The sequence below is a fragment of the Cytobacillus sp. IB215316 genome, from assembly GCF_033963865.1.
Taxonomy (GTDB): domain Bacteria; phylum Bacillota; class Bacilli; order Bacillales; family SM2101; genus Nanhaiella; species Nanhaiella sioensis.
The window spans coordinates 288,356-343,342 of the sequence record NZ_JAXBMC010000004.1 but is presented as its reverse complement, the minus strand read 5'-3'; the positions used below and the strand labels follow the sequence as shown (position 1 = coordinate 343,342).

At 36.5% G+C, this 54,987-nt stretch carries 39 protein-coding genes (1 of these 39 running past the window's edge); 9 read left to right on the top strand and 30 right to left on the bottom strand.

What is annotated here, in order from left to right; genetic code table 11:
- The 15 genes from SLH48_RS10310 to SLH48_RS10240 all read right to left on the bottom strand — a co-directional run.
- Nucleotides 1-2,103: Ig-like domain-containing protein (locus SLH48_RS10310; RefSeq protein ID WP_320258078.1), on the bottom strand; the 2,103-nt coding region annotated here is incomplete at its 3' end.
- 281 nt (nucleotides 2,104-2,384) lie between these two features.
- On the bottom strand, nucleotides 2,385-3,563 hold the full coding sequence (locus SLH48_RS10305; protein ID WP_320258077.1) for a flagellin: 1,179 nt from the start codon (nucleotides 3,561-3,563) through the stop codon (nucleotides 2,385-2,387).
- 216 nt (nucleotides 3,564-3,779) lie between these two features.
- Complete coding sequence (gene csrA, locus SLH48_RS10300) at nucleotides 3,780-4,025, bottom strand: carbon storage regulator CsrA (RefSeq protein WP_320258076.1); 246 nt, start codon at nucleotides 4,023-4,025, stop codon at nucleotides 3,780-3,782.
- 13 nt (nucleotides 4,026-4,038) lie between these two features.
- The gene (fliW, locus tag SLH48_RS10295; protein ID WP_320258075.1) at nucleotides 4,039-4,482 is read right to left on the bottom strand and encodes a flagellar assembly protein FliW; all 444 of its coding nucleotides are present in this window, start codon (nucleotides 4,480-4,482) and stop codon (nucleotides 4,039-4,041) included.
- Nucleotides 4,483-4,499: 17 nt separating this feature from the next.
- Nucleotides 4,500-5,090, bottom strand: coding sequence for a DUF6470 family protein (locus SLH48_RS10290; RefSeq protein WP_214480744.1), 591 nt, complete (start codon nucleotides 5,088-5,090; stop codon nucleotides 4,500-4,502).
- 69 nt (nucleotides 5,091-5,159) lie between these two features.
- Entirely contained in the window at nucleotides 5,160-6,041 is an 882-nt protein-coding gene (gene flgL, locus SLH48_RS10285) for a flagellar hook-associated protein FlgL (RefSeq protein WP_320258074.1), read from the bottom strand.
- A gap of 12 nt (nucleotides 6,042-6,053) precedes the next feature.
- Nucleotides 6,054-7,574, bottom strand: coding sequence for a flagellar hook-associated protein FlgK (flgK, locus tag SLH48_RS10280; RefSeq protein WP_320258073.1), 1,521 nt, complete (start codon nucleotides 7,572-7,574; stop codon nucleotides 6,054-6,056).
- Nucleotides 7,575-7,594: 20 nt separating this feature from the next.
- Nucleotides 7,595-8,092: a flagellar protein FlgN gene (locus tag SLH48_RS10275; protein WP_320258072.1), complete on the bottom strand. Its 498-nt coding sequence runs from the start codon at nucleotides 8,090-8,092 to the stop codon at nucleotides 7,595-7,597.
- A 38-nt stretch (nucleotides 8,093-8,130) separates the two neighbouring features.
- Nucleotides 8,131-8,394, bottom strand: coding sequence for a flagellar biosynthesis anti-sigma factor FlgM (gene flgM, locus SLH48_RS10270; RefSeq protein ID WP_320258071.1), 264 nt, complete (start codon nucleotides 8,392-8,394; stop codon nucleotides 8,131-8,133).
- An 88-nt stretch (nucleotides 8,395-8,482) separates the two neighbouring features.
- Nucleotides 8,483-8,905, bottom strand: coding sequence for a TIGR03826 family flagellar region protein (locus SLH48_RS10265; RefSeq protein WP_320258070.1), 423 nt, complete (start codon nucleotides 8,903-8,905; stop codon nucleotides 8,483-8,485).
- 255 nt (nucleotides 8,906-9,160) lie between these two features.
- Nucleotides 9,161-9,865: a ComF family protein gene (locus SLH48_RS10260; RefSeq protein ID WP_320258069.1), complete on the bottom strand. Its 705-nt coding sequence runs from the start codon at nucleotides 9,863-9,865 to the stop codon at nucleotides 9,161-9,163.
- 28 nt (nucleotides 9,866-9,893) lie between these two features.
- A complete protein-coding gene (locus SLH48_RS10255; protein ID WP_320258068.1) occupies nucleotides 9,894-11,411 on the bottom strand; it encodes a DEAD/DEAH box helicase in 1,518 nt (505 codons plus the stop codon).
- A 309-nt stretch (nucleotides 11,412-11,720) separates the two neighbouring features.
- Complete coding sequence (locus SLH48_RS10250) at nucleotides 11,721-12,563, bottom strand: DegV family protein (protein WP_320258067.1); 843 nt, start codon at nucleotides 12,561-12,563, stop codon at nucleotides 11,721-11,723.
- Nucleotides 12,564-12,750: 187 nt separating this feature from the next.
- Entirely contained in the window at nucleotides 12,751-13,452 is a 702-nt protein-coding gene (locus SLH48_RS10245; RefSeq protein WP_214480753.1) for a response regulator, read from the bottom strand.
- A gap of 180 nt (nucleotides 13,453-13,632) precedes the next feature.
- The gene (locus SLH48_RS10240) at nucleotides 13,633-14,769 is read right to left on the bottom strand and encodes a sensor histidine kinase (protein ID WP_320258066.1); all 1,137 of its coding nucleotides are present in this window, start codon (nucleotides 14,767-14,769) and stop codon (nucleotides 13,633-13,635) included.
- Between the two features lie 471 nt (nucleotides 14,770-15,240).
- Between SLH48_RS10240 and SLH48_RS10235 the strand changes: the two genes are divergently transcribed.
- The 3 genes from SLH48_RS10235 to SLH48_RS10225 all read left to right on the top strand — a co-directional run bounded on the left by SLH48_RS10235 (nucleotide 15,241) and on the right by SLH48_RS10225 (nucleotide 18,299).
- Nucleotides 15,241-15,879 carry a YigZ family protein gene (locus tag SLH48_RS10235; RefSeq protein ID WP_320258065.1) on the top strand — a complete coding sequence of 213 codons (639 nt, stop codon included), beginning with the start codon at nucleotides 15,241-15,243 and terminating at the stop codon, nucleotides 15,877-15,879.
- Between the two features lie 31 nt (nucleotides 15,880-15,910).
- A complete protein-coding gene (locus tag SLH48_RS10230) occupies nucleotides 15,911-16,918 on the top strand; it encodes an LCP family protein (RefSeq protein ID WP_320258064.1) in 1,008 nt (335 codons plus the stop codon).
- Nucleotides 16,919-17,264: 346 nt separating this feature from the next.
- Entirely contained in the window at nucleotides 17,265-18,299 is a 1,035-nt protein-coding gene (locus SLH48_RS10225; RefSeq protein ID WP_320258063.1) for an LCP family protein, read from the top strand.
- A 383-nt stretch (nucleotides 18,300-18,682) separates the two neighbouring features.
- Here the strand turns inward: SLH48_RS10225 and SLH48_RS10220 are convergent, their stop codons facing one another.
- A complete protein-coding gene (locus tag SLH48_RS10220; protein WP_214480758.1) occupies nucleotides 18,683-19,741 on the bottom strand; it encodes a glycosyltransferase family 4 protein in 1,059 nt (352 codons plus the stop codon).
- A 308-nt stretch (nucleotides 19,742-20,049) separates the two neighbouring features.
- Here SLH48_RS10220 and SLH48_RS10215 point away from each other — a divergent pair, with 308 nt between their 5' ends.
- Entirely contained in the window at nucleotides 20,050-20,280 is a 231-nt protein-coding gene (locus tag SLH48_RS10215) for a hypothetical protein (RefSeq protein ID WP_320258062.1), read from the top strand.
- A gap of 21 nt (nucleotides 20,281-20,301) precedes the next feature.
- Nucleotides 20,302-21,669, top strand: a complete 1,368-nt coding sequence (locus SLH48_RS10210; RefSeq protein ID WP_320258061.1) for a SpoIID/LytB domain-containing protein — start codon at nucleotides 20,302-20,304, stop codon at nucleotides 21,667-21,669.
- A 101-nt stretch (nucleotides 21,670-21,770) separates the two neighbouring features.
- Here the strand turns inward: SLH48_RS10210 and SLH48_RS10205 are convergent, their stop codons facing one another.
- From SLH48_RS10205 to SLH48_RS10165, 9 genes are all read right to left on the bottom strand, one after another.
- Complete coding sequence (locus SLH48_RS10205; RefSeq protein WP_320258060.1) at nucleotides 21,771-22,544, bottom strand: S-layer homology domain-containing protein; 774 nt, start codon at nucleotides 22,542-22,544, stop codon at nucleotides 21,771-21,773.
- Between the two features lie 23 nt (nucleotides 22,545-22,567).
- Complete coding sequence (murJ, locus tag SLH48_RS10200; protein ID WP_320258059.1) at nucleotides 22,568-24,100, bottom strand: murein biosynthesis integral membrane protein MurJ; 1,533 nt, start codon at nucleotides 24,098-24,100, stop codon at nucleotides 22,568-22,570.
- Between the two features lie 5 nt (nucleotides 24,101-24,105).
- Nucleotides 24,106-25,197 (bottom strand): glycosyltransferase, encoded by a 1,092-nt coding sequence (locus SLH48_RS10195; protein ID WP_320258058.1) that lies wholly within the window; start codon nucleotides 25,195-25,197, stop codon nucleotides 24,106-24,108.
- 1 nt (nucleotide 25,198) lies between these two features.
- The gene (locus tag SLH48_RS10190; protein ID WP_320258057.1) at nucleotides 25,199-26,353 is read right to left on the bottom strand and encodes a polysaccharide pyruvyl transferase family protein; all 1,155 of its coding nucleotides are present in this window, start codon (nucleotides 26,351-26,353) and stop codon (nucleotides 25,199-25,201) included.
- Nucleotides 26,354-26,795: 442 nt separating this feature from the next.
- On the bottom strand, nucleotides 26,796-28,643 hold the full coding sequence (locus SLH48_RS10185; RefSeq protein ID WP_320258056.1) for an N-acetylmuramoyl-L-alanine amidase: 1,848 nt from the start codon (nucleotides 28,641-28,643) through the stop codon (nucleotides 26,796-26,798).
- 258 nt (nucleotides 28,644-28,901) lie between these two features.
- Nucleotides 28,902-31,670, bottom strand: coding sequence for an S-layer homology domain-containing protein (locus SLH48_RS10180; RefSeq protein ID WP_320258055.1), 2,769 nt, complete (start codon nucleotides 31,668-31,670; stop codon nucleotides 28,902-28,904).
- A gap of 706 nt (nucleotides 31,671-32,376) precedes the next feature.
- Nucleotides 32,377-33,825 (bottom strand): O-antigen ligase family protein, encoded by a 1,449-nt coding sequence (locus tag SLH48_RS10175; protein ID WP_320258054.1) that lies wholly within the window; start codon nucleotides 33,823-33,825, stop codon nucleotides 32,377-32,379.
- A gap of 247 nt (nucleotides 33,826-34,072) precedes the next feature.
- Entirely contained in the window at nucleotides 34,073-36,367 is a 2,295-nt protein-coding gene (locus tag SLH48_RS10170) for a S8 family peptidase (RefSeq protein ID WP_320258053.1), read from the bottom strand.
- A 254-nt stretch (nucleotides 36,368-36,621) separates the two neighbouring features.
- Complete coding sequence (locus tag SLH48_RS10165) at nucleotides 36,622-38,697, bottom strand: 5'-nucleotidase C-terminal domain-containing protein (RefSeq protein WP_320258052.1); 2,076 nt, start codon at nucleotides 38,695-38,697, stop codon at nucleotides 36,622-36,624.
- Between the two features lie 254 nt (nucleotides 38,698-38,951).
- Here SLH48_RS10165 and SLH48_RS10160 point away from each other — a divergent pair, with 254 nt between their 5' ends.
- Nucleotides 38,952-40,832 carry a bifunctional metallophosphatase/5'-nucleotidase gene (locus SLH48_RS10160; RefSeq protein ID WP_320258051.1) on the top strand — a complete coding sequence of 627 codons (1,881 nt, stop codon included), beginning with the start codon at nucleotides 38,952-38,954 and terminating at the stop codon, nucleotides 40,830-40,832.
- A gap of 86 nt (nucleotides 40,833-40,918) precedes the next feature.
- On the opposite strand, the gene SLH48_RS10155 is transcribed toward SLH48_RS10160, so the two are convergent.
- Nucleotides 40,919-45,223 (bottom strand): S8 family serine peptidase, encoded by a 4,305-nt coding sequence (locus SLH48_RS10155; RefSeq protein ID WP_320258050.1) that lies wholly within the window; start codon nucleotides 45,221-45,223, stop codon nucleotides 40,919-40,921.
- A 516-nt stretch (nucleotides 45,224-45,739) separates the two neighbouring features.
- The gene (locus tag SLH48_RS10150) at nucleotides 45,740-46,744 is read right to left on the bottom strand and encodes a GGDEF domain-containing protein (protein WP_320258049.1); all 1,005 of its coding nucleotides are present in this window, start codon (nucleotides 46,742-46,744) and stop codon (nucleotides 45,740-45,742) included.
- An 838-nt stretch (nucleotides 46,745-47,582) separates the two neighbouring features.
- Here SLH48_RS10150 and SLH48_RS10145 point away from each other — a divergent pair.
- Entirely contained in the window at nucleotides 47,583-48,173 is a 591-nt protein-coding gene (locus SLH48_RS10145; RefSeq protein WP_320258048.1) for a hypothetical protein, read from the top strand.
- 186 nt (nucleotides 48,174-48,359) lie between these two features.
- Here the strand turns inward: SLH48_RS10145 and SLH48_RS10140 are convergent, their stop codons facing one another.
- Nucleotides 48,360-50,096: an ABC transporter ATP-binding protein gene (locus tag SLH48_RS10140; protein WP_214480775.1), complete on the bottom strand. Its 1,737-nt coding sequence runs from the start codon at nucleotides 50,094-50,096 to the stop codon at nucleotides 48,360-48,362.
- 648 nt (nucleotides 50,097-50,744) lie between these two features.
- Here SLH48_RS10140 and SLH48_RS10135 point away from each other — a divergent pair.
- Nucleotides 50,745-52,019 carry a glycosyl hydrolase family 18 protein gene (locus tag SLH48_RS10135; RefSeq protein ID WP_214480776.1) on the top strand — a complete coding sequence of 425 codons (1,275 nt, stop codon included), beginning with the start codon at nucleotides 50,745-50,747 and terminating at the stop codon, nucleotides 52,017-52,019.
- 312 nt (nucleotides 52,020-52,331) lie between these two features.
- Here the strand turns inward: SLH48_RS10135 and ssb are convergent, their stop codons facing one another.
- Both ssb and SLH48_RS10125 read right to left on the bottom strand, forming a co-directional pair.
- Nucleotides 52,332-52,673 (bottom strand): single-stranded DNA-binding protein, encoded by a 342-nt coding sequence (gene ssb, locus SLH48_RS10130; protein WP_320258047.1) that lies wholly within the window; start codon nucleotides 52,671-52,673, stop codon nucleotides 52,332-52,334.
- Between the two features lie 487 nt (nucleotides 52,674-53,160).
- Nucleotides 53,161-54,579: a LysM peptidoglycan-binding domain-containing protein gene (locus SLH48_RS10125; protein WP_320258046.1), complete on the bottom strand. Its 1,419-nt coding sequence runs from the start codon at nucleotides 54,577-54,579 to the stop codon at nucleotides 53,161-53,163.
- A gap of 304 nt (nucleotides 54,580-54,883) precedes the next feature.
- Between SLH48_RS10125 and SLH48_RS10120 the strand changes: the two genes are divergently transcribed.
- Nucleotides 54,884-54,987, top strand: the 5' portion of a protein-coding gene (locus tag SLH48_RS10120; RefSeq protein ID WP_320258045.1) for a hypothetical protein. The gene runs 40 nt beyond the window's last position; only the first 104 of its 144 coding nucleotides appear in the window; its start codon is at nucleotides 54,884-54,886; its stop codon lies beyond the right edge, outside the window.

Below are 54,987 nucleotides of genomic sequence, written 5' to 3'. Positions count from 1 at the left end.
ATTGGCTAAGACTGTGATTTGTTGTGTTTCTCCTTGTGCCAACGTCACTGTCGATGGATCTAACGTGATGCCTTGCACTGTTGCTGGGACAGTTACTGTTGTTGTACTTGTATGACCTTCATAGCTTCCTGTAATGACTACTGTTCCACCTGTAGCGTCTGCTGGAATTGTGATTAATCCAGTCACATCTACTGCTGCTTGGCTTGCGTCATCACTGCTATATGCTACTTCGCTTGTTACATCTTTTGTTGTTCCATCTGACATATTGGCTACGACTGAGATTTGTTGGGTTTCTCCTTGTGCCAACGTCACTGTCGATGGATCTAATGTAATTCCTTGGACAGCTGCTGGGACGGTCACTGTTACAGTCCCACTAATTCCTTCATAGCTTCCTGTAATGACCACCGTGCCACCTGGTGCATCTTGAGGAATGGTAATCAATCCACTCGTATCTATTGTTACTAGACTTTCATCAGCACTGCTATATGTTGTGCTACCCGTTACATCAATTTGCGTATTGTCAGACAAATTTGCTAATATTTGTAGCTGACTTGTCTCTCCTTGCGCAAGCGTTAATTCATCTGGCGTAAAGATTAAACTCTCTGCAGTAACATCGAGTACTTCGATTGTCGCTACTGCTGTTTTTCCGTTATGATATGCTCTAATATATGCGATCCCGCTTTGAGCGTTATCCGGGATTGTTACTAGTCCATTTTCATCGACCATTGCTATACTTGTATCATCGCTACTATATGTTGTACCTGTCTCTCCTAATGTCACATCTACAACGGAATCATCATCTTTTGTAGCTGTTACAGTTAACTGGTGTGTCGTTCCTCTTAATAAAGTGATGTTTTCAGGTTCAATTTGTACATTTTTAATCACTTCATAAGGCGGTATCGTAATCGTTCTCGCTACAAACTTCTCATCATTATCTGACAATAAATTGACTACATACTCAAGTTCTCTTATGTCAGCACTTGGTTCAATTTCTACATCCCAGGAAACCTGTGTTTCCTCACCAGGATTTAAAGAACCTATACTTACTTCTTGTTGTTGATTTTCAGCAAGCTTTAAACCTGCTGGTAAAGCAATGTTTAATCTAGCATTTGTCTCTGTGAAATCTTCAATGTTAGTAATATAAGCAGTAACTGTAAACGGATTTGGGCTGTAGCCATTCTCGGTTGCCTCTACAATACTCGCACCAGTTACACTTAATGCTAAAGGTGGTGTTAAATCTTGTGAAAGTTCACTTAAACCATAAAAGGTCTTAAATTCCTTCACTTCGCCAGGAGCTAATGTTGTTGGATTCCAGTACATCGCAACTGCACTATCCCCGTTACTAGAGTTCTTTATAGTATAATTCCATAATACGTCGTTAATATTTTCCCAACCGACAAATTGAACTTTATCTGGTTTTGTCATGGTACCGTTAAAGAAGGTACCATGGGATACAACTGATGGATCCTCTACCTTATCAAATGCCTGCCAATATTCTGGGATACCATCCCCAGTGTATTCAGTTTCCCTGGTAACAATACCACTTCCTGGTATTCTAAAAGGAGCATCATCGTTTTCTCCGAGCATCGTGTCCAACATAATACGCAACCCAACATCATGACTTTGATTGCCATTGTTAGTAACTAGATACTTTATTTCAACAGTATCATCATTATTTGTGTTTTGATTTTTCACAATAGATAATACTTGTTGGATAGAAATATCGCCTCTCGTTTGTACTGTCGAATGAGATAAATTTGCGTAATCATACGTACCTGGGCTATTAGCTTCAAACCAGAAAGGTACGCCATCTATATTTAACGATGTCTTAGAAGACCACGGACCTTGATCTTCATGACCATATAGCATTTTTTTATTATTATCTCTATCATTTGCTGGGTTACCCCCAGTTGTACCAATTGTAAATCTCCCTGCTTTAACCCTATCTCCATGAGTATTAGGTGCTACATCAAATTCAATGAAATCATTGCCAATTTCACTTTCTGCAATAGCATTAGAATGATTCACAAAAAACGCAAAGAAAAATACTAAAAATAATGCAAAATACTTTATGTTTATCCATTTCTTTGAAAACACTTTCATAATAAACTCCTCTCTGTTACAAGATAAAAAAGCTTTTCATATAATGAAGAAAAGCTGTAAGCGCCTTAGCCTTAATAAGCACTAAGTAGCTTTAATTCAACAATAATTAAAGATTTAGAACTTATATATCATAAAACTAAGCACTTGAATGTTGATTAACAATCTAAATTTTACTATGACGTATAGTTATAAAAGAACAAAATGCAATTACCTATTTGTTTCTAAAAAAAGAGACCTTAGATGATCTAAGATCTCTCCTTCTTGTATGTTAGCTTCAGTTATTAACGTAATAATTGAAGTACACCTTGTGGTTGTTGGTTAGCTTGAGCCAACATTGATTGAGCTGCTTGAGAAAGAATGTTATTCTTCGTGAATTCCATCATTTCTTTCGCCATGTCAACGTCACGGATACGAGACTCGGCAGCTGTTAAGTTTTCTGCAGATGTTCCTAAGTTATTAATTGTATGCTCTAAACGATTTTGGAATGCACCAAGCTGTGAGCGTTGAGAAGATACATCTTCAATTGCATGATTAATCGCTGAAATAGCTGCTTCTGCACCACCAGCGGATGTTACATCAACATTTTCAATATTTAATGCACTTGAGCTCATATCACCCACACCGACACTCATAGTTTGTGATGAATTTGCTCCAATATGGAAACTTAATCTAGAATCTACTGTTTGAGTAACAGCTGCACGTCCAGTTATGGTAAACTCTTTACCTAGATCGTCATCTGTTAGTGTAGAGATAGTTACATCGTAACTACCATCGATATCAAATGTTTCACCGGCAGCATTAGACAAAGTGCTATCTATAGTTAATGTACCACCATTGGCATAACTAAAATCCGTCAGTTTATTTCCGTTTGAATCTGAAAGTTCAAGCACAATACCGTTTGCTGCACTATTTTCAACCACTTTCACATGAATGGTTTCATTAGCAGCATCTCCAGTATTTGTAGCTGTTACTGCTGTAAACACCGACGTATCACTATTTCCATCGAAAACAACAGATTCATCACTCTTCACAATGCCTTGTTTACTTCCATCTAATAAAGTCATCGTATTGAATTCTGTAGTAGTAGAAATACGATCGATTTCCCCAACTAATTGGTTCATTTCCTCTTGTAACTCGTTACGATCTGCATCAGTATTTGAATCACTTGCTGCTTGAACTGCTAGCTCACGCATACGTTGAAGGATTGAATGTGTTTCGTTTAGGGCACCTTCAGCTGTTTGGATTAAAGAAATACCATCTTGAGCGTTTTTTGAAGCCATATCTAAGCCGCGGATTTGCCCACGCATTTTTTCAGAGATTGCTAAGCCTGCTGCGTCATCTCCAGCACGGTTAATACGAAGACCTGAAGATAATTTCTCCATTGATTTTGATGCTGCGTTGTTACCTGCTGTTAATTGACGGTAAGTGTTAAGAGCTGCGATATTATGATTAATTCTCATTGTTAAATTCCTCCTTGAATTTTGTATTCCACATCCATATGGAATAGGTATAAAGTATGGTAATTACATACAATAGTCGGCCGCCTATGCATCTAATCTACCAGTTATACTATATATATCGACACGCTTGTTAATTGTTTAATAGATTTTTTAATATTTTCTTGTAAAATTTTCAGGATATATGTAATGAGCATGAAAAATAAAAAGCCCTAACCATCATGATAGTTGGTTAGAACTATTTTTTAATGTTTTATTTAGTTGCTGTAGGATATCTTTCGAGTTGAGGGCAGACTCAATATTTTCTTGTTGAATAGACAAGTAAATTTCTTTACGATGTATTTCTGTTTTTTTCGGTGCTTTAATACCTAGCTTAATTTGCTCACGATCAATGGCTAATACTGTCACTTCGATGTCTTCACCAATTTGAATGGCCTCATCTACTTTTCTCGTTAACACTAGCACATCTGCTCCCCCCTTACTTCATTAATTTTTGCTTCTTCGTAAATAAATAATGCTTTGTATGATAGGACGTATTTGCTAAAATGACTTGTTTTCCTACCCTTTTTTCTGCATTTATAACAATTGGCGCTTGAAGATTAACAGTCGTGTTTGTAAACGGCTCATGAACTGTAATGATATTGTAAATTGCGACATTTTCCTCTGATATAATATTTAATTGATCGAGCGTACGGCTATCTAGCTCGAAAGCATAATCTTGAAAATAGGAGAATGGTTCTATGAGCGTAAATGCGACATCTTTACTACATACAGACTGCAAAATTTGAAATGGTGTCCCTTGTGAAAACGGGATAACGACAAATTCCTTTTCATCTAAGAAGCCTGGAATACCACTCGCAAAAGTAATCATATCGTCATTATTTATATTGACCGTACCATGATATTTCGTATTAATTTCCATAGTTCACAACCCCGTAACTAAATTTCAATCTCAAAATTATTACCGACAAATTTCAAGTTTTCAAAATCAATTTCTAATGAGTTAGAGCGCATTACAGCAGTATAAACATCACCAGGCTGATAACGGATAATCGGTCTATGTACTTCCACTTCAATTATTGGTCTATGAACTTGCACGTCGATATGAACCTGTGCAGGCTCATAATCGGTTTTCACACTAAAATGTGAAGGAATAAAACCGATGTTCTTCTCATATATCGGTCGTTCACTATTTTCCTTCGCTTGCTTGGCGATTGGATTTCCTCTGTTTTCAATGCGCATCAGCTCATCACCTTGTTGTGATCGACGCTCTAGTCCGTCAAGCCAATCCTTATAGCCAAGTTCAGCTGCTTCTTCAATTCTTCGGAAAATATGTTTTAAATCCATATCCTCCCAAGCCTGTGTCTGATCTATCGTTAGCTTTCCTGGCGTAGTTTCTATTGATACATCCGGTTTAGGCTGTTCAATCGAAACTTCGGCTGGTGGTTGTTCAATTTCTACAGTTGCGGGTGTCGTCAGCATTTCCATTTGGATAAGGCTTGATTGTTGACGAATTTGTGGTAATTGCATAGCGCTTTCACCCCTTATTTCATGAAAAAGCTATCTCCAATAGAAGATAGCTATATTTTTTATCACTGATTATCGTAAAAAGTCCATTAACGTCGGCTGCATAATACTTGCGCCAACACTTAAAGCAGCACGATGAACACTTTCCTGTACAGTTAAATCAATAATGACCCGCTCTAAATCTACATCTTCATTGTCAGATAAAATTTTAGTAGCGATGAGCTCCTGTTGGGCTAGGCGATCCTCTACTAGCTCAACGCGATTATAGCGCGCACCTAGCTCAGATCGCTCGGCAGAAAGGCTAGATAAATGCCCATCCACCTCGTCTAATAGTGTATCAAAATCGCCTGACCCTGATGCCAGCCCGTTAAGACTGTCTTCAATATCCTGAATAGTATCAAAAAGCGCTTGACTAAACACGTTGTCTGCATTTATATTCGCCTTCATTTCAACTCCGTTGGAAACTGAAATATTAAATTCATCCGTATTAATATTTGCAACTATAGGAGGTCCTGCATTGACAGGAGCTTCATCTATCGCTGTCCCATTATAAATGTATTTCCCAGCTACCTTCGTATTTGCTACAGATATTAAATCTTCCTTAATTTGAGACAACTCATCCGCTATTGCCTGTTGATCCTCAGGCGAAAGCGAGCCGTTTTTTCCTCTTAATACTAGATCACGAACTTGGGCAAGTGCTGAGTTTGCATGGTCTAGCCCATCCTCAGAGTTTTCAATCCATGAGTATAATTCTGAAAGGTTTCGTTGATATTGCTCTACCTCTGTCAAGTTCGTTCGATAAGCTATGCCCTTCATCGCTACTACTGGATCGTCTGAAGGTCTAGTAATTTTCTTCCCTGTAGATAACTGGTCTTGTAATTCGCCGAGTCGAGAGTAGCCTTGACTAATATTACGAAGTGAGCGATCAGCAATCATCGTTTGAGTAACTCGCATATTTTATTCCTCCTATCTACCTACTATTCCCATTCCATTAATTACTCTATCTAACATTTCATCAATCGTTGTAATATTTCTTGCCGATGCGTTGTATGCATGCTGGAATTTAATCATATTCGTAAACTCTTCATCTAAAGATACACTGCTCACGGATAAACGATTTTCTTCTGCTGTACTAAGTAATAAACCGACATTATTTGTGAAAACAATCGATTCTTTGGAAATAACAGCCATTTCACCAATAACACCTTCATAATAATCTTGTAAATTTGTCGTTTTCCCATCAATTGTTAATGCGTTATTTTTCACTTCTGCTAATGCGACAGCGTTACCACCATCCCCAAGCTGACCGGTTGCAGACGCCGCAATATTATCCGTTGATGCTTCAATTTCAGCTGATAGCTGAAGAAGAGCTGCAGCCCCTTCAGGATTCGTCAGTGCTTCAAAGAAGTTAACTGGGGTTTGCGTACCTGCATCAATATCATTTATATTCCAACCTGATTGATGCACATTGTTAAATTCCGTTGCAAAGGCATATGCCATTTCATCGATCTTTTTGATCATGCCAGGATAAACGCCTTCTTTTGATGTCCCATCGGTATAGCCGTATGAATCTATTAAACTTCTAATGCTACCTGTTGAAGCAAAGCCACCATCAACACCAATCGTATTACCGTCAAAATCAATCGATTCAGCCAAACCATTTGTTGCATTGTAATTAATCGTTAATGCGTTCACATTACCGGATGTATCTACGAGTGTGCCAAGTGAGTTCCCAGAATCATCAACGAGAGTGACAGTTGCAATCCCGTCTGCTGTTGGAGGGGCATGTCCCCCACTTGAAGTGTACGATACTTCAATGTTAGCAAGATTAGATATTTGGTCTAAAAGTCGGTCACGCTCATCATACAAATCATTTGGTATTAAGCCGTGTGGTTCTACTTCAGCAATTTGCTGATTAACATTATTCAACAATGTCGCTAGTGTATTAATTTCATCAATGCTATGATCTAGCTTGTCTTTAAAATCCTGTTGTGTAGCTTGTAATGAGCTCGCTATGTAATTAAATGCTTGTGCAACTGAACGACCGTTTTCTCGAACAACTGAACGTGCTCCTGAGTTTGATGGATCAACAGCTAAATCCTCTAAAGATTTCCAAAAAGCATCGATTGTACTTGATAAGCCTGAATCAGAAGGCTCATTCATGATGTCCTCCATTCGAGAAAGTGCTTCTGCACGAGATTCCCAATAACCGAGCTTACTGTTTTCACTTCTATATTGAATGTCTAGAAAACGATCCCTTATACGTTGTATTTCTCCCGCTTCAACACCTGTACCCATTTGCCCAGGGATTTCTGGTCTATTTATTGACGCAGGTGGGTAAGGTTCTGTTTGTACGAAATCCACCCGTTGTCTTGTGTAACCAGGTGTGTTTGCATTTGCGATATTATGCCCTAGGACGTTTAGCGCAGTTTGCTGTGTCGTCATGCCTCGACGGGCTGTTTCTAATCCGTGAAATGTAGAGCGCATGTATACTTTCCTCCGTTTCTTTACGCTTTTGAGTCAAACATGCTGCGATTAACTATTTGTTCATGTGATGTAGTTGACGTTGGTTTTTCATAATTGAATGAAGTAGGCTGTGGGATGAGTAAATCTAGAGACAAGTTAACATATTGGAGTGATTGATATATAAGCGCTTGATTAAGTTCATTTTGTTGTTTTAGCTTGTCTATCACTTTAATTAACTCGTTTTGTATGTCAGTTAATTGTTGTTTTGTCTGACCAGAAACGATGTTGATACAATCTGTCATCGTTGGCTCATTCCCTGAAATCGGATGACCACTAACTAGCTCGTAAACCATTGCTTTTCGTTCTTCATCCAGCTTATTAATGATGGCAATATGCTTTTGTTCCTCTATGAGAATCTTGTCCAAAGACTCAATATTACTACTTTTTATGACATCTACCTTTTTTATACTTAGATCATACAGGCTTTCGTGTTGTTTAAATAAGCTTTCTAAAGTTTGTAATAATTTTTGAGAAGACAATCGTACTCCCCCTATTTATCTGTCATATCTATGTTGTATTATTGTTTAGTGTAAAAATGATACAATCCTTTAGCAACCTGTTCGCGATTAATTGTATAAGTACCATTTTGAACTTGCTGCTTTAGCGATTCGACCTTTTGCTGACGATCACTTTCAACTTGTGAGGTCTCCTGTAATTCCTTTGCAGCTGAAGAAATTTCTATTCGATCAGATTTCGTATGCTTATCTATGTTATTTTTATATTGGTTCGTTTGCTGCTTATAGGCATATAAGCCATTTGGTTTAAACTGATTAATTTTCATGTGTATCCCTCACCTTCATTAATGAGTGAACTCCCCTCTTGTTACTATTATCGGTTGTTAACAATAAATTTTAATAAACAATAGTAAATTATTCATCTTTGTAAAGAGAATAATAAGTAATAGACTTGCGTTCACGCTTCCTCATATGTTCCTGTCTATTTTCTTCCCTTTCAAATGTAGCTAATTCATTTTTTAATTGAGCCACACATTTTTTGCATAGTTCACCCTCTTGAATCATATCGTTACACCGTTTACACGGATATCCTATGTTCGGAAATTGCTTAAGGCTTAACCGCCCTTTTTTAATAAATTTGATAATATATTCTTCAGCTACCTCTGTATCCTCAACAATTTGTGCAATTGTAGCACTGCGGTTTTTTTTGATTCGTAGGTACGTATAAATCTTGTTAAACGCTTCTTCCTCTTCTTTATAGCATTGATCACAAACTTCTCTCATATTATGCTTTACAAATAATCTCTCACACCGTGGGCAATTCATTAATTCATTCATCATAATCCTCCCGTACTATGTGTATTCATATTTTTAGTCTACTATAGCATTCTATGTTCTAATTGATAATGGCTCTTTTCGTAAACATTGTTGCTTTTGTTAACAAATTGGTACTACAAAAAGTGATTTTATATGTTAGTCATTTTCGTACAGAAGAAAAGATGCCACGATCGATAGTTGACTACGTGTTTATTTCTTAATACGAAAAATAACAATCAATGCGAAAACAGCATTGATAATAAAGAAATTACATATTTATCCTCGCACTAAAGTGAGCGAAGAAGCTGATTTTGCCCCAGCTTGTAATAGGGCTTTCGCAGCATGACGGACGGTTGTTCCAGTCGTATATACATCATCAATAAGTAAGATTTGTTGGTGTTTCACAAGAACAGTTTCATTAAATATAAACATATTGTCCGAATGGATACGTGCATATCTTGATTTTTTTGATTGTTTTTTTACATGTTTACGTGATAGAGGATGAGACAATGATAAATCTAGCAAATGAGCTATTGCATCTGCTTGATTAAAGCCTCTTTCATATAAACGTTGCTTACTTAAAGGAATGGGAACTATCATATAGTTATCTTGAAAATGTTCTTTAAAGCATTGTTGAAATAATGACTTAAAGGTATGCACAACTGCATAATCACCACGGAATTTAAAAAGATTAAGTGTTTCTTTCATATAGTCATTATACATATAAACAGATCGGTTACGCTGAAGTACATCTCGCCACTCTCGTTGATTTTCCCACCTAACACAGTCGTAACATAATGTTGTTGTTGACGATACACCCTGTAAAGGACGACCACATATACTACATAGCTTTCCTTCAATTATTGTAAGCCTTCTATGACATTCGTGGCAAATCTTTTGTTGTTCAGGCGACAAAGTCAATATAGCACGCCAGCTTACTTCCATTTGATATGGTTTGTGACATAGAAGACATGTCTTCATAGTAATCACTCCCTTATAAAACATCAAACTATTTATTATTAATGTAGCCCTGCCTTTGTCCTTTTTTATTCATGTATTGAATATGTCTTTTGGCTCTGACCATCGCTTTTGTTTTTCCGAAATGAAAGAAAATGATTTCTCCAGTTGGATATGCAGCATGCCTTCCTACTCTCCCTGAAATTTGAACGAGTGCACTTTCAGTAAAAATACGATCCTCAGCACCTAGTACTGCCACATCAATGTTTGGTATCGTCACACCTCTTTCAAGTACCGTTGTCGTCACAAGAATTTGAATGTCACCTTTACGGAAAGCCGCAACTTTTTCTTTACGCTTTGGATCTTTGGATGAAACACTGTCAATTCGTTGATCAAATTTCTTTATAATCATTGTGATTGTGTGCAAAACATCAATTGAAGGAACAAAAAGCAAAGCTTGCTTTTTGCATTGGAGATGCATAGATAGCCATGAGGTGACGATTGTAGGAAGATGATGCTTCAACAGGCACTTCTGCCAATTTCCACACCAGCGAAACGAGGGCAAAGGCAGTGGATAACCGTGATATCTAGCGGGAATGACAATCGCATTCCTTTGTTGTCTTTTTACTTCCCTCTGCCATTGACTATGAGGGGTAGCTGTCAAATAAATTGTTGATGCCGTTAGTTTTTTAGCGTTATTAACAGCATATCGTAGCATAGGTTCTACAGTATATGGAAATGCATCAACCTCATCAATGATCACAACGTCAAAAGCACGATAATAACGTAAAAGTTGATGTGTAGTCGAAAGCGTCAATGGTTCAAGTTTATTTTTCAAGTCAGCGCTCCCGCCGTACAATGCATTAATATTAATAGAAGGAAAAACTTCTCGTAAGCGCGGTGCAAGCTCTAACACAACATCTGTTCTTGGCGTTGCAATGCATATATATTTATTCGTTTGCAATGCTCTTTCTATTCCACTGAATAACACCTCTGTTTTCCCAGATCCACACACAGCCCACACGAGAAGGGTACTATGTTGATCTATTGTTTCTTTAATTGTTGTCGATGCTAGCTTTTGACTTTTTGACAATGTACCATCCCATTGTAATGAACCATCATTCCTCGGAGAATCTGGGCTTGGACCAATCCAATGTATGACAGGTGTGCATTCACTTATTCTCCCTAGCATAATACATTTTCTACAATAGGTACATTTTTCATGACATCGAGCACATAAGAAGCTGGAAAAGAGCCGCTTGTTTCGATTACCACACCGTTCACAATAATAATTTCCTTGTTGATAAGTAATTCCTTGTTGATAAGTAAGGTAGCCATTTACATAATGCTCATGGATAAGGTCTAGAGGATAGGGGATATCGTGTAACAACAGTTGCTTTCCAAATAAGTATTGCTGTAGTTGCTTACTGTAGACATAAGAAGAATTACAAGTTGGAGGTGACATGAATGAACACTGTCCGAGTGGTTTTTTTTGGAGATGATGCTTTTTAAGCTCAGAAGTAGCAAGAGACTCAGGTATTAACCGCTCTCGATACTCGTAAAACCGCATATTCGAGCTCCTTTCATAATTTATGAATAGTCATATTTAGTTTAATAGTAGTTGACATAAATTGTTATTCAATGAGTTTTCGTAGCGTTGTATCTTATAACATGACCAGCTTATTAAGTGATCCTACAGTAGGGGTTCGCTTATGCCCCCCCTGCTGTGAATGAGATATAAATAAATTAAGGTGTTTTTGAATGATTGATGTTTTTTGTACTACATGTACACATCCAGATCATCTTTACTTCGATAAAACGATGACAACCGTAAAAAACTCTTTTCTTACGATGCTCATTTTATAACAATAGCCATAAATTATTTTCTATACCAGCCCATACCTATTGCACCTTCTCCAAGATGTGTGCCGATAACTGCTCCGAAATAGCTTAATGTAAATTCGACATGTGGATACTGCTTTTCAAGTTCACTCTTTATTTGCTCAGCTTGTTGTTCACGATTTGCATGAATGATGACTGCTCGCATTGGTAATTGATTTGAAGCCTCTTCTCCAAACATGTCTATCATTTTCTGAAGTGCTTTTTTGCGTGTACGAATCTTTTCATACGGCACAATCACTTTATTAACAAAATGCAGAACTGGCTTCACTTGTAAAAGACTGCCGATTAATGCTTGAGCACTGTTTAAGCGTCCCCCACGCTGAAGGTGTGATAAATCATCAACCATAAAATAAGCTTGGACTGACTTTTTCATTTCTTGAAGCCTCAAGATTATTTCTTCAGGAGTTTTACCTTCCTTTGCCATTTCAGCTGCCTCTATTACATAGAAGCCTTGGAGCATACAGCTCGTCTCAGAATCGAATGGGTAGACGTTTATGTTTTCGACCATTTCTCCAGCTGAAACTGCACCAGCATAAGTTCCACTAATACCGCTGGAGAGGTGAATACAAATGACTGCGTCAAAATCATTAGCTAATTGTTTAAATTTCTCAACAAACAAGCCAATTGACGGCTGTGAGGTTGTTGGTAGCTCTCCATTACCACGAACCTTGTCATAAAAATCGTCTGCTGATATTTCAATTTCTTCTTTATATGATTCGTTCTCGAAATTAACCATTAATGGAATCATTTCTATATGAAGCTTTTTACGAATTTCCAATGGAATATACGCCGTACTATCAGTTAAAATTGCCGTCCTCATTCCTACAATCCTTCCTTATGCCGTATGTTTGAGCTTAATAACATCTTTATACCATCATTTATTTTACATGATATTGTTTATAAATTGTATAGAAAATACACAAGCTATTTCAATTATTAAACGACGAATATGATCATAAACCCTAACCTTCTCATTCACACAATCATAAGGTGAGGTGTTACCTCATTTATCGTACTTCCACCCAGCCATTTTTAATGGCAACTACAACTGCTTGAGTACGATCATTAACACTCATCTTTTGCAAAATATTACTTACATGGTTTTTAACTGTTTTTTCACTAATATATAATGCTTCACCGACTCCACGGTTGCTCTTTCCGTCTGCTAATAGCTGTAACACTTCACATTCACGCCTAGTAAGGATATGAAGCGGTCTTCTTATTTCAGTTTTTTCAATGGCATTTCCCATATTCGTTTGTCCACCATCAGCTAAGCGTCGGAATTCATTTACAAGATTATGCGTAACCTTTGGATGTAAATATGAGCCTCCATTTGCTACAACTTTTATCGCTTCAACTAATGCATCCGCATCCATTTCTTTCAACAAATAACCTCTAGCACCAGTCTTCAAAGCATGCATAACATAGTTTTCATCATCGTGAATCGAAAGAATGATGACCTTAGCTTCACTATTTTCTTCTATTAGTAATCTTGTCGCTTCAACACCATTTACAATTGGCATATTTATATCCATTAATATAACATCAGGATTAAATGTTTTTTCAAGTTGTAAAGCTTCGTTTCCGTCACTACCTTCCGCAACTACTTCAAAGCTCTCCTCAAAATCTAAAATCCTTTTTACACCTTCTCGAAATAATTGATGATCATCAATAATAACTATTTTAGTATTCAATGTAATCCTCCCCATACTTTTCAAGGCTACTAAGAACTACGTTACTATATTTATTAATAGCTTAATCCTCTACCGGTAAGAAATAATAGTATTTTTACTGCATTTACATGCGTATTACTCTATGTCTTTTCCTTTTATTACATTCGATTATTTTAAATTACCCTACCACACCTGCCACTACGTCTTGAATGATCATTAAACAGGAATTGGGATTCTTATCATAATTACCGTACCTACACCCACTTTGGAATCTACTGTCATTTCACCTTCTAATAAGTCTACTCGCTCATTCATTCCTATAAGTCCAAAAGCATTTTCTTTTTTTTCATGGATGTTGAATCCTTTACCATCATCTTTAATGACCAGTATAACATTATTCACTCCAATTTCAATTTTCACCTGAATTTTACTTGATTCAGCATGCTTAATGGCATTTTGTACTGATTCCTGCGCTAGGCGGAAAAGCGCTACCTCTAATCTAGCAGGTAATCTTTTTTCCTTTCCAATACTAAGAAATAGAATGACTACTTGATTATATTCTTCAACTGTTGACAAATATTTTTTTAAGGTCGGGATTAGCCCTAAGTCATCTAGAGCCATCGGACGTAGATCATAAATAATTCTTCTTACTTCAGAGAGAGTGGAGCGTACCATCGTCCGTAAATCACGTATCTCTTTAAATGCTTCCTCTGCTCCACGTTCACGGTACAATCGGTCTATTAACTCTGATCTCATCATAACATTTGCGAGCATTTGAGCAGGTCCATCATGAATTTCACGTGATAGCCTTTTCCGCTCTTCCTCTTGCCCCTCAATAATTCTCAAACCAAAATCTTGTTTTTGAATGGCATCTTCAAGCAATTCTCCAACTTGTCGAAAATCACTGTTTAAATAATTGAGAACGACTGAAATTTGTCCCATTAAATGGTCTGCACGCTCAATCGTTTCCGATAATGCTAATATCCTTCTCTCAAGGTCATCACGACGATCTCTAAGCTGTTTCTCGCGTTCTCGAACCATTGATAAATTCATTTGTAGCGCGTGTGCTTGCTCGTAAGCACCGCGAACTTGGCTCTCACTATATTGATCAAAATGTCTACTCACCTCTACAAGTCGTTGCCTTGCAAACTTTTCATGAGTATCTAACTTGTCACCTTCATCAATCACGTCATTTACTAGAATTTTTGTCTTTAAAAGTTCTTCATTTAATTTTTCGTATTCCGTACGCGATTGCTCACTTATTAGGAAAATTTCACCTTTGCTGCTATCGACAGTTTCTATCATTTTTTTTAGGATATTATCTAATGCTAATGTATTAAATTTCTTTGTCATTTTTCCTCCTTTATATATTGTTGGGCTTTATATTAGCAATCGATCTAGACAAATTTTTCATGATTATTGCAATATATGTATAAATTTCAATCTACAGTGATTTAAGAAGGTTCTTGCTTTTAATTATATCATGGAGCAAACAAGTATATTTTCCCATTTAAGCGTCGACAAAATTCGCTATTTTTGTCGATATTTTTTAAAAAATTCATACAAATTGGAAGCAATATAGTTAATAGTACCTATTTCATATCGACAACCTAAAAAGCGAAATGAATTTACAAAAATAAAGAATAAGTACAGTATTTATTTGCAAAACAGACTTTGCTCCATTAAAGTAAATATTGCGGAAAACTATTTGCTGTAAAATTTTTGTCGTTTTATAATATATATGGAGAATTATAACGAAAAAGAACGACATTTAAAAGAATGGCGAAAGTTTGATCGAGAAGTATATTCAGGAGGGTTATCAGTTTGTTACAAAAGTATTATACCGTAAAGGGAAATGGAGAACATGAAATTACGATTCAAAAATCCCGCTTCATCTGTCACGTAAAGCGAGTAACGACTGATGCAGAAGCACAACAATATATACTTGATATTAAGAAGCAATATTGGAATGCTTCTCATAATTGTTCTGCATACTTAATTGGTGAAAGAGACCAAATTCAAAAAGCAAATGATGACGGCGAGCCTAGTGGCACGGCAGGTGTACCGATGCTAGAAGTGCTAAAGAAGAAAGGCCTAAAAGATACCGTCGTCGTTGTCACTCGTTATTTTGGTGGAATTAAGCTAGGTGCAGGGGGGCTTGTTAGAGCTTATGGGAAGGCTGTATCTGAGGGGCTTCAAGCAACGGGTATTGTCGAAAGAACGCTGATGCGTGTGATGCACACGAAAATTGATTATAATTGGCTCGGGAAGCTCGAAAATGAGCTGCGTTCTTCAATATACAAGCTAAAAGAAATTCACTATTTAGAAGATGTCGATATTGAGGTATATGTAGAAGCAGAGCATAAACAACAATTTATTGAATGGATGACAGATTTAACGAACGGTAAAGCCGTCATCTCTGAAGGCATAAACACATATTTAGAGGAGACCGTTACAATATAAGGAATTACACGAAACGAAGAAGGGTGAGGGAATGAAAGACAATCAGGACAATAAATCAGGAAAGGTTATATCAAAACGACGCAAGAGGCTTATTATCTTCATCATTCCAGTGCTCATTATCATCATAGCTGCCACTGCATATGGTGCAAATTTATATATAAAAGCTCAAAATGCATTTGAAAATTCACGAGAGGTTCCGACTAATGAGGATACATCTAGTCCACCAGTACAAGAAGCGATTATAAAGAAAAAAGATAACTTTTCGTTGTTAATTATGGGCATAGAAAATAGTGAAACGAGGGTTGATGCAAATAATGTAGATGCATTACTTCTTGCTACATTTAATGAAGAAAAAAAATCTGTGAAGCTTTTACACATCCCACGTGATTCCTATGTATATATTCCTTATAAGGATAGTAAAGACAAAATCACACATTCAAATAATGGCGGAACTCAAGCAACCATTGAAACTGTTTCACAGCTTCTTGATCTACCGATTGACCGCTATATTAAATTAGATTTTAATGCATTTGTTGCCATTGTTGATGCACTTGGTGGTATTGAAGTTGATGTACCAATCACATTTTCTGAACAAGATAGTCAGGATCGACTTAATAGCATTTATATAGAAAAAGGCCTGCAAACATTAACTGGTGAGGAAGCACTTGCGTTAGCACGAGTAAGGAAGCTTGATAATGATTTTGAACGTGGTAAACGTCAACAGCTTATTATTGAGGCGATTATTGATAAAGCCGCTTCACTCGGTTCGATTACGAAGTATGGCACGATGATTGAAGCACTTGGAGACAACTTAAAACATAATTTTGCTACTTTCTCTGAAATCACTTCATTATACAAGTATGCCACGCCTGATCTCACAATTGAGACGCTACAGCTACAAGGGTATGATTCAACAGCTGGAGCAGCATATATTTTCGAATTAGATGAAACTTATTTAGAAGAAGTTAAAAAAGAACTGCAAGATCACCTAGAAGACGTTGAGCCTCCTAACAATGAAAGCTCTAATAACGAACAATAAAGCATTTATTTCTACAGTTCAACAACTTCCTAATTATTGGATATTAGCACCAGCCACTAACATGTTATACTAGTTATAGTGGCTTATGTTTTGTTCAACCAGATGGAACAACATTAAGCCACTAACAGCACCTAGAAGTAAGGCATTTTAGTTCGTTATGAATAATATCAGCTTTCATTTTACTAAATTTCCCCATTTACGAGACTTATAAAAAAAGGTACAATGGAAGCTGTTATACTTTTTTTGAGTTCAACAGTAGCCACCATCATTTTAAATAGTGGCTCTTTTACTAAACTTTGTTTGTGCCTATTCGAACAATCTTTATAACTTAAAGGAGTAGAATGCTATGAATAATGATAGACGCTATCTTAAGTTAAAGCATCGTAAAAAGAAGCGAAGAAGAATAATTTATTTATTTACGATCCCACTATTAGCCATTATATTAGGCGTGTCAACATACGGTTCCATTTTATTAAACCAGGCACAATCAGCTGCCAATGAGGCAAATGAGGAATTAGTCAGAGGCGAAAAATCAGAAAAACGCGAAGAAGTCGTACACCCAAAAGCAGATAATATTTCAATTCTATTTATGGGTGTAGATGATAGTGAAGCAAGAGGTAGTGGTAATAGTAGAACAGATGCTTTATTACTAGCTACATTTAATGAGGAAGAAAAGTCTGTAAAACTATTAAGTATGCCGAGAGATTCATATGTTTATATCCCTTCAGTAGGGTATAATGACAAAATAAATCACGCCCATGCTTTCGGTGGAACTGACGGTGCAGTTGAGACAGTTGAAAACTTACTTGATATTCCAGTTGATTACTTTGTTAAATTGAATTTCAACGCATTCGTTGATTTAGTCGACGCACTTGATGGAATTGAAGTCGATGTTCCAATTACGTTTTCTGAGCAGGACAGTCAAGATCGTAAAGGAGCCATTTATCTTGAACAAGGGCTACAAACACTTGACGGTGAAGAAGCACTTGCTTTAGCCAGAACGAGAAAAATAGATTCTGACTTAATGCGTGGTGAACGCCAGCAGCTCGTGATGAAAGCAATTGCTGAAAAAGCAGCTTCATTAGGTTCTGTTACTAAATATAGTGCAATCATCGAAGCACTTGGTAACAACATTAAAACAAACCTTACCTTTGACGAGATGATTTCTTTCTATGATTATGCGACATCAAGCTTTACAATTGATAATCTCCAATTGCAAGGTAGTAATGCAATGATTGACGGCATTTATTATTACGATCTAGATGAACAACAATTAGAAAATATTAAGCAAGAATTAAAAACACATTTAAATGTGAATGCAGATCATACGGCAAATGATTCGGTTGTAAACAACGAGCAACAAACATCCGAGCATAATTAAGAAACACAGCTCTATTCGTCTATATTTGACGAGTAGAGCTGTTTTATTTTTGAGCTAGAGTCTCTTGGTTTAAAACTCTCCTTTAGTTCAAAATATATGCTTTGCTGCATTAATAGTGTTGGGAAAGATACAGGAGTTGATGAGACCGTTTGTCATTCGTCCACTTCACTCCCATTCAATGCTATAGTTGCACATATTCATTCATGTTAAGAGAAGTGGGATGTACAAACATCTCACATCTAACACAAACTGAAGGTCAGTCCTTGAAGTCTTGCTCACCCTTAAAATAAAGTTAATCATTGTCCATAGTGCTAAAAAAGGAGGATGACTATGATCCTGCCCAACAAATTCATTGGGTTAGATCATTTGTCATCCTCCATTAATTATTTTTTTACATTTGGTGCATATAAAATGCCGCGTATGAAATTAATTAGTGGACGATAATTTTCACCAATTAAGCCGATCTTTTCAACAAATAGCTCAACGACAAGTAATAACACTGAAATAATGACGAGTGCATACCATATCGTTACTTGTGAGAAAATAACAGCAGCAACTCCAAACATGGCACTTATACCGTAAATAACAAGAACGGTTTGTCGGTGACTATACCCTAGTCGTAACAAGCAGTGATGCAAGTGTGATTTATCAGGTGCAGATAACGGCTTTTTATTTACAATTCGACGAATGATCGCAAAGAACGTATCTGAAATCGGTACACCTAACACAATGATTGGCACAATCAAGGAGATAAATGTAACGTTTTTAAATCCTAGTAGTGATAGAACAGCTATCATGTAACCAAGGAATAACGCTCCTGTATCACCCATAAATATTTTAGCCGGATGGAAATTATAGAATAGAAAGCCAATAATGCTTCCAAGCATAATTAACCCAATACTGACAACAAATATATCACCTTTAATCATCGCCATTCCAGTAATTGTAATCAATGCGATAGCAGATACTCCTGCTGCTAGGCCATCAAGGCCATCGATTAAATTAATGGCATTGGTGATGCCGACTATCCAAAGTATTGTTAACGGTATACTGAACCAGCCAAATTGCAATTCACCACCGAATGGCAAGTTGATAAATTCAACTTGTACACCACCTAATACAACCACACCGGCAGCTAATAGCTGTCCACCTAATTTTATCTTCGCAGATAATTCAAATACATCATCTAATACACCTGTGAGGATAATAATGGCACTACCGATAAGTATAGCTAATTGAAATTCATCTTGAGGTCGTAAAATCAACACACCGATTAGAAAACTTATATATATCGCTAAGCCACCTAAACGCGGCATGATTTTTTGATGTACTTTGCGCTGATTCGGACGATCTGTTGCTCCAATTTTATACGCAAATTTCTTTACAAGCGGCGTAATCAATATGGAGATTATTAAACAAATCAATGAGGTCAAATAAATCATGTAGACCCTCCTTAGTAATATATGTTGCCCAATTTCATTCAAAACTATCTTCTTTTTTACATAAAAATTTACAATTAATTCTAAATTTAAGTATATTTGCTATCTTCTTTTCTAGTTATACAAATTGCATTATATCATAACTACTTTATAAGATAAATAGAATACTAGGCAACTATTTTTAACAGTTTCCTGCTACTTCTATCGTATTCTCTAAAATAGCGAAACGCAGGCCACCATTTCTTTGTTATAATAATATTCGTGCAAATCTTTCATTTTTTGACCATTATCTACAAGGAGGAAACAAAAAAATGAAATTCTCTAAGAAATCGATTCTAACAATTTGTGTAACTAGTATGCTTGCACTATCAATATTTACAGTTAAAACTGCCGCCAATACAGAGCCTGTCATTGCAAGTGTAGAATGGGTTTTGTCAAAAATTAATCCACTGAGTGATAAGGTAGAGAATTTAGAACAAAGAGTGACAGAGCTTGAAGATCAAGTTGATCAATTAAAAAACAAGCTTGAAAATAACTCATAACGATAGGGTGGTGTACATACGATGAAAAAATTAGCCATCTCTATCATGTCAATCATTTTTATAGCTCTACTCCCAACAATCTCTGCTGGATCTGGGACAGCAGGTATATCACCTCCACTCTATGAGACGAGTATTAAGGTGAAATTGTTACCAGAAAAAACATTTTCAGCAAAAATATTTGGGTCATATCATTTTGTGAACCTAGATGATCAATCGGTAATTCCTTATACTACAGACATTATATTTGAGCAACAGAATGGTATAGTCATTGCTACAACCAATGGTGACTCCTACGAATCGAGTTCTGGATATGGACTCTATGAAGTAGAGCAAAATGACCAAAATGCTGTAGAAATATCTAACATCCAGACGAGCTCTGGACCGATGCCTGTACAGTATCGAGGTTCGTTTTCAATTACACCTCAACTAACAGAAGAAGCACCTAACTTAGTTAACACGTTACATATTGAAGATTACATCAAAGGTGTTGTACCGAGTGAGATGCCATCTTATTGGCCATATGAAGCACTTAAAGCGCAAGCTGTAGCAGCACGGAGTTATGCGTTCTCTCAAATGCAAACATCACAATATTTAAACATGACTGTTGCAAGTCAGGTTTATCGTGGTAAAACGAACGAAGCAGCAACGACTAATCAAGCAATCGCTGAAACAAATGGCGTATTTGCAACATATAACAACGAACCTATTCAGGCATTTTTCCATGCTAGTAGTGGTGGTTATACTGAAAATAGTGAAGATGTATGGTCAAATCCTATTCCTTATATTAGAGCTGTAGAGGATTCATTTGATCAACATCCAGATAACACTCATTATGGTTGGAGCATGAGCATCCCTGCTACAACGATAACTAACAGCCTATTTGGTAATGCACAAAACACCTTACTCTCTTTAAAAGTAACCGAAAGAAGTATAGCTGGTGCAGTACAACAAATGGAAGCCATTGTATATGACAATGAAAGGAATACTAGATCCTCCATTTCATTAAAGCCTACATTTACAAGCTCTTCTGATGGATTTCGCACCATCTTCGGAGAGTACTTAAAGAGCTCCAAATTTACCGTTACTGGTGATGCAGCTGCAAAAATCATCCTTGCAGACGGCTCAACAACTCGTGTAGATAACCTTTACGGCTATGAGCTACAAACAGCAGACAATGCGACAGAGACAATCGTCGACGACAACATTACATTAAAAACTAAAACGTCAACAGCTCTTTATCCAACATTTACTCAAGCGTATCAATTTTCAGGCGACGGTTGGGGCCACGGTCTAGGCATGAGTCAGTGGGGTGCACGAAGCATGGCTTCAGCTGGCTATACATACGACCAAATATTAAAGCATTATTACATAGGTATAGAAGTCAGATGATCACCAAAAAAGCTTAATACCCATCTATAGACACAAACAAGGAGACTTACGATAATAAGTCTCCTTTATGTTGCCCTATTTTGTTAGATGGTATTTACTACTTAATCTCTTTCCAATGCTCGTACAAGAAAAGCAGAAAACTGAGAGCGTTTCGTTGGCTCACTTGGGTTAAAATAACCATTGCTTCCTGTCGCAATGCCGTGCTGGGTAACAATCTTTATAGCCTCATATATGTCACCATCACTGTTATCATTTGTTACATCCACATACTCTGTAAAAGAATCGTCTAGTGGCTGTAATTGAAAGCCTTTTTGTAATGCAACAGCCATATGTTTTCTTTGCATTGGTTCATTTGGCATAAACGAACCGTTGTTACCGTCAATCAACCCATGTTCAAAAGCAGTCATAATCAACTGTTCGGCCCAATTACCTGGCTCTACATCATTGAATACGGACGGTGTTTTAGATAGTGGGAGGTCAAGTGCTATGACAATCATCTTTGCTGCCTGTGCCCTTGTAATGGTATTTTCAGGTTTGAAGAGCTGTTCAGCTGGGTAGCCTGAAATAATTCCTTGCTTGTACAATTTCATAACTTCTCCAAAAGCCCAATAATCAGCTTGCACATCATTAAAGACCGGCTGTTCAGTTGACTGTTCTGAACTAATTAAAAGTTCTTCTACTTCTTTCTCAAGTAAAGTAACTTTATCTTCTACGCTTTGTGTACTTGCAGCTACTTCACCTAGCTCTTGCTCCGTCCACTCTGCTGTTGCTACCTCGTTATTTTTACCTGCATATGTTTTTTGCTCCTGTGAACAAGCAGACGTGATTAATAAGCCGGTAATAGTACATAATAAAAACCCTTTTTTATAAAGCATCCTTTAACCCTCCCCCGTCACAATTATTCAACAACTTGCTTATTTCTCTTACTTCTTAAGTAACGCATAAATATTTCAAGCTCAGGAAATTTTAATAATTTCATAAGAAGTGCACCTACGATTACAAATATCACTAACCCGATTGCTACGTTGATAAAGGAAGAAGCAAATGAGAGCCAAATGGAAGAGAAGTATGTAATGGTGCCTAAGATCAAAATAAAGATCCACGTTTTCCAAATTTGCATTATCTCTTTCCCATACACTTTTAAGCGTAGGATGAAGCGTCCAAACATCACGAGTAAAATGTAATTCGAAATAGCACTTATTGTCGTTCCCCAAGCAATGGCATTAGTGCCTTCATAGTCTATAAGAATATTTGTTGCGAGAACTGTTACACCAAATACGGAAATAACGTTAATCAAAACAGGTAAGAATGTGTTTTCCATCGCATAGAAAAATCTCGTTACGTATGCGCTTGATGCGAGAGCATACATAGAAATGGCTAATATTTGCACGAGTGGAGTGGTCAATATTGTGTCGTCTGCTGTTAATTTTCCATATTCAAAAACGATCGTGACAATATCTTGTGCGTAAAAATAGACAAACACCGTGATCGGTAATAGCATCAGCCTAAGTACTCGTAAACCCCTTTGATATAAGCTTTCAATTTGATCCATCTCATTCGCTGCTACCTTTTTAGACAGCAACGGATAAATAACAGTCGTAACAGCTGTCATTAATACTGCTTGAGGGAACTGTGTAAGCTTGGAAGCATTATTTAACAGTGTCGTTAACCCATCAAATTCAGGGAACCGTGCAGCATAAATACGTTGAATAAAAATGTAAAATTGTAACGCTGCCCCTCCTAAAATAAGTGGAACTGTCATATTGACTAATCGCTTCATTTCATTTGTATATGCAAACTGAAAGCGAAATTGGATCTTTTCTTTTTTGATTCCGTATATGAGCACAACAAGCATAAAGACTGCACCGAGTAACGCACCAAACCCGTATGAATAAAAGCTGAGTATCGGCATAAGGGCGACTCCAAATATTAAAAACACTAAATTATATAGTAACGTTGAAAATGTCGATAAACTAAATCGATTATGAACATTTAATACTCCACTTAACCATATTGATAGTACTAATAAAACGGTAGATGGAGTCATCCATAAGTAAAGATTTTTTGTAATTTCAAAGCTTTCACTAGAAAGCTGCCTAAAGGATAATTTAAGGATTGGATCGACAAATATCATTAACAATATGGTTAAAGCAATAAAAATAACCGTCATATAAGAAAATACGATATTTAGAAATTTTGTTTTTTCTTCTTTCGTCGGTAATTTGCTATAAATTGAAATAAATGCTGTGGTTATTGCACCACCAACAACTAGGTAAATGAGGTTTGGAATCGTATAGGCAAAAAATATAGCATCTGCTTCTGTTTTACTAAATAACATACCTACTACTGCGTCTTTAGCAAAACCAATAAGCCTAGCAACTATATTAATAATCGTAACGATTCCAATCGCTTTAAAAAGTTGATTCTTCATGTCTTTCATCCTTTATGATAAATGCTTATTAGCTTATCGATAAGAGTATCTTCGTCATTTTCTTCTGCGCGTTTCTCGCCATTGTTAATTAATTGCTGTTTAAGTTGGTCATCACTTAAAACTGCATTGATTCCTTCATAAAGCGCATCTGTATTCTGTGGCTGCACTAATATCCCATGTTGATTTGCTAGCAAATACGATAAACCTCCAACATCACTTCCTACTACAGGCGTGTGACAAGACATCGCTTCAACTGCTACAAGACCGAACCCTTCCATATGAGATGGTAAGACAAAAACCTCTCCAGCTGACATCCACTTAGCAAGTTCCTGCTGTGTTAATGCACCAACAAATTTTATATCAGCTGTCTGTAGTTCACTAGCCTTCTGTTGTAACTCATTCATAAAGTTTTCGTTACGACTTGGACCGATTACATACAAGACTGCATCCTTATGTTCTTTTTTCAATAAAGCAAATGCTTCAATCAGTTCGATAAGTCCTTTTTCACGAATGATATTACCGACAAAAATAAGGGGACGTTCATGCTCTTTCAAACCAAGCTGTTGACGGACAGCTCGTTTCTCGTATGGGACAAAGACTTTTCTGTTGACACCCATGTTAACGATCGACAGTTTGTCCTTCTCAACGCCATATTGCTCGTGTATCTCATCATACAGTCCTTGTCCAACCGCAATGACATGATTAGCACGTTGTAATATTTTTTGTGTCCACCTTCGAATCCGTGGATTCTTCTTAGCCATGCGATCTATATCACCGCCATGAGCAGTAACAATTAATGGCGTACGGTGAATTTGTTGAAATAGCAAGCCTATAATCCCTGTTGGAAAAACATAATGTGCATGAACCACATCATATGATCTTCCTTTTATTAGTAAAGTCCACAATGCTTGCAGCAACCACTTACAATATTTTATTATTACGTTCACTTTGCGATTACTTGGGTCATCAATTGCAATGACATCTACATTTAATCCTTGCTTCCTCAGAGCTTCCACCTGATTCTTCACAAAGATACCGAAAGTTATGCCGTCATCATTAGGGTACATATTACTTAGTACAAGTACTTTTTTCTTCATGTCACTTACCCTCTTTTCTCGGCAACATATGAAATTGCTTTAACCCTTGTGCTGCTTTCTCCTTTAATTGAACAGATATTTTCTTAACAAGTGTTTCTGTTTGTTTCCAATTCTGTTCCATTTCATTTACCGATGACAAAAATATCGTATCGTTCGATGATAAGTTATCTATTGGAATACAAGCCTTTTCTTGATCAATCATCTTCATAAAATGCTCAACCTTATGATGGTACGCTACACCAATGGACGGTGTTTCTACAAGATATGAGAAGATGATAGAATGAAGTCTCGTTCCGATGACAACATCCTGTTCTGCACATACATTAATCAGTTGATGCGGTTGCAAATGATCATCAATGACAGTAGCATGATCTTTATATTTCATCCGGTCATAAATTTCCTGTGTCATCCATACATCCTGTGGATATTTTGTTGAAAAGAACGTAATATCCACACCTTTTTCTTCAATAAGCGCATCTAGGTTTTGAGCCATTCCATTTACATACATTTCATATTTTTCATCATTAGCTTCAGGCCAATATTTTAAGTTATAATACGGTAGGCTTGTTACACCAATTTTTTTTATCTTCTCGCTACTTTTGTGTGTTTTTTCGGGAGTGATGGAAAAAGCAGGGTCACCAATCACATCGATGTCCTTTTTAACACCAATTTTCCTAAGTAGCTCCTTCGACTGAGGATCACGTACCGATACACTATCAGCAACTCTCGTCAGAAGTCTAATAAATAATCTACCAATGGACGTATTCAATGGGCCTACTCCACATCCGTAAACAATCACTTTAGCTCCATAAAAACGTCCTAATAAGCCGTACGTTCCAAACAAAGGTGCCTCACGCTTGTATAAGTCCATCAAAATGCCACCACCACCAATGATGACAACATCTAACTCTTTCATTACTTTCCGATTATGTTTCACGGTATGTAATAATGTTTTAACAGCCGACCCTTTTTTATAATAAAGTGAGGCTGCTTCCGTTCCATATTTTTGCTTCGTAAAATCTGGGTTATCACTAAAGACCGTAATATCTTTTCTATTTACATCAAAATGTGTCGTTAATTGTTGAATAATACCTAACAGGATCGCTTCATCCCCGTTATTGTTATTCCCATAATTACCCACAATCCCAATTTTCATGTCTATTCGTCCTTTTCTTATTAAAAATACCACGAATATTATACCATACATATGTCATAATAAAACTGTTGCTCACTTGAATTAAGGTGATATCAACTAGTAATTCTTACAAGAGTAGCTATATCAAATCCTATGTGCATGGGGATTTCTCTTCGTTAAAATGAACGTGCAATTGTTGTCGATTAAATGCACTAATTGTTATTTTTCATACTATCAACACGTATAGCGATGTTCGTGGCACCCTTCACATTTTGGCTGTTCTCGTATGGATTGTTGTTTTTTGCACGAAAAATCTTACTTATACATAGTCATTTATTCTTCTAAAAACGATGACTATAGCGTAAAACGGCGTCTTTCGACTAGTTTAGGAACTATAACAACAGAGTTTACGAAAAGAGCCTAAAGAAAACAACGAGCTAAACAGCTCGTTGCTATGTTGGTGTTAAAATAATTGATAATATAACTGAATTCCTGAAACAATTCCATCTGCATACTTCACTAATACATTATCATCAAGTAGCAATTCAGCATCCACTTCGTTTGAGAGAAAACCCAGCTCAACGAGGACGCTTGGAATATCATTATGCTTAACTACATACAATTCATTGTCCTTAATGCCACGATCAGCCGATCCAACTATTTTCACAATTTCAGATTGTATAGCACTAGCTAATAGCTTGCTTTCCGCTCCATTTTCATTCGTAGAAGTATTATAGTAAGTTTCAGTACCATTCGCATCATTATTGGACGCCGAATTCGTGTGAATACTAACAAATATATCTGCATAATTTTCTTTCGCTATATCAACGCGATCCTGAAGCTCTAGCTTCGTATCATCATCTCTCGTCATAACGACGTGAGCTCCTAATTCGGTAAGTCTTTGCTCAACTAATTTAGCAACTTTAAGATTTATATTTTTTTCTTGTTCATCATAGCCAGACGTTCCTGGATCTTTCCCACCATGTCCAGCATCAATGACGATAATGCGATCTTTGATCATGTTACCTTTATCTGTTGATAACAGCTTCAAATATGTTTTGTGTACATATCCAGTTTCATTGTTAAATTGAATATGTGCCCAATTGCCATTTAAGTCCATTACATCAACAATTTCTCCATTCAACAGCTTGCCAACCACTTCACTTTCTGTTGATGGCGACTGACGAACATTTAATGTGGTCTCAACAGTAACGACACCTTTTAACTCTCCAGTTTCACTATCAGGCTCTGGAGCTGGCTCTGGCTCTGGTTTTGGGACTGTCATTCGAAAGTTTTCATTTAATGTTCTAGATAAGAACACCGAAAACTCAGCTCTTGACACAGCTTTCTCCGGTTTAAATTGATTATTACTTCCGTTTGAAATCCCTTGATAATACAATGCCGAAATGTAATTAGATGCCCAATAATTAGCGTCTACGTCCGTAAATACTGCATCGTTTTGTTGCTGCGCTTGTGTTTGCTGTAGAGAAAAAGCCTCTGTAATAATCTTACTCATCTGTGACCTTTTCAACGTGTCATTCGGTTGATATTTATCACCGTATCCTGAAATAACACCAAGCTGCACAGCCTTTTCGATATACCCTGATGCCCAATGATTCGTTGGTACATCAGTAAAAGTTGCATCTGCTACCTCAAGCTGGCTTTCTCCTAACGCTTCAATAATCATTTTAGCTGCCTGTGCCCGGGTTACGTTGTTTTCTGGCAAAAATTGCTTGTCATCGTTTTCTAAAGTATAGCCTGAGATGATCTCTAATGATACTAAGTAATGAATGTTTGGCATAGCCCAATAGTCATTATTAATATCGATAAACACTCGCTCTTGATCAATGAAATCTTCAAAAGTTGGCTGATCAGTGTCATCAGACTGATCATTGTTTTCTTCATCAGAAGGTTCTCCTTCATTTTCTGGATCGTCCGTTTGATCATCTTCAGTGTCTACTTCATCTGCATCCTCATCATCACTATTTCCTTCCGGTTCTTCCTCATTACTTTGCTCTTCCTCATCAGAACCTTCTGGATTTTCTTCATCATTTGCTGCTGTTTCCTCGTCAGATTCTTCATTATTCTCTGCGTCCTCATCGGATTCTTCATCCTTTTCTTGCTCTTCCTCATCAACAGGATCGTCCGTTTCTTCTCCCCCTTCGTCCTCTGGTGGATCTTCAGGATCAACCTGTGTCATAGGCTCTGTGTTTTGAGTCGCACGAAGATCGGACTCTGCATTGACTTGAGCACCGAGGAAAAATGTAGAGAAGCAAAGCATTAAAATCCATAAATATAGTTTTTTCCCCACGAGTTACACCCTTTCTATAGCAAACAGCTATACAAATAAAGCTAGCGTCTGCTATGTTTTTTTATATGGTCATTGTAAATATGTAAAAAAGACGTAGAAGAAAGGTAAACGCTTGTCCTCAATCGTTGTTCCACGCCTTGTTAAATAGTTTAAGAGGGTTCCTCACACGCTCTATCGAATACATCAATGTTCACGCGTTGCTCATAAGAACCCTCTTTGAAAAACCCTTTGCGAGAACTACCTCCCGCGTAAGTAGATTTACTTTGTTAAAATACGGTATAAAAATGCACTGAATTGTGCACGAGTGACATAATTATTTGGCTTGAAAGTTTGATCTTCATACCCTGTCGTCACACCATTTGCTGCTAATGCAGAAATTTCTTTATACGCCCAATGATCAGCAGGGACATCCTTAAAGTCAGCAGCTGCTTGTCCAGCTAAATCATATGCACGCTGTAATATTGCCGCCATTTGGCCACGAGTCAAAGTCCCCTCTGGATCAAACGTGCCATCTTCTTTCCCTTTAACAATCCCTGCATTTGCTACTGCTGCAATCGTTTTATAATATTGATGATCTGTTGATACATCCTTAAAGTTAGGATTAGTTATGTTACTTGTGTCAAGGTTCAGTGCTCTATCTAGCAGCACTGCGGCATGAGCACGAGTTAGGTTGTTATACGGTAAGAAATTTCCATCAGGGTAGCCGTTAATAATCCCTTTACTTGCTAAATATTCGATCTCAGTTTTCGCCCAATTATCTTCTGGAACATCTGAAAATAATTGTTCATTATACGATGCACTGTAAACAGCTTGTAGCTTGTCAAAATAAATTTCACCACTGTCTTGCTTATCTTCCACAGCTTCGGCTAGGTAAACTTTACTCACCTCAATTGGTGCTTGAACGTCTTGTGGAATATCAGCTTCAACGTATTTCCAGCCTGTCCAAGTTAAGCCACCTTCGGTAGTGAAATCAATCGTATGGGTCTTGCCCGCGCTATCAATAATTTTTCCACGTAACCAATGACTCTTTCCATCACCGTAAACCCAAAGACCAAGCTTTAATGGTTTACTTGCTACTTTGATCGGTTGTTTGGCAGTTACATAAGCAGCTGCTACTCCCTCCTCACCAACTGAAAAATCATAGCTTAGTTTTAGAGATGCAGAACCTTCTTGACGCGGTTCTGATTCACTGCTCTTTGCAATTGAGGCAGATGCTCGAGCCGTTTCAGCAGTCCATTTTGAAACATCGTCAAAGCTATCAAGGCTTAACGGCTTATTGTTCACAGTTACTGGTACGGATACTGACGTTTTTCCTAACGTTGCAGTTATCTTTCCAGCTCCTTCAGCCTCTGCTGCAGTAAACAATCCGCTGTTGGAAATCGTACCTATTGCTTCTGTTACAGACCAAGAAACTAAACTGCTATCATAGATGAGCTTGTCATTATTTGAATCCAATGCTTGTAAATTCAATTGTTCAGTTTGACCTGAAGCTACGACTAATGAATCAGGTGAAACTGTTAATTTGTCAATCGTATCTACTACAGTGATAGGAAGTTCTTTCACAGCACCTTCATACGTAGCGATAATTTTTCCTGTACCACTGTTCTCTGCTATAAACTTCATGCCTTCAAACTTTCCGAGATTATTAGTTACCTCCAATGAAAGTTTAGAAGAATCAAAGGATAGTGGATTATAATATTTGTCCATTACAAAGTCATAAACTACTTCGACTGATGCACCTTCAACAATTTTCCCTTGCTCCTTCATATGGAGTTCTAAAAATTTCGGTGTGTCATTCGGTGCTGAGCTTACAACGTGAAGAGAAGTTGAAACCGCCCGTTCTCTGCCATCCGAAGGTTTATTTGCTACTGATGCATATTGATCACCATGCTCACGGACGACCATCGTCGTTGATCCACCACCATCAAGGTTGATGGCACGATCTGCACCAAGACTCGCAACATACTCTGCGAATTCTTTAAGATTCATTCCTGTACTATAGCCAGATTGTCTACCATCAACAGTAACAAAAAACACTCGGTTTTTACTACTATCAATGGCAACAGCTGAACGAGGTGCCTTTTCTTTTGCACGGGAGCTGTTTTCATCAATTGTTAAGTACGGTTTGCCGTCCTTCACTAGCATAGGTCCAGACGTTAACATATATTTTGAGTCCTGCCACTTAGAATCAATATTTAAAGAGACTTGAAGCTGGTCCCCTACTTTTACATGTTTAAGTTGTTCATTCCACTTCCCTGTCATAGAAAGAACAAAGCCATTTTTCGGAATAGGAGTATTTGCATTATCCCCATAGTTACGGATGGATTGAACTGTACCATTGTAAATATCACCAAAGCTTGGTAACCCTTCTAATGCTTGGTCTGTAGTAACAATGAATTCCGTTCCATATTCATTCGTATCTGTGTATCCATTAGAATGACTTGGCGTATAGATAATCATCTCATCATAGCCACGACCACGATTGATGCCGTCTGCTTGATATGTAGTTCCGTTATGTTCAAGAGCTATATTTACATTATAATGATCAATTTCTGCTTGCCCATTGCTTAAAATCCCAAATGCAATGGCTTCATTTACATATTGATCTCTACCAGAGGCAATCATGCCACCATTATAAATTTGATTGTCCTTAGCAATCATGTATACAGGTAAACCATTACTAGTATGATAGAACGAACCATTTATCGCCCCGACTACATGATGCTCTGCACTACTATTTGCTTTTGCACTACTTGAAACAGTAGTTAATTTATTTAGAGGGGATGGAATTCCTACTTCAATTGATGTGAATGGGTCATTCAATTGAATATCTAATACATTAGCAACCTGTGTAGTAGATGATGATTGAAGTTTCGTATTTTTATATGTGACACCAGGTGAAACTTGAAACTGGTCTAATAGATCTTGTGAGTAGCTTTCAGCACGTACACTTTCTGTAATCATGCTAAAACTAAGCATTTGTATAATTAATACTAACGACGTAATTAATGAAACTATTTTTTTCATGCTGTCTCCCCTTACACTCCTTCCAAAGCTATTAATCTTGTTCACCACCTTACATATTTTAGCAGATAATGTCGAGATACGCTACCTATCTATTGCACTATTTTCGACAACGTGTAGTCAGTCCTCATAAAATTATAATGAAAGATGCTAGAAAAATAGTAACAAAATAGTTACATTTACCAACAACATCATTCTTATAGCTTAGTAAGATCGTCACAAAATACCATATAAATCGACAAGGACTGTTTTAACTTAATTAAAAATGCATCTCTATTAAACAATTAATTTTACACTAGTTAGTAACCGCCATATATTCTTTTGTGACAAAGTATTACACGAAATTACAACATCTCCTCAACATATATTCGGAGAAGAATAAATCAATATGAGGGTACAAATACGTTTTATGACGTTCTTTTTCGGAATGGCTGTTTGCGCAATGATTGTTGCTTTGCGTTCTAATATATAAGCACGTATAAACCAGCATCTTATATACGTTTACAATGATGAGGTTATATATAAACTGTATATTTCAACAAAGTTTATGAAGAGAGCCGTAGTAATAAATGAGACGATGATACTGTTGACTACATGATCGTACGTTCATTATGAGCACCTCTCGTTACAGTCGTTCGTGAGAAAAACGCCTTACACAATATAAAAAACCTATCGCAAAATGCGATAGGTTATCGTTTAAGTATACTGTTTAATCTTGTAGCACTAATTTGTGTTTTGCAGCGTATGCACCTAGAATCATAAAGAAATATAAGGTGTAAATCTTAGTTTCCCAAATATTGTATAGCAACCCACTTGCACATGTTGCCATCCAAAATGCAATCATCACATTCGAAAATAAATCTTCTTTTCTTCTTTTCCAAAAGAGAACTAGCATTCCTAGAAGGAACAAAGCAAACAATATAACGCCCGCAGCTCCTGTTTCAGCTATGACCTGAATATATTGATTATCGGTATAAAAATTTTGGAAATAATACTTATTTTCGCTACCTTCACCATATCCGTCCGAGTAAATATTATATTTTTCATATATTGGTGATGAAAACGATAATGTAGCCGAATCACCAAATGTTGCAAAGCCTGATCCCATCATTGGATAGTCCTTGAAAACTTCAAAACCTTTTTCAATAAAATAAATTCTTCCAGTCTCTGCAGTTAGTATTTGTGTCTCATCATCAACTGTATGCTGGATCCTATTAATGAAGCCACCCTTACCATAATCTTGGTCATTAATATATTGTACTAGCGCAACCCCACCGTTCGTAGGAAAGTATACGAGCAGTATACCAAGAATTAGCGTGACAACATAGGGCTTGACTGGTTTCCAATACCTTGTCAAAGCTAAAAATACTATCCAGCCTATAAATACAGAAATGAGCGTTCCTCTAGATAATGTCAGTAGCATCGTTCCGTTAAATAATGTTAACGCTACATATAGGAAACGCTTCGTTTGTCCCTCTGCCTGATGTAACAGATATAAACTTAAGACGATCGCTACGCCAAGATACATACCTAGTGTATTGGGGTTACCAGGCATTCCGTAAATACGAGCAAAGTTAGTTTCTGAAATAATTCTTTCAACCCAAGCTTGCGGCAATAGCCATGTTCTCAACGAAAGCTTCTCAATAATCCCATGTAAACTAATAAGCATAGCGACAAAAACTGTTACCCAAGCAAACTTTGTGATGTCTTGCTTATCAATTTTCATTCTAGATATTATGTAGTAGAGTAAATACATAATTAAAAAAGTGCGAAGCTGAAAAACAATCGCTACGATCGATACGCCTGTCATATAGGCTGAAACGGCACCTACAAGGCAGAATAAAAAGAATGCCCATTCAAAAATTTTAAAGCGAAAAATCGAACGTATATCATGTCGCAACTGATATACTGTTATTAAAAAAAGTAAAATTGTGATGATGTCCCCAATATACTTCAGTCCAGGATTTGCTTCTGCATACAATGGCCTGATTGGAACATATAGCAAGAGTAACAAGAGTGCATTTTTCGGATTTACTATAGTATATACTGCAAATATTGCAGTAATAGAAATTAGAGCTAATTTAGGTGTTAACGTTAATGACAAAGTTAGGATTAAAAAACCTATTAATAGAAATCGGTACGATTTAATGTTCTCCATAAATATAGACCCTCGCTATTTTTAATAGTTCATGTTATAAAATCATTTTAAAATCTATTTTTGGGCTGTACTATTTTGCACCTTCATTTAAGCAAAAATGAATACATAAAAGGAATTTAAAACTCCTAATTGTTAGAGATAATGTATAACGAATTGATGTATACAAATATCAGACAGTTTCTATCATACTACAAATTATAAGATTCGTCATATTAATATTTCCTTTATCCAAATAACTGGTAACATTCTATTTTTGAAGATGCTCATATGTCCTCATAAGCATGGCAACGAATTGTGCCCGCGTAATTTTCTCTTCAGGTCGAAAAATTGGTTGCTCACTAACAATTCCTATACTTGTTAAGTACTGCACTGCATTGTACGCATAATGGTCTTCCTCCAAATCGTTAAATTGATAGTGATTTGGTGAATTCATATGATCATTCTTCTGAAGAGCTCTATGCAAGATCACTGCGATTTGTCCTCTTGTCAATTCTTCTTCAGGGTAGAAGCTTCCATTACTATAACCTTTAATAATCCCTTTGTCTGCAGCAGAATAAATCGCTAAAGACCCAGACAATTCGATAGGAACGTCCTGAAATGTCATCTCTATGGAAGCTGGAAGCTCCCAATTAAACAAGCGCCCCAAAACCATCACACTATGACGGCGAGTAATTTCATTATTTCCCCGAAAAGTACCATCGGCATATCCGTGAACAAAACCCAATTCTTGTGATTCGTATATGTAATCGTACGCCCAGAAATCATCTGCAACGTCAGAAAACTCGTGTTCTTCTTCTTCACTGTTTGACATAAGTACCTTAATTTGGTCTGTCGCATGAACTCGTTGTTCACTCATACCTACGACGGATAAAGTAAGGTCACTTTGGAATGCATCAATATTACTAAAATCTATAACCAGCCTATTGGATTCAGCTTTTTCAGATGAATACAACTGCCCATCAACAAATATATGGATATCAGACCCTATCAATCCGTTAGATAAACCTAGTATGTTCATCTCATCCTCAATTAAGGTCTGTCCATCTTTTAAGGTGAGCCATTCAATCACTTCGGTAGTTTCTTCCTGAACCGCCTTTGTAAGCTGTAACAAGCCAGCTCCGGAATAAATGTCATAACCATCAATGTTTAAGTCCCTCGCAGTTGCTAGCAACTTTGATCTTATTTGTAATACGTCTAACTGATTATTATCAAGCTTCATATAGGCGACTGCTCCAGAGATGTATGGCACAGACATCGATGTACCTGATAAAGTTTTATATGAATTATCTTTATATGTACTTAAGATATCTGAGCCAGGTGCGCTAATGTCTACCTCCCAGCCATAATTTGCAATAGAAATAATCCTATTAAATGGTGTTGTACCAGAAACAGTAATGACTCCAGGATAAGAAGCGGGATAAATTTTGTCAGTTGCTGTTTTCCAATTACCTGCAGCTGCTACGACAACAATGTTCTGTTGAATTGCTTGCTCAATTGCTTCGCGAAGCATTTTAGTTTCTCCTTTTCCTGCAAGGCTAAGGTTAATCAAATCAACATCTAATTGAACGGCATCATCCACCGCTACGCCTAGTTCATAATCACTTCCGTTACCGTACTTGTCTAATACCTTTAACGGTAAGATATCAACAGGTGCATTTGCCAGTATACCTGTAACGCCTACTTCATTATCGGAGCATGCAGCTAAAATCCCTGTAACATGTGTACCGTGCCCGTACTCGTCATCTACATATTCATCGTCACTAGTATAATTCTTTCCTAAGCTATATAATACATTCCCGCAATAATCCTCGTGTTGTGATACACCCGAATCAATTACGGCAATTAACAAATGATTCACACCAATGATGTTGTTAATGACTGGCTTCTTCTTCCAAACCCCTTTTGTTTGGACCATTACCTTTATTGAGTCAAAGGCATCATCTCTTGGTATAAGCACATCTAGCGTTTGCAAATTACCTTCGTTCATTGCAATTCTTTCACCACTACTATTAAACACCTCGAGCTGCCATATATCTTCAACATGTTCAAGCTCAATGGAAAGTCTGGAAATAGCTTCATTACCTAGGACTATCGTAAACTCTGTTTGTTCCAACGATTGATTGTTGTAAGTTATCGTTCCTTCAGGCGTAATGATCTCATTTCCAATCATTAAATTATCTCTTGCTGTAAAGTAATTAGCCATACTATCTTCTGCGTTCACTTTGTCCAATCCCCATTGGTCTACTACAAGTGGATCAGAGAGCCTAAGCTCTAGCGCTGCTGTTTTCGAATAATTTTTTTCTACTAAACTTACAAACCCTTCTTGTTGAATTGTTTGTATTTCATACTCTGTAAACGACCCTTTTACTATTTGTTTTTCAATACTTATAACACCTTGTCCATGACTCTCTAAGAATCTATCTAAATCTGCCTCTTTGTCGAAATATAACAGCCACTCATCAGCTTTTTCCTCGGCACTTGTATTAATAGTAGTAACAAATAAACATACACTTAAAATAAGTAAATGTAACAAAACTTTCATAAAGAACTCCCTAATCTTTTATTTTCTATTATACCAACCTTTGTAGTTATTTGAATGAATAGTTTGTTAATCTACAATCAAAAAACGACATAAAGCACAAAATTATTTCCTAAGCAATTATTTTGATATTAATACCGACATAGTGTGTGGGTAACGTCAAAATAACAAACCGTAATCAATAGAATAGGGGACGTGTGGGGTTAACCGAAATAAAAAAGGAGCTGCTAGTAAACTAGCAACCCCTTAAAATAAATCTATTCATTTTTCATGAAGCGATCATCCATGATCGATGCTGCATCAACTTCTTCTGTCATAGCACGCAAATAATCAGCAAATAATTCGCGTTGGAAGTCAGTTGAGTCAGTCCATGTTACTTCTCCAAACGCAGCATAGCCATCACCTTCACCTGTTGACAAGAAGTTGTTTGTCACAACAGAGAACGTACCTTCTGCAAACTCACCATTAGTATAAACTGGTGTACCGTCCGTTAACGTAATATCAACTATTTGATCACCAAGCTCACGAGCATCATCAATCACTACTTTTAAACCTGAGAATTGTATTTGAAGTAATCTGTCTTCAGGACCTTCAAGAATAGTTTTCAGCTGCTGAGCAGTCATATCAGATGTTACATTATAGTTATCGAATGGAAGTACTTTAAATACTTCACCGTAATTAATCTCTCCAGCATCGATGTTTTCACGAATTCCACCTGAATTTTGGAAAGCAATTTGAGTTCCTGCTTTTTCACGCATTGCATCAGTAATCATATTTCCTAATTGGGTTACCCCAAAATCACCTTCAGAGTAATCACGAGTTAACTCGCCGTTTGTGCTACCAACAATTTCATTTTCTATTTCTTTTACTTTCGTTTGATAGTCTTTTACAATACTATCAGTATCTGCGTCTAAAGCAGTAAGATTAATATTTGTTTCAAGCAAGCCTACTTCTTGTGATACAACTTCTTTACTGTCTTTATCAACGAATAACTTTATATGACCCACTGCTCTCGTATATTTATCAGCTTCGATTACAGGAATGCCATTAACAATACCAGCCACACGTTTATGTGAGTGTCCACCAACGATCGCATCTAAAGACCCAGCTGATGCATCAGCTAAATCTGCTAATTCACCTACGATTTCATTCGTTTCTTCCTCAGCCCATCCTGGCAAGTGAGATGTAACAAAGATAAGGTCTACACCTTGATCTTTTAATTCCTTCGCTAGCTCTTCAGCAATCGGTGCTGGTGTTGGGAATATTAAACCTTCTACATGTGTTGAAAGTGTAGTAGATTTTGTTTCTGGTGTAGCGAAACCAATGACACCAATTTTATAGTCACCTTTTTCTAGAATCACATAAGGCTCAGCCCAATCAACACGTGAATTTGTTTCTTCATCAAACACGTTTGCACCCATAATCGGTAATTGCGCTTGTGCAATACGCTCTTTTAATACATCGACTCCCCAGTCAAATTCATGATTCCCGATTGCAGCAGCATCGTATTCAATTGAATTTAACGTGTCAATTGTAGAAGCACCTTCAAATGAATTTGAGATCAGTGTTCCTTGCATGATGTCCCCACCATCAAGCACGACTGTCCCGTCTGCATTTACTGAACGGAATGCATCAACGATTCCACCAACAACAGCCATACCGCCACGTTGTTTTGCTTCATCAAACTCAATATTCCCATGAATATCATTCGTTGAAAGAATATCAATAACATCAAAAATTACTGGCTTTAATGCATCACTTGCCTCTTCACGAGTAAGGTTGTCCTTCGCGCCAAACGCTTCACCGTTGTTCACATCGAATACTCCTGCAAGTAGTGAATAAGCTACATAAGGACGAGCCCAATCTGAAATATCAGCTACATCTGTAAAATTGTTTAAGACACTCTCATCTACAGTAGGCATATTACCGTCTGTTAATGCTAGAGTAATAATTTTGGCAAACTGCTCTTTATTCACTGTGTCATTCGGACCGAACTCAGCTTCTGAATAGCCTTCTATTAGATTAGCAGCAATTGCTTTTGCTACTACATCTTTATGTTCTTGGGTATAAACATCTTTAAAAGATAACTCAGCTTTTTCCTCCCCAAGTTCACCAGCTCTATCTAACATGATTAAAAGTTGTGCACGAGTAACCAGTTGGTCACCACCAAGGTCACCGTTACTAAAACCTTTTACAATACCTTTTGTTTGCATTAGATTAATATCAGTTAATTTGACTGCATCAAAGTTCGTGTCTGCCTTAGCTAAATCTGTCCCTATCAGACTAAAAGCTAGAGCAGAAGATGCAACAAGCGTTGTCAACTTTTTCTTCATTAAAGTTCACCTCATATGTAGTTTTATTAAACCGTTTTTCTATCGCTCTATTAATATAGCACATAGTTTATAAATGTCAAAAAGCCATTGTTTTGGTATTTTATCCATACTTAAGGTTACTTAGATATTTTTTCTAGAATGAGGTAAATGTTGTTAGTATAAAATTTTTATTGTCGAAAACTATAGAATTTCTTATAATAGAGAGTGTTTGAGAGTTTTAATAGTTAAGTTAACTTTCGATTGGAGGAGAATATATGAAGACATTTGGTAAAGTTGGAAGCGTTTTAGCTGGAGTAGCTCTATCTACATCTTTGTTTGCTAGTACTACTTTTGCGGAAGCCATTGAAGTAAATCATATTGATTGGATGAAAGAAGAAAGTATTTTAAAGGGTAATCAATCTGGAAACTATAAATTGAATCAACACGTTAAGCTAGCAGATACTCTTATCTTTCTTGCTAGAACAAAAGGTGTTGAAGGGCTAGAAGAATCTACAGGCAAGAACTTTGCTGAAGATTATATACAATGGGCAAAATCAAATGATGCAATTTCCGATGACCAAGCGAAATTTCCTCATAAACAGCTTTCTTCTGATGAAGTTAAAGAGATCGCTAGTAAGCTAGGATACGAGCTTGCTCTTGAAGATAGCAAAAAAGTAACAAGAGAAGACTTTTTAACAGCACTTGGAGAAGCTGTTGTTAAACATATTACAATCGGACATACAAATGATATTCACGGTCACATTGAAGAAAATAGCTTTGGTGGAGAATATGGTTATGCAAAAATCTCTACATTAATTAACGAATGGCGTGCTGAAAACGAAAACTTCTTATTACTTGATGGTGGAGATACGTTCCAAGGAACTGTGTTAGCGAATGAATACAAAGGTGAATCACTTCTACCTATCTTAAACTATTTGGATTATGATGTGATGGCTGCTGGAAACCATGAATTTGACTTTGGTTACGAGCAAACATTAAAGCTACGTGATGCATTGAACTACCCAATGATTTCTGCAAACGTATTTAAGCCAGACGGAACGGAATTATTAATTCCAGTTCACTATGAAGAAGTTGCTGGTAAAAAGTTTGCCTTCGTTGGATTTGTTGCTGAAGATACACCTGTATTGACTCACCCAGATAATGTTGCTGGGCTAACATTCAAGAGCCCTGTTGAAGTAGCAAAAGAATTAATTCCTGAAGTGCAGAAGCAAGTTGACAACGTCATTGTCGTTTCACACGTAGGTGTGACAGTTGACCGACAAATCGCTGAAGCTGTTGATGGTATCGATTTAATCGTAGGAGGACATTCACATACACCACTTACTGAACCTGAATTAGTGAATGGTACGTATATTGTTCAAGATTGGGAATACGGTAAATCATTAGGCCGTGCAGACTTATACTATTACAACGATGAGGTCATTGCATTCGATGGCGGGTTAGTAGAATATGATGAAACAGTTGAAGCTGATCCTGAAGTAGCTGCAATGGTTGAAAAAATTGTAACTGAAATTGATGAAAAATTAAATGTTACAATTGCTACTACTGATGTTCATTTAGATGGTGCTCGTGATTTAATTCGCTCTCAAGAAACAAATCTAGGAAACTTAATTACTGACATTATGCTTGAGAAAACATTAACGATTGATGGTTACAATGCTGATGTTGTTCTAACTAATGGTGGCGGTATTCGTGATGAAATTCCAGCTGGTGACATTACGAAGAAAATGCTAAACACTGTCCTTCCATTCCCCAACACATTAGTCGTAATTGATGTAACTGGTGAAGAGTTAAAAGCAGCATTAGAGCATGGTGTTAGTGGTGTTGAAGAAGGTGCAGGACGCTTCGCACAAATCGCTGGTATGTCATTCACTTATGATTCTACTAAACCAGCCGGTGAGCGTGTAGTAGAAGTGAAGGTTGGCGAAGAGTTACTTGATGAATCAAAAACTTACAAACTAGCAACAAATGACTTCGTTGGAGTTGGCGGAGATGGATATGAAATGTTCGCTAACAAAGAAATGTTTAACACAGGGTTCACATTATATTCTGTTGTAGAAGAAGGTTTAATGAGCCGTGAAACGGTAAGCCCAGTTGTTGAAGGAAGAATTGTTGACGTAGCAAGTAATAACTAAATTGTTACAAAAACCCTATACAGTAGTCCTTTTTAACACGACTACTGTATAGGGTTTATTTAATTTAAGCTATGTTGTGTGATGTACTAAGGTATAAACCTATCATTAATTGCTCTAGCCAAGAATACTGCTAACTGGCCTCTTGTTGTTTCCTCTCCAGGACCAAATGTGTTATTTCCTTTACCAGTAGTAATTTTATGAGCTGCTAAACTATTAATATAGTCTTCTGCCCAATGACCAGCTTGTATATCAGTAAATTGCGCATCATAATCAGCTGATAGCTCAAAAGCTAATGAAAGTAATTTTGCCATTTGTGCGCGGGTTAATGTATCCTCTGGCTTAAATGAACCGTTACTTCCTGATATGATGCCGGCTTGTGTAGCCGCGGCAATCTCTTTATAAGCAGGGTGATCAACTGGAACATCTGTATAATTTGGTTCATTCACTCCATTTGTATCTAATTGTAACGCGTTTACAATCCAAACAACTGCATCTGCACGTGTTACTTGTTTATCAGGCATAAATGAAGTTGAATCAGCACCTGTAATAATACTTAAACGCTGTAAGAAATCAATTTCATTTGAAGCCCAATAAGATGGTGAGACATCTGTAAAACGCTCTACTTCCTCAATACCACGATAAATGGTGATTTCTTTTTCAGTTACGTTCCCACTGAGGTCAACAGCCTTTAACACAACTGTATTCTTTCCATCTTCAAGCTGAATTTCTTTTTCAGTATCATATGCAATACTTCTCATTTCAAAAGGCTCTTTTAGAGTATTTTTATACTCTTCATTGCCATTAATATAAAATTTAAGTTCATCGAAATTATCTGCTACGCTTACTTTAAGTAATGCAGTCTCAGTATCAACAAAAGTTGGTACTTCAATATCCAAAACTGGAGCCGTTGTATCAACGATTATTGTTCTTCTAAAAGAGATGTCATTCCCTTCACTATCAACTGCGCTGAAGTAAATGTCGTGAAAACCATCCTCTTCATATCGAACCTCTGTAGCAAATGTGTACTGATTTTTCTCAGCATCCCAAGTAAAATCGACTATGTTTCCATCCACTTTTAGCTCCTGGACTTCTGCATCATCACTTATACTTCCAGTAACAGGAACAATTCTTGACGCTACTGGAGTAAGTGGAGCTGGTGAATCAACTACGACAAATGGGATCACCTCATCTGAAGTTACTACCTTATTGACCATATTTCCTGCATAATCATAGGCAACGACTTTAATCGTATCATCTTCTCCTACATCTTTTAAACGATAGGTTGTAACATCACTAGCTAAAGGTTCCTCTAATACACTACTACCATTTACTTGAACGTCATAATGTGAAACGCCTGATCCATTTTCAATCGACTTTATGGATAACTTACCGTACTCTTCATCATATAAAACGATTAAAGAAGGGCTGTACGTATCAACATAAATTGGAAGTAAAAGAGTCTGCCAATCTGCATTTGGGTGATCAATTTTTGTTTTTATTTCGTAATAGTATAACCCATCCGCAACTTGCTTGTTATTAGCTGTTCCATCCCAAGCTGCATCTTCAAATAAGTGAGCTAATTTATCCCCAGAATTATCGAAGAGATTTTTCTTAACATGTTGAGATGTTGCTAGCTTACGAATCACTTCTTTGTCACTATTTAAAATAGAAAATTCTATTTCCTTAGCATTTCTTAAAAATGTTAAATATGGTATAGCCGCATCATTGAAGCCATCACCATTCGGAGAAATCGCCAAATTATCTCCATGGACGATTCCATCAACTGGACTATATCCTAAATAGTTATATATTGGTGTTTCTACTCCTTCTACTTCTTCAATTTCAATATCATCAGACACGAGACCTGCTACACTATAATAAGACTGCTCTGATCCACTTAACTCATCTAAAACAGGTGCTGCGTCCCAGTCTCCATGGAAACCGACATAAGGTATGCTTAACTCAGGGTTCACATCATTCGTATCGACTAATTTAACAAAACCTTCAACGAAGTAGCCATTTTCGAATACTTCATCCAATGGTAGGTTTGAGACCCAATCAATCGTGTTAGTTAGGTCGACATTCACATTAAATGTCACCGAATTCTTTGCAGGTACTGTTAAAAGCAGTTCCCCAGCTTCTTCTTTAATATGAGTTGAAGAAAATGTGATTGGGAAGTCACCCGTCCAAGGCTGCTCCTCACTTATTGTACCATCAACATATATACCTTGAGATTCAAGCTGATTTACGCCTTCCATCACTAGATCAGTTAATACACTACCTTCTAAACGATACGTTACTTCTTCATTCGAAACATTTTCAGCTTTTAAAGTAAATGTTGTCTTATCTCCAATTTCCCTCAAGGCAACCTTAGCTTCACCTGATTCGACTTCTGTAACAACTACAGGTGTACTCATAGCGCCATGTAGGTTCATCAAGCCTGCTCCTTGACGACGAGGAGAATATCCATTTCCAGTACCATAGCTATTGAAATCACCTTTGTCATCAATGACTACCGCTGTGTTCATTAATAGATTTTTTGCAAGTTGAACGCGTTCTGTACTATCTACAGAAAACTGTTCATTTACACGTTGCAATACTAGCGCTGCTCCGCCAGCAACATGTGGAGATGCCATAGATGTACCAGACATCAAGCCATAATTATCATCTTGAAATGTAGAAAGAATATTTACACCTGGTGCAGTAATTTCAGGTTTAAAATCAAGGCTTGGCGTTACTCCCCATGAGCTTGATTCTGCTAATTCTCCTATTTGTGGGTTTACCGAAGTAATCTTTTCTCCAGTAAAAGTTATTGAAACATCCTCACCTGCATCTAATAGACTATACAATATGTCTCCGTGCTCTTGAAGAATAAACAGTTGTGGAATAGTAATTTCAGGATCAGATACCATCGATACATAACCTGGTGAATGGTTATAGATGATCACGCCAGCTGCACCTGCTAGTTGTGCATTTAACGCTTTTGAAACGAAAAACGTTTCACCACGCTGAATCAATGCAATCTTTCCATTAAGATCTAAACCTACAAAGTCATCAGCCGATGGAGCAACATCCGAATCCCCTGGTTTACGACCTAACCCTGCGTATACCACTTCATATGTTTTCTTAGTTAAATCATCTGGATGAACTGATGACGAGGACATAAATGAGATTTCGCCAGTCTCATCACTAGCTTCATATTTAAATCCATCAAGATCTATATAATCATTGTGAATACTTGCTACTTGAAGAGTTTCTGGAAATAATCCCGGAGACCCTACAACTCCTATATCAGGATTAGCACCAAAAGGCAACGCGCCATATCCATACCCAATCTGTCCTGAGTTTCCAGCTGAAACAGCAACAAGGACACCGCTATTTACAGCTCTTTCTATCGCTTCTTTTTCTGGGTTTTCTGGATCATTAAATTGTGCTGAATCTCCTAAACTCATATTTATGACATCCGCACCTAGTGAGATAGAATCATCAATGGCTTTTATGAAAATATCACTGTATGTCCCAGTTAATCCAGGATCATTACCGAATACTTTCATAGCTAAGATTTGCGCTTCTGGTGCAACTCCTTTAATGCCATCATTTTCTTCATCACCATTTGCACCTACCGTTCCAGAAACGTGCATACCATGGTATGAAGCACCGGGACCTAAATCAAGAATTTCCTGGTTATTGTCCGCATAATTGTATCCGTATGGTACTTTTTTAGTAAAATATTTCCCTGCTAAACTATGTTGAGAAACGAGTTCTGCAACACCTTCTTGCGTTAATGCAGGAGCAGTGCCGTCACTTAACACCATATCTCTATGGCTAGGATCAACACCAGTATCTAATACAGCAACTACCATTCCTTCACCATGGTATCCATAATCTTCCCATGTTTCAGGTGCAGACACCATGTCCTTACTATAAATCATATTTGGTTGTTTGTTCACGTTTACTACAGGTCGTGAATATTCATTAGCAATGTAAACATTTTTAACATTACTTAAGGCTTTAATTTTATCAATAGATTGATATTCTACTTCTCCACTAAAACCATTGAGTATTGTTGTAAAACTCTCTTCATAGTCAAAATCTATTGATTTAGAAGCAATATCTGACTTAACAAATTGTTGCTCCTTCATAACCTTTTCCTTTAATTCTTGTTTTTTATTGTCATTTAAATCACCAAACTTTACTTTTGCTTTGTTGGCATAAGTTATGCTTGGCTCACTTGCTAACTCTACAATAATACGAACCTTTTCATTTGGATCTAACACTTTCTCATCGGTCGCATCTGTTTCAGCTTGATATGGAGATGCTGTCGCTAATGAAACATTGGACATAATGAGGAAAAATGTCGTAATCATGAGAAATAATTTCTTAAACCTCACCGAATAACCCCTTTCTTAATTATAATAGGTAAAAAAAATTCCTTTGTTACTATTATAAGGAATACTATTATTCTATTTCCTTATAAATATTTAGTCAAACCAGAAAATGGAAATAATTCAAATTATTCAGACTTTAATGGGTATAACAGGCCGTAAAATAATTACGGCTTATCACCAATAGCTCCATTATTATTATTTTATAATAGGATAAACATTGTCAAATCAGCATTTTCTCTCCACTTCAAGTCTAGCCACCATAAGTTAAAGCTCACAATAAAAAATATTATTAGGCGACAAAAATTTTCGAAAAAATAATTTTTTCTGCATATTTTCCCACTAAAAAAAACCTTTATTGTGCATATTTATTCAAATTTCATATGATTTGCATTTTCAGCATCTTTCATGAAATTTCTATGTAAAACTTCTTTTGCCTTAATCATGATTAATAAGAAATACTGTCATTTATCAATAGTATTTTTTTCATCCTCTCTTATTTAATAATGATCATGCTTAATTTTATTTACTAACACAATTTCTCCCCTTTTTCTTTGCACGATACAAAGCTTTATCTGCCGCTTTAATGACTTCATCAGTTGCTTTGTTTGTTTCATTTCTTTGAGCGACCCCAATGCTTATTGTTACTTTTAATTTTTGAGTGGTCGATTTACCATTTTTGTATTGTTTCTTGTAAGCATATTCTTGTTTTGAGATTTTTTTTCTTAATTCATCTAAATGCGGAATAACTTCTTTTATATCCTTTCTAGGAAATATGATCGTAAATTCTTCTCCTCCGTATCGATAAGCTTTCCCATTACCGGTTACTTTTTGTAAACAGCTAGCTACTAGTTTTAATACTTCATCACCAACGTCATGACCATATTTATCATTAAATTTTTTGAAGAAGTCGATATCGAGCATAGCTATTGAATACTTACCTCCCAGTTTCATTAAATCTTCTCTTAGCATTCTTCTCGATGGAATACGAGTAAGTTCGTCAATATATGCCATAGAGTATGTTCTATTAATAATAGATAATATTAATAACAGCCCACTAAGTGAAAAGAAGATTTCTAAATTTAATACTCTATCTTGGAAATGAAAGGCTAAAAATAAACAAATAGATATTCCTAATAGGAATGTATTTTCAACAGAATAATTTACTATGTTGATAATGATTAGGGTCGATAAAAGTAATAGAAATAACACAATTGAAAGCTGTGGCATAATCTCGTAATTAAAATTACTAATTGGTAACTCATAATCGAGTATGAAACGGAAGGCCTGTTCACCTCTATTTCGAAATAACCATACGAATATAGCAGCTTCTAATAATAAAATTATACTCATTATACGACCTTGAATAGAAAAAACAGCACCGTCTTTAATAAGTGCCACAATAGCTATATTTAATGGCAGAATGATAGCAAAAATTTCAATTAACAAAGCAGGTGAAGGAGTTGATAAATAGTTTATACATAATAAAGCAATAAAAAGTAAAATACCTACCAAAAATGCTTTCACTTTGTTAAACCAAAAGCTGAAGCATATGAGCACGATAAATATACTATATGTAATATAGTGAAAAGATCCCAATAGTGAATTAGGGATATTGTTGGGATTGCTCGTATAGTATAAACCTAAAGAACATAGAAAAATGATAATTATATAAGGGATAGTATTTTTTAGGATCAATTTCACTTTAACAGTAATCCTTTCTATAATGATGTTAACTTATTTTGTTAGAATGTTTTTTCAATGATAAATCTGAAACCTAGCTAAAATTGATAGTTATAAAAAAATGATGTTCATAAGATTATTAATCGTTTGTATGATAAGTTTCATAGCAATATTATTACATCTATTATCGGTCAGTATTTCAAAAAAATTAATCCACATAATGCAGGTATAAAGCTTAAGAAAGCTTTACTAATAGTGCTCTATTCACCATGTTGTTTTGCGTATTACGAAGTAAACACACACAACTAGATTTAGGTGCCTTTTCTTCTCTGAAGACTAAAATATCATACACAATAGTTACTCAAATGTAAGTGAACAAAAGAAACAAAGGTTACGAAAAGATCCTTTGATAAACAGGAAGCAATGCGATACAGCCTATAAGAAATTCCATTGATATAGAAATGATTTCGTTTTAAAACATATAGTGAACAATAGTCATTACGATTAGTGTACGATATGTTCCCCTTTCAAATGGAATTGTAACCTATATCCATTTCACAAACAACAGTTCGTTTTCAACTTCACACAAATACCTTCAGTATAAAAATTGATTACAATAAAGGATTTATATGAAAAACCTAGAATCCACTTAAGTACATATCATATTTAGGAGGGGACTTCATTGAAAATACCTCAATTGTTAAAGACGATTGAAAAAAATAGAGATATATGTGATATATTGATGGAATATTTTGATTTGGAGATTATCACACCCAATCTCGACGTAAAAAAATTTCATTTTGAAACTAGCGTTGAAACAATGATTATAGCTGAGGATGGATCAGGAGGTATTTTCGCTTTACTCCACAATGAAGGGTTAGAAGACCTACCAGTTTATTACATTAACTCAGAGGGTCAAGCCGGAAAAGTTGGAGAAAATTTCGAGCAATTCTTATCAATGATCATTACTATCCCCTACTGGCTAGACTTATTAAAATTCTCAGGAAATGGTCAATTATCTGAAATGAAAAAAGCTCAACCATTCCTACTAGAGGAGCGGTTAGAAGATTTCCCTAAAATTCAGCGTGTGAAAGATAAAATAACATGTGAACTGTCTATTAATGAAAGCTCGTACCCTGTAGAAAACTTACACAGATCACTCGTTACAAACTCACAAACTCCTATTTACTCTTTGGATGGGGAAAAAATGGAGTCTTTATTTCAATCTTATAAACCATCAGACAACCCTCTATGGAAAGATAGAATTGTATAAGGTTGTTATGGTATATATGGTGTTTCTTCTATCGAGATTCAAGAATCTAAATCGTATTTCCGTATAACATTGCTCTAGTTTAGTTGCCCTGCTTTCTGTACATATCATGAAAAAGGAATAAGGTCTTTCAACCGCGACCCCATTCACTTCATTCATGTAAGGATTTAAAGGTATAGGTCTATTTGTTCAGACCCCCAACTGGTGTGTCGCGAATTCGCGGTACATGTTGTGCGTTTCAAATAGTTCAGCGTGTGTACCTTTACCGGTCATAATGCCTTTATCTATAAAGATAATTTGATCAGCATCAACAACGGTAGATAGCCTGTGTGCAATAATTAATGTCGTTCTACCTTTCATTAAATTTTTCAATGCTTCCTGTACGACAATCTCCGATTTACTGTCTAAACTAGACGTTGCTTCATCAAGCATTAATATTTTCGGATCCCTTAATAGTGCTCTAGCAATTGCAATTCTTTGCCTTTGCCCTCCGGATAACTTAATTCCACGCTCCCCAACTTCCGTCTCATATTTCTGAGGAAGTTCTTCAATAAATTGATCGGCGAATGCCATCTGTGCTGCTCTGCGTAATTCAGCTTCACTTATTTCATTTTCCGTTCCATAAATGATATTTTCCTTAATTGTTCCTGCGATAATCGGACTTTCTTGAGATACGTAACCAATCTGATTACGCCATGATTTTAAAGAAAATTGATGAATCGGCTCTTCCCCTAGTTGTATGAATCCATTTGACGGTTTATAAAACCTTTCAATAAGTGAAAATAATGTCGTTTTTCCACTACCACTCGGTCCGACAATGGCTGTCACTTTTCCTGCTTTTACTGAAAAACTAATATCCCTTAAAATATCCTCCCCATTTTCGTATGAAAAAGTAAGGTTTCTCACATTTATTGATTGATCAACATTTGTAACAGTTGACCCGCTCGTTACGTGCTCCTCATCATGGTTTAAGATATCAATGATCCGTTCTGTTGCACCCATTGCTTTTTGAAGCTGAGTAAAGAATGCTGTAAATTGGCTCATCGGGATAATAATTTGGATTAAATAAAGGATAAATGCTACTAAATCTCCGGCAGATAATGCGCCTGATGCCACTCTCAAACCACCATATCCCATAATAACAACGAGTAAGGCCATTAACACAAACGACATTAAAGGTGCAATTAAAGCCTGTACTTTTGCCTCTTTCAACCCAAACTTGAATAAATTATTGATACCCCTTCTTCCATTCTCAAGCTCAATAGATTCTGCATTAGAGACTTTTACAAGTCGAACTTCAGAGAGTACTTGACTAAGTACAGTTGTAAACTTTGCTGTTTCATCCTGTAAATCCTTTGATATTTTATACATTTGTCTCCCTAATGGTAGTAATATAAATAGGGACACTGGTACAACCAGCAGCATTATCAAGGTCATTTTCCAATCAAGATACAGTAATATGGCAACAGATCCTATAATTGATATAACGCCAGTGACGAAATTGGTTAAGTGATCCGTGATTAGCTCCTTGACTACTGCAGTATCGTTAGTCATTCTACTTATTGTGTCTCCTGTTCGGTTTTGGTCATAATAACGTATAGGAAGCACTAACAGCTTTTTCCATAACCGCTCCCTTATCTTTGCTACGATAGATTGACCTATATAGCTTAGTAGATAAAGAGAAACTCCTCCTGCAATTGCCTGAATGACGAATGCTACAATTAACAAGACGACATGAATTTGATTAAATGACGACAATGAAAATTGATCAACTAAGTTTTTTGTAAAAAGGGGGATCGCCAGTGAAACAATTGTCGAGAAGATACTCATCACCATCGCAATTGAGATTAATAATTTGGATGGCTTTGTCTCCTTAATAAGAGCTGAAAATAATCTCCAATCCCCTAATTCCCTTTTCTTTTCCATCTAAAGCACTCCCTACAATAAAATGTTTATTAAAAAGGTGTTCTTAATATCATCGAATGCGTTTGTTATAAAAGATATGGTTTATGTACAATTACTACGTTTATAAAGAAGGGAATGTTTCAAAAACCGTGTTGTTTTTTCACATTGATGTTGCTTTTCGTTCAAAGATAGAACCATGTAGTCAACTAGCGTTCGTGGCATCTTTTTTACTTATAGAATTATTGAGCTCTCATAATACTCGTCATACTGTCCATTTGTAATAAAAATTGCAACAAAGTTTACGAAAAGAGCCTAAAAAACAACATATCCTCAACTCACGAATGACAAGTAGGTTCGAAGGTTAGTATATTGAGAAAGTCCTTACATTATTAATTCTTTTCCTCTCTTTTAAGAACTTTATCTTTACACTCTCTCATCAGGGGGCTCCCTAGCATAGTAATCTAGTATGTATTATAACCATTTCTAGCAACATTTAATAAAAGTTATGAACACGCAACATGAAAATAATTATTATAACTTTAAGATCCCAAAAATAGTGGCATATTTTTGTTACGTATGAATAGTTTAAGATAGATGGGTTATTGTGTACTTTTATGAGCGAATTAGACGATGTTGTTTGATTATGTGAAGCATTCGGGAGGTTATGAAATGATTATATACACGGTTAAGCAGGGAGATTCTATATATTCCATCGGGCAAAAATTTAGAGCCTCTTATCAAGATATTATGAGAGTGAATGGTTTAGAAAATGGTAATATTGTTCCTGGTCAGTCGCTTCTTATTAGACAAAATGTTTATATTGTACAACAAGGGGATACTTTATATAAAATATCCGAAATGACGAATGTTTCTACGCAAGCATTAATAGATGCAAACCAAATCCAGAACCCGAATATGATCAATCCAGGAATGCAACTGACACTTCCAAATATACCTAGCTATTCAGCTGACAGTGTTGGATATGAATCGATCATTACAGCTGACGAGATGGGCTATGTAACATTAAGAGATCCTATTCCTTTAGAAGAAGAATTAACAACCTTTGCACCGTGGCTTAATTATGTCCCTTTATTCGATTATCAGTTACAAGAAGGCGGTAATCTTAGTGACCTTGATGATGAAAGTGCCATACGAACAGCACGTGAAAATCGAATTGCGCCATTAGCAACGGTCACCGCTTTTAATGCAGACATGATTCATAGAGTATTATCATCCGCAGAAAATACGCAAAGATTAATAGATAATATTTATCAAATCGTATCAAGTAAAAATTATTCTGGGGTAAATATTGATTTTGAAGCTGTAACTGAAAGAGACAGAGACTCATTTTCCGAGTTTTGTAGATTGCTCAACGACCGTATGAAAGTGGATGGGTACCTTACGACGATCGCAGTTTTGGCAAAGGAATCTGAAGCATGGCATAAAGGGCTAGATTATCAGGCAATCGCACCATCAATGGATTTTGTATTTATTATGGCATATGATTGGCATTGGAGATTCAGCCAGCCAGGGCCTATTGCGCCAATTAAACGAGTTCGCACAGTACTTGATTTTGCTATTACACAAATTCCTAGAAACAAAATCGTTTTAGGAACGGCTCTATATGGCTATGATTGGACAGTACCGTTCACACAAGGAATGAGTGCACGTGCCCTATCATCACATGCGGTCACAAAAATTGCAATGCAATATCAAATTCCAATTAGATACGATGTTGAATCAGCGTCCCCATGGATCGAGTTTGTTGATGAAGAAAACAAAAGACGTATCGTCTGGTTTGAGGATGTTAAAAGTATTAATGAAAAGTTCAAGCTAGTTCGTGAATATGGATTAGGTGGAGTAGGCTTCTGGCAAATAAGACTTGAGTTTCCACAGCTGCCAACATTAATGAGTGAGATGTTTACAGTTGAACATATATTGTAAGTATTCGTGAATTAGTATTATTTTCTCATTGATCGTTGTTTTTCGAACAATAATAGATACATGTATAGCTCTAAATTTCGTGACATATTTTCTACTTTAAAATATAAGCGTGTATAATAGCACTTCTTCTGTCTATTGCTAACAACAATAGTAACTTAGTTTTTAAGAAGAGCCTAATGCGCAAAAAAATACCAACCAAAATAGGTTGGTATTTTATATTGGAGATACATTGAAGAAACTTTTTGTCTTGAGGATCGTTGAAGAATATAAGAGGCATTGTGTAGCGAGGATCTATTTGTTGGGGGGTGTCTACTAAATTGCAATTGATTCAGGTTTTTTAACATCCATGAACCGTACTGATTCAGCAATGACTTCAGTTACATACACATTTTTCCGTTCTTGATTTTCGTAGCGTCTCGTTTGAATTCTTCCAGTAATTCCAATGATCGACCCTTTTTTACAATACGTCGCTGTATTTTCAGCAGCTTTTCTCCACACTGTACAATTAACAAAATCAGTGTCGATCTCACCCTGAGCATTTTTATAATTTCTATTTACCGCCAAAATAAAGTTTAATACAGCCGTCCCATCATTCGTATACCGCATATCAGGATCTTTGGTCATGCGTCCAACGAGTATGACCTGATTTATCAATTTATTAGCCCCTTTCTTATTTGATAGTCCCATCATACCTAAGCCGTTGCATGTAAGTAAAATGTCCAATTTTGCATTTTTATCACACAAAACGTGTCGAAAATGCAATTTCTGTAAGTGAAAATGGCTTATTTGCACGTCTAACAAACATAAAAATACAAAATTAGCATAGTTTAAAATTTTTTTTAAAGGTTTTTAAGCTTGTAACAGAAATTAGAAACCACCACCGTAGAGAAGTGAGAAAGTACTAAACACCATAACAAAAGAACTCTTAACAAAAATCGCTAAGAGTTTCTTATAATTGACTGTGTATTAATTGATGCTTTTCGCTCTATGATATAAGTACGTATACATGCTAGCGTTACATTATTTCTACTTTGACCATGATTTATCTCTCATAATACTCATCATACTGCTCATTTTTAGTACGAACAGTAACAAACTTTTACACGGCTACACGTCAATTATGACACTTCGATTATGTTTCCTAAATATGCTTGTGAGCTTTAAAGTTGCTATCAAGTACATACCAATTTTGAGGAAATGGCAAGCCAAGAACCCAGTAGAACAAGCCTCTTAAATGATACTCCTTCACTGTGTCTAGCTTAGCTTGTATACTGCGTGCATCTTCAAACCACACTTCATGATGTGCTCCTTCTTCATCGTAATATCTAAAAAATGGTGATTGATATGTTGGATCATATTCAATGGTAGCACCGTACTTTCCTGCACGTTCTACAGCAGCTTGTGGACTTAATGTCGACGCAGATGTACCTTGAACGAAAGGAATGTTCCAGTCTCGACCATATAAAGGAATTCCCATCAAAATTTTGTCTCTCGGTATGACAGTAACAGCGTAATCTAATACTTTTCTCACCGAATTGAGTGGTGCTATGGCCAACGGTGGTCCACCAGACCATCCCCATTCGTAGGTCATTAAAAAGACCAAGTCAACGATTTCTCCATGAGCCTGATAGTCATGCGCAGCACGAAGTAAATCTGACTCTGTGCCTGTTACTTTCGGAGCTAAAGCTGTTGACACCGATAAGCCTTCAGGATGAAGTCTTGCAACTGTTTTCCGAAGAAAATTATTATAATTCTCACGATCCTCAGGATATACAAATTCAAAATCAACATTCAACCCCGCATAGCCTTTTTCCTTCATCGTTTCTAAAATATTCGTAATCAATGTATCTTGTAATTCTTCGCTCGCAAAGATCGTCGCAGTTAGGTCTGAATCAAAATTTCCTCCAGAAAGGTTCGATATAACCATTAAGGGGCCAATATTATATTTCCCAGCTGCCTCTATAACTTCTTTATCACTTAATGATGAAATCGTACCATCTGCTTTTACCGCATATTCAAATATTGATAAATAGGTTAGTAGATTTCCTACTTCATCAACGAGCTTAACACCTCTTTCCCCCATTCTAGTAATGTACGCATTTACGTCAGCTAACTGCTTTACTCTTTCTGGAATGCGTAACACTTGACCAGGAAAAATGAGATCGGGGTTCGCAAGCTGATTTGCAACAGCTATGTCCTGAACGCTTACCCCGTATCTTTGCGCAATCATCCAAAGCATTTCGCCTGGCTGTACGACATGGTGTAAAGCTACAGGGATGGTTAAATACTGACCTATTTGAATACGATTTGGATCAGCAATCGCGTTCTTATCAATGATTGATTGGACACTGACACCATACATTTGAGCGATTCTCCAAAGATCTTCACCTGGCTGTACGACGTGTTGGCGTGTCGGCGAAGGAATAACTAGTGCTTGACCAACAACTAGCACATTAGGATCTTTGATTCCGTTCGCCTTAATAATTTGGTTTATATCAGCACCATACCGCTGTGCAATACTCCACAAAGCATCCCCACTTTGTACAACATGGATTTGCATATCATATCCTCCTTCACACAATTCTTCTATATACAACTGTTCAAAAAGGGCTAATAACACATTCATTGTTGTTCTTTCTAAAGGCTGTTCTTACATTAATTGTTACTTTTCTTTCTAAGATAAAACTACGTATACATCTAGTGTTCGGAGCATCTTTTCTACGACTTCTTGCTCTTCAGTTGCTGTCCCTTTTTTGAACACTCATTATAATGTATTCGGTGATTATTCCACTTATTATTTAAACTCCAATAATTTTTATATATGCTGATTTTATAAGTTGATAAATTATTATATGGAGCATAACTTGAGGAAATTTAATACTGCTGCAAAAGCAGCTATACTTCTACTAAATAAAGATTATAAGGTGAAAGAATTAGCTGGAGGAATTGCTGCTTGGAAAACGATGAA

Bases quoted from the DNA above. Each gene is read 5' to 3' on its own strand.
- SLH48_RS10305 (WP_320258077.1), bottom strand. From the start codon at position 3,563: ATGAGAATTAATCATAATATCGCAGCTCTTAACACTTACCGTCAATTA.
- fliW (WP_320258075.1), bottom strand. From the start codon at position 4,482: ATGGAAATTAATACGAAATATCATGGTACGGTCAATATAAATAATGAC.
- SLH48_RS10290 (WP_214480744.1), bottom strand. From the start codon at position 5,090: ATGCAATTACCACAAATTCGTCAACAATCAAGCCTTATCCAAATGGAA.
- flgL (WP_320258074.1), bottom strand. From the start codon at position 6,041: ATGCGAGTTACTCAAACGATGATTGCTGATCGCTCACTTCGTAATATT.
- flgK (WP_320258073.1), bottom strand. From the start codon at position 7,574: ATGCGCTCTACATTTCACGGATTAGAAACAGCCCGTCGAGGCATGACG.
- flgM (WP_320258071.1), bottom strand. From the start codon at position 8,394: ATGAAAATTAATCAGTTTAAACCAAATGGCTTATATGCCTATAAGCAG.
- SLH48_RS10265 (WP_320258070.1), bottom strand. From the start codon at position 8,905: ATGAATGAATTAATGAATTGCCCACGGTGTGAGAGATTATTTGTAAAG.
- SLH48_RS10260 (WP_320258069.1), bottom strand. From the start codon at position 9,865: ATGAAGACATGTCTTCTATGTCACAAACCATATCAAATGGAAGTAAGC.
- SLH48_RS10255 (WP_320258068.1), bottom strand. From the start codon at position 11,411: ATGCGGTTTTACGAGTATCGAGAGCGGTTAATACCTGAGTCTCTTGCT.
- SLH48_RS10250 (WP_320258067.1), bottom strand. From the start codon at position 12,563: ATGAGGACGGCAATTTTAACTGATAGTACGGCGTATATTCCATTGGAA.
- SLH48_RS10245 (WP_214480753.1), bottom strand. From the start codon at position 13,452: ATGGGGAGGATTACATTGAATACTAAAATAGTTATTATTGATGATCAT.
- SLH48_RS10240 (WP_320258066.1), bottom strand. From the start codon at position 14,769: ATGACAAAGAAATTTAATACATTAGCATTAGATAATATCCTAAAAAAA.
- SLH48_RS10230 (WP_320258064.1), top strand. From the start codon at position 15,911: ATGAAAGACAATCAGGACAATAAATCAGGAAAGGTTATATCAAAACGA.
- SLH48_RS10225 (WP_320258063.1), top strand. From the start codon at position 17,265: ATGAATAATGATAGACGCTATCTTAAGTTAAAGCATCGTAAAAAGAAG.
- SLH48_RS10220 (WP_214480758.1), bottom strand. From the start codon at position 19,741: ATGATTTATTTGACCTCATTGATTTGTTTAATAATCTCCATATTGATT.
- SLH48_RS10215 (WP_320258062.1), top strand. From the start codon at position 20,050: ATGAAATTCTCTAAGAAATCGATTCTAACAATTTGTGTAACTAGTATG.
- SLH48_RS10210 (WP_320258061.1), top strand. From the start codon at position 20,302: ATGAAAAAATTAGCCATCTCTATCATGTCAATCATTTTTATAGCTCTA.
- SLH48_RS10205 (WP_320258060.1), bottom strand. From the start codon at position 22,544: ATGCTTTATAAAAAAGGGTTTTTATTATGTACTATTACCGGCTTATTA.
- murJ (WP_320258059.1), bottom strand. From the start codon at position 24,100: ATGAAGAATCAACTTTTTAAAGCGATTGGAATCGTTACGATTATTAAT.
- SLH48_RS10195 (WP_320258058.1), bottom strand. From the start codon at position 25,197: ATGAAGAAAAAAGTACTTGTACTAAGTAATATGTACCCTAATGATGAC.
- SLH48_RS10190 (WP_320258057.1), bottom strand. From the start codon at position 26,353: ATGAAAATTGGGATTGTGGGTAATTATGGGAATAACAATAACGGGGAT.
- SLH48_RS10180 (WP_320258055.1), bottom strand. From the start codon at position 31,670: ATGAAAAAAATAGTTTCATTAATTACGTCGTTAGTATTAATTATACAA.
- SLH48_RS10175 (WP_320258054.1), bottom strand. From the start codon at position 33,825: ATGGAGAACATTAAATCGTACCGATTTCTATTAATAGGTTTTTTAATC.
- SLH48_RS10170 (WP_320258053.1), bottom strand. From the start codon at position 36,367: ATGAAAGTTTTGTTACATTTACTTATTTTAAGTGTATGTTTATTTGTT.
- SLH48_RS10165 (WP_320258052.1), bottom strand. From the start codon at position 38,697: ATGAAGAAAAAGTTGACAACGCTTGTTGCATCTTCTGCTCTAGCTTTT.
- SLH48_RS10160 (WP_320258051.1), top strand. From the start codon at position 38,952: ATGAAGACATTTGGTAAAGTTGGAAGCGTTTTAGCTGGAGTAGCTCTA.
- SLH48_RS10140 (WP_214480775.1), bottom strand. From the start codon at position 50,096: ATGGAAAAGAAAAGGGAATTAGGGGATTGGAGATTATTTTCAGCTCTT.
- SLH48_RS10135 (WP_214480776.1), top strand. From the start codon at position 50,745: ATGATTATATACACGGTTAAGCAGGGAGATTCTATATATTCCATCGGG.
- SLH48_RS10125 (WP_320258046.1), bottom strand. From the start codon at position 54,579: ATGCAAATCCATGTTGTACAAAGTGGGGATGCTTTGTGGAGTATTGCA.